Source organism: Limisphaera sp. 4302-co, assembly GCF_049537155.1.
In the GTDB taxonomy this organism is placed as follows: domain Bacteria; phylum Verrucomicrobiota; class Verrucomicrobiia; order Limisphaerales; family Limisphaeraceae; genus Limisphaera.
Window position 1 is genome coordinate 1 of sequence record NZ_JBMVQZ010000014.1, and the last position, 56,482, is coordinate 56,482.

Annotated in this window: 51 protein-coding genes and 3 pseudogenes (1 of these 54 cut by a window edge); 19 read left to right on the top strand and 35 right to left on the bottom strand. The window is 64.7% G+C overall.

Going from position 1 to position 56,482, the window contains the following annotated elements:
• The first annotated feature begins 141 nt into the window (after positions 1 to 141).
• Positions 142 to 1,497, top strand: coding sequence for a Fe-S cluster assembly protein SufD (gene sufD / locus ACPDIX_RS12910; protein WP_423432217.1), 1,356 nt, complete (start codon positions 142 to 144; stop codon positions 1,495 to 1,497).
• A gap of 33 nt (positions 1,498 to 1,530) precedes the next feature.
• Positions 1,531 to 1,986 (top strand): Fe-S cluster assembly sulfur transfer protein SufU, encoded by a 456-nt coding sequence (gene sufU / locus ACPDIX_RS12915; RefSeq protein WP_423432218.1) that lies wholly within the window; start codon positions 1,531 to 1,533, stop codon positions 1,984 to 1,986.
• A 178-nt stretch (positions 1,987 to 2,164) separates the two neighbouring features.
• Here the strand turns inward: sufU and ACPDIX_RS12920 are convergent, their stop codons facing one another.
• Entirely contained in the window at positions 2,165 to 2,842 is a 678-nt protein-coding gene (locus ACPDIX_RS12920) for a PEP-CTERM sorting domain-containing protein (protein ID WP_423432219.1), read from the bottom strand.
• A 673-nt stretch (positions 2,843 to 3,515) separates the two neighbouring features.
• On the bottom strand, positions 3,516 to 4,568 hold the full coding sequence (locus tag ACPDIX_RS12925; RefSeq protein WP_423432220.1) for a carbohydrate kinase family protein: 1,053 nt from the start codon (positions 4,566 to 4,568) through the stop codon (positions 3,516 to 3,518).
• 239 nt (positions 4,569 to 4,807) lie between these two features.
• Between ACPDIX_RS12925 and ACPDIX_RS12930 the strand changes: the two genes are divergently transcribed.
• On the top strand, positions 4,808 to 5,389 hold the full coding sequence (locus ACPDIX_RS12930; protein WP_423432221.1) for a GNAT family N-acetyltransferase: 582 nt from the start codon (positions 4,808 to 4,810) through the stop codon (positions 5,387 to 5,389).
• A 128-nt stretch (positions 5,390 to 5,517) separates the two neighbouring features.
• On the opposite strand, the gene ACPDIX_RS12935 is transcribed toward ACPDIX_RS12930, so the two are convergent.
• Positions 5,518 to 6,357, bottom strand: a complete 840-nt coding sequence (locus ACPDIX_RS12935) for a TIGR00282 family metallophosphoesterase (RefSeq protein WP_423432222.1) — start codon at positions 6,355 to 6,357, stop codon at positions 5,518 to 5,520.
• A gap of 326 nt (positions 6,358 to 6,683) precedes the next feature.
• On the opposite strand from ACPDIX_RS12935, the gene ACPDIX_RS12940 reads away from it, so the two are divergent.
• Complete coding sequence (locus tag ACPDIX_RS12940) at positions 6,684 to 6,902, top strand: hypothetical protein (RefSeq protein ID WP_423432223.1); 219 nt, start codon at positions 6,684 to 6,686, stop codon at positions 6,900 to 6,902.
• Entirely contained in the window at positions 6,869 to 7,195 is a 327-nt protein-coding gene (locus tag ACPDIX_RS12945; RefSeq protein ID WP_423432224.1) for a C-terminal helicase domain-containing protein, read from the top strand. The genes ACPDIX_RS12940 and ACPDIX_RS12945 overlap by 34 nt, the downstream gene beginning before the upstream one ends.
• 140 nt (positions 7,196 to 7,335) lie before the next feature.
• On the opposite strand, the pseudogene ACPDIX_RS12950 reads toward ACPDIX_RS12945, so the two are convergent.
• The 18 genes and pseudogenes from ACPDIX_RS12950 to ACPDIX_RS13035 form a co-directional block, all read right to left on the bottom strand.
• Positions 7,336 to 7,680, bottom strand: a pseudogene (locus ACPDIX_RS12950) (BREX-3 system phosphatase PglZ); the annotation flags it as partial.
• A 162-nt stretch (positions 7,681 to 7,842) separates the two neighbouring features.
• A complete protein-coding gene (locus tag ACPDIX_RS12955; protein ID WP_423432225.1) occupies positions 7,843 to 8,115 on the bottom strand; it encodes a M48 family metallopeptidase in 273 nt (90 codons plus the stop codon).
• Positions 8,112 to 8,747, bottom strand: coding sequence for a hypothetical protein (locus ACPDIX_RS12960; protein ID WP_423432226.1), 636 nt, complete (start codon positions 8,745 to 8,747; stop codon positions 8,112 to 8,114). The genes ACPDIX_RS12955 and ACPDIX_RS12960 overlap by 4 nt, the downstream gene beginning before the upstream one ends.
• Before the next feature lie 126 nt (positions 8,748 to 8,873).
• On the bottom strand, positions 8,874 to 10,628 hold the full coding sequence (locus tag ACPDIX_RS12965; RefSeq protein WP_423432227.1) for a GmrSD restriction endonuclease domain-containing protein: 1,755 nt from the start codon (positions 10,626 to 10,628) through the stop codon (positions 8,874 to 8,876).
• A 65-nt stretch (positions 10,629 to 10,693) separates the two neighbouring features.
• The gene (locus ACPDIX_RS12970; protein WP_423432228.1) at positions 10,694 to 11,071 is read right to left on the bottom strand and encodes a restriction endonuclease subunit S; all 378 of its coding nucleotides are present in this window, start codon (positions 11,069 to 11,071) and stop codon (positions 10,694 to 10,696) included.
• 204 nt (positions 11,072 to 11,275) lie between these two features.
• Positions 11,276 to 11,821 carry a restriction endonuclease subunit S gene (locus ACPDIX_RS12975; protein WP_423432229.1) on the bottom strand — a complete coding sequence of 182 codons (546 nt, stop codon included), beginning with the start codon at positions 11,819 to 11,821 and terminating at the stop codon, positions 11,276 to 11,278.
• Positions 11,818 to 12,870, bottom strand: a complete 1,053-nt coding sequence (locus tag ACPDIX_RS12980) for an endonuclease NucS domain-containing protein (protein WP_423432230.1) — start codon at positions 12,868 to 12,870, stop codon at positions 11,818 to 11,820. Before ACPDIX_RS12980 ends, ACPDIX_RS12975 begins: the two co-directional genes overlap by 4 nt.
• Before the next feature lie 132 nt (positions 12,871 to 13,002).
• Positions 13,003 to 13,578: an ATP-binding protein gene (locus ACPDIX_RS12985; protein ID WP_423432231.1), complete on the bottom strand. Its 576-nt coding sequence runs from the start codon at positions 13,576 to 13,578 to the stop codon at positions 13,003 to 13,005.
• Between the two features lie 41 nt (positions 13,579 to 13,619).
• The gene (locus ACPDIX_RS12990; protein WP_423432232.1) at positions 13,620 to 14,462 is read right to left on the bottom strand and encodes an ATP-binding protein; all 843 of its coding nucleotides are present in this window, start codon (positions 14,460 to 14,462) and stop codon (positions 13,620 to 13,622) included.
• Positions 14,463 to 14,493: 31 nt separating this feature from the next.
• Positions 14,494 to 14,910, bottom strand: coding sequence for a helix-turn-helix domain-containing protein (locus tag ACPDIX_RS12995; protein ID WP_423432233.1), 417 nt, complete (start codon positions 14,908 to 14,910; stop codon positions 14,494 to 14,496).
• Positions 14,911 to 14,978: 68 nt separating this feature from the next.
• Positions 14,979 to 15,686: pseudogene (locus ACPDIX_RS13000) on the bottom strand (N-6 DNA methylase); the annotation flags it as partial.
• Between the two features lie 67 nt (positions 15,687 to 15,753).
• On the bottom strand, positions 15,754 to 18,966 hold the full coding sequence (locus ACPDIX_RS13005; protein WP_423432234.1) for a type I restriction endonuclease subunit R: 3,213 nt from the start codon (positions 18,964 to 18,966) through the stop codon (positions 15,754 to 15,756).
• On the bottom strand, positions 18,963 to 19,391 hold the full coding sequence (locus tag ACPDIX_RS13010) for a hypothetical protein (protein ID WP_423432235.1): 429 nt from the start codon (positions 19,389 to 19,391) through the stop codon (positions 18,963 to 18,965). The genes ACPDIX_RS13005 and ACPDIX_RS13010 overlap by 4 nt, the downstream gene beginning before the upstream one ends.
• Before the next feature lie 3 nt (positions 19,392 to 19,394).
• Complete coding sequence (locus ACPDIX_RS13015) at positions 19,395 to 19,574, bottom strand: hypothetical protein (RefSeq protein ID WP_423432236.1); 180 nt, start codon at positions 19,572 to 19,574, stop codon at positions 19,395 to 19,397.
• 65 nt (positions 19,575 to 19,639) lie between these two features.
• Positions 19,640 to 20,533, bottom strand: coding sequence for a DUF3800 domain-containing protein (locus tag ACPDIX_RS13020; RefSeq protein ID WP_423432237.1), 894 nt, complete (start codon positions 20,531 to 20,533; stop codon positions 19,640 to 19,642).
• The gene (locus ACPDIX_RS13025) at positions 20,530 to 21,795 is read right to left on the bottom strand and encodes a restriction endonuclease subunit S (protein WP_423432238.1); all 1,266 of its coding nucleotides are present in this window, start codon (positions 21,793 to 21,795) and stop codon (positions 20,530 to 20,532) included. The genes ACPDIX_RS13020 and ACPDIX_RS13025 overlap by 4 nt, the downstream gene beginning before the upstream one ends.
• Entirely contained in the window at positions 21,785 to 23,332 is a 1,548-nt protein-coding gene (locus ACPDIX_RS13030; protein ID WP_423432239.1) for a type I restriction-modification system subunit M, read from the bottom strand. Before ACPDIX_RS13030 ends, ACPDIX_RS13025 begins: the two co-directional genes overlap by 11 nt.
• Positions 23,332 to 24,855: a helix-turn-helix domain-containing protein gene (locus tag ACPDIX_RS13035; protein WP_423432240.1), complete on the bottom strand. Its 1,524-nt coding sequence runs from the start codon at positions 24,853 to 24,855 to the stop codon at positions 23,332 to 23,334. Before ACPDIX_RS13035 ends, ACPDIX_RS13030 begins: the two co-directional genes overlap by 1 nt.
• 16 nt (positions 24,856 to 24,871) lie before the next feature.
• Between ACPDIX_RS13035 and ACPDIX_RS13040 the strand changes: the two are divergent.
• The 4 genes and pseudogenes from ACPDIX_RS13040 to ACPDIX_RS13055 all read left to right on the top strand — a co-directional run.
• A pseudogene (locus ACPDIX_RS13040) lies at positions 24,872 to 26,550 on the top strand (L-fucose isomerase); the annotation flags it as partial.
• A gap of 262 nt (positions 26,551 to 26,812) precedes the next feature.
• Positions 26,813 to 27,268 (top strand): alpha-L-fucosidase, encoded by a 456-nt coding sequence (locus tag ACPDIX_RS13045; RefSeq protein WP_423432241.1) that lies wholly within the window; start codon positions 26,813 to 26,815, stop codon positions 27,266 to 27,268.
• Between the two features lie 47 nt (positions 27,269 to 27,315).
• Entirely contained in the window at positions 27,316 to 27,726 is a 411-nt protein-coding gene (locus tag ACPDIX_RS13050) for an alpha-L-fucosidase (RefSeq protein WP_423432242.1), read from the top strand.
• Complete coding sequence (locus ACPDIX_RS13055) at positions 27,723 to 28,046, top strand: hypothetical protein (protein WP_423432243.1); 324 nt, start codon at positions 27,723 to 27,725, stop codon at positions 28,044 to 28,046. The genes ACPDIX_RS13050 and ACPDIX_RS13055 overlap by 4 nt, the downstream gene beginning before the upstream one ends.
• A gap of 984 nt (positions 28,047 to 29,030) precedes the next feature.
• Here ACPDIX_RS13055 and ric read toward each other — a convergent pair.
• The 8 genes from ric to ACPDIX_RS13095 form a co-directional block, all read right to left on the bottom strand.
• Entirely contained in the window at positions 29,031 to 29,756 is a 726-nt protein-coding gene (gene ric, locus ACPDIX_RS13060) for an iron-sulfur cluster repair di-iron protein (protein ID WP_423432244.1), read from the bottom strand.
• Positions 29,757 to 29,821: 65 nt separating this feature from the next.
• Positions 29,822 to 32,131: a nitric-oxide reductase large subunit gene (locus ACPDIX_RS13065; protein ID WP_423432245.1), complete on the bottom strand. Its 2,310-nt coding sequence runs from the start codon at positions 32,129 to 32,131 to the stop codon at positions 29,822 to 29,824.
• Positions 32,132 to 32,185: 54 nt separating this feature from the next.
• On the bottom strand, positions 32,186 to 32,905 hold the full coding sequence (locus tag ACPDIX_RS13070) for a DUF6448 family protein (protein WP_423432246.1): 720 nt from the start codon (positions 32,903 to 32,905) through the stop codon (positions 32,186 to 32,188).
• Between the two features lie 119 nt (positions 32,906 to 33,024).
• Entirely contained in the window at positions 33,025 to 34,218 is a 1,194-nt protein-coding gene (locus ACPDIX_RS13075; RefSeq protein ID WP_423432247.1) for a cytochrome P450, read from the bottom strand.
• Positions 34,219 to 34,335: 117 nt separating this feature from the next.
• Positions 34,336 to 34,893 (bottom strand): hemerythrin domain-containing protein, encoded by a 558-nt coding sequence (locus ACPDIX_RS13080; RefSeq protein WP_423432248.1) that lies wholly within the window; start codon positions 34,891 to 34,893, stop codon positions 34,336 to 34,338.
• A gap of 4 nt (positions 34,894 to 34,897) precedes the next feature.
• Positions 34,898 to 36,274, bottom strand: a complete 1,377-nt coding sequence (locus tag ACPDIX_RS13085) for an NAD(P)/FAD-dependent oxidoreductase (protein ID WP_423432249.1) — start codon at positions 36,272 to 36,274, stop codon at positions 34,898 to 34,900.
• A gap of 696 nt (positions 36,275 to 36,970) precedes the next feature.
• Positions 36,971 to 38,125, bottom strand: coding sequence for a trans-sulfuration enzyme family protein (locus tag ACPDIX_RS13090; protein ID WP_423432250.1), 1,155 nt, complete (start codon positions 38,123 to 38,125; stop codon positions 36,971 to 36,973).
• Positions 38,126 to 38,369: 244 nt separating this feature from the next.
• Positions 38,370 to 38,861, bottom strand: coding sequence for a DUF488 domain-containing protein (locus ACPDIX_RS13095; RefSeq protein WP_423432251.1), 492 nt, complete (start codon positions 38,859 to 38,861; stop codon positions 38,370 to 38,372).
• Between the two features lie 159 nt (positions 38,862 to 39,020).
• Here ACPDIX_RS13095 and ACPDIX_RS13100 point away from each other — a divergent pair, with 159 nt between their 5' ends.
• On the top strand, positions 39,021 to 39,572 hold the full coding sequence (locus ACPDIX_RS13100) for an RrF2 family transcriptional regulator (RefSeq protein ID WP_423432252.1): 552 nt from the start codon (positions 39,021 to 39,023) through the stop codon (positions 39,570 to 39,572).
• 45 nt (positions 39,573 to 39,617) lie between these two features.
• On the opposite strand, the gene ACPDIX_RS13105 is transcribed toward ACPDIX_RS13100, so the two are convergent.
• On the bottom strand, positions 39,618 to 40,190 hold the full coding sequence (locus tag ACPDIX_RS13105) for a nitroreductase family protein (RefSeq protein WP_423432253.1): 573 nt from the start codon (positions 40,188 to 40,190) through the stop codon (positions 39,618 to 39,620).
• 740 nt (positions 40,191 to 40,930) lie between these two features.
• Between ACPDIX_RS13105 and rpsJ the strand changes: the two genes are divergently transcribed.
• The 7 genes from rpsJ (at position 40,931) to ACPDIX_RS13140 (ending at position 48,865) form a co-directional block, all read left to right on the top strand.
• Entirely contained in the window at positions 40,931 to 41,239 is a 309-nt protein-coding gene (gene rpsJ, locus ACPDIX_RS13110; RefSeq protein WP_423432254.1) for a 30S ribosomal protein S10, read from the top strand.
• Positions 41,240 to 41,277: 38 nt separating this feature from the next.
• Positions 41,278 to 42,036, top strand: coding sequence for a 50S ribosomal protein L3 (rplC, locus tag ACPDIX_RS13115; RefSeq protein WP_423432255.1), 759 nt, complete (start codon positions 41,278 to 41,280; stop codon positions 42,034 to 42,036).
• A gap of 18 nt (positions 42,037 to 42,054) precedes the next feature.
• Positions 42,055 to 42,684, top strand: a complete 630-nt coding sequence (rplD, locus tag ACPDIX_RS13120; RefSeq protein WP_423432256.1) for a 50S ribosomal protein L4 — start codon at positions 42,055 to 42,057, stop codon at positions 42,682 to 42,684.
• Between the two features lie 49 nt (positions 42,685 to 42,733).
• Positions 42,734 to 43,015 carry a 50S ribosomal protein L23 gene (rplW, locus tag ACPDIX_RS13125; protein ID WP_423432257.1) on the top strand — a complete coding sequence of 94 codons (282 nt, stop codon included), beginning with the start codon at positions 42,734 to 42,736 and terminating at the stop codon, positions 43,013 to 43,015.
• A 190-nt stretch (positions 43,016 to 43,205) separates the two neighbouring features.
• Complete coding sequence (locus tag ACPDIX_RS13130) at positions 43,206 to 43,664, top strand: NYN domain-containing protein (RefSeq protein ID WP_423432258.1); 459 nt, start codon at positions 43,206 to 43,208, stop codon at positions 43,662 to 43,664.
• Positions 43,661 to 45,355, top strand: a complete 1,695-nt coding sequence (locus tag ACPDIX_RS13135; protein ID WP_423432259.1) for a hypothetical protein — start codon at positions 43,661 to 43,663, stop codon at positions 45,353 to 45,355. Before ACPDIX_RS13130 ends, ACPDIX_RS13135 begins: the two co-directional genes overlap by 4 nt.
• 204 nt (positions 45,356 to 45,559) lie before the next feature.
• On the top strand, positions 45,560 to 48,865 hold the full coding sequence (locus ACPDIX_RS13140; RefSeq protein WP_423432260.1) for a family 78 glycoside hydrolase catalytic domain: 3,306 nt from the start codon (positions 45,560 to 45,562) through the stop codon (positions 48,863 to 48,865).
• A 131-nt stretch (positions 48,866 to 48,996) separates the two neighbouring features.
• Here the strand turns inward: ACPDIX_RS13140 and ACPDIX_RS13145 are convergent, their stop codons facing one another.
• From ACPDIX_RS13145 to ACPDIX_RS13160, 4 genes are all read right to left on the bottom strand, one after another.
• Positions 48,997 to 50,361 carry a Gfo/Idh/MocA family oxidoreductase gene (locus ACPDIX_RS13145; protein WP_423432261.1) on the bottom strand — a complete coding sequence of 455 codons (1,365 nt, stop codon included), beginning with the start codon at positions 50,359 to 50,361 and terminating at the stop codon, positions 48,997 to 48,999.
• A 258-nt stretch (positions 50,362 to 50,619) separates the two neighbouring features.
• On the bottom strand, positions 50,620 to 51,501 hold the full coding sequence (locus tag ACPDIX_RS13150; RefSeq protein WP_423432262.1) for an alpha/beta hydrolase: 882 nt from the start codon (positions 51,499 to 51,501) through the stop codon (positions 50,620 to 50,622).
• Between the two features lie 169 nt (positions 51,502 to 51,670).
• The gene (locus tag ACPDIX_RS13155) at positions 51,671 to 52,726 is read right to left on the bottom strand and encodes a serine hydrolase domain-containing protein (protein WP_423432263.1); all 1,056 of its coding nucleotides are present in this window, start codon (positions 52,724 to 52,726) and stop codon (positions 51,671 to 51,673) included.
• A 588-nt stretch (positions 52,727 to 53,314) separates the two neighbouring features.
• Positions 53,315 to 54,073 carry a hypothetical protein gene (locus ACPDIX_RS13160; RefSeq protein ID WP_423432264.1) on the bottom strand — a complete coding sequence of 253 codons (759 nt, stop codon included), beginning with the start codon at positions 54,071 to 54,073 and terminating at the stop codon, positions 53,315 to 53,317.
• Between the two features lie 629 nt (positions 54,074 to 54,702).
• Between ACPDIX_RS13160 and ACPDIX_RS13165 the strand changes: the two genes are divergently transcribed.
• The gene (locus ACPDIX_RS13165) at positions 54,703 to 55,146 is read left to right on the top strand and encodes a hypothetical protein (RefSeq protein ID WP_423432265.1); all 444 of its coding nucleotides are present in this window, start codon (positions 54,703 to 54,705) and stop codon (positions 55,144 to 55,146) included.
• Between the two features lie 70 nt (positions 55,147 to 55,216).
• The gene (gene trxA, locus ACPDIX_RS13170) at positions 55,217 to 55,549 is read left to right on the top strand and encodes a thioredoxin (RefSeq protein ID WP_423432266.1); all 333 of its coding nucleotides are present in this window, start codon (positions 55,217 to 55,219) and stop codon (positions 55,547 to 55,549) included.
• A gap of 421 nt (positions 55,550 to 55,970) precedes the next feature.
• Here the strand turns inward: trxA and ACPDIX_RS13175 are convergent, their stop codons facing one another.
• A protein-coding gene (locus tag ACPDIX_RS13175) for an STAS domain-containing protein (RefSeq protein ID WP_423432267.1) crosses the window boundary here: on the bottom strand, positions 55,971 to 56,482 show its 3' portion. Its footprint extends 40 nt past the window's final position; only the last 512 of its 552 coding nucleotides appear in the window; its start codon lies beyond the right edge, outside the window; it ends in the stop codon at positions 55,971 to 55,973.

Here is a 56,482-nt window from a genome sequence, read left to right on the forward strand (position 1 = left end):
GAGCCGTCCGGTTTGCGCAGGAGACGATTTGTCCGGCGTGCATCCCGTGCTATCCTTCATCCGTTTCGCCGTTGCGGCGCAGGCGGCTCCGTGGGAGACTGGGCGCCCGCTTGTAACGGCGGTTTCACCAGACGGATGCTCATGAGTCAGGCAGCGATCGAAGCGAACAAGAACGTGGTGGAAAAGTACGTCAACCAGTTCGACCGGGTGGCCGAACTGCGGGCGCAACCGGACTGGCTGTTGGAGAGCCGCCGGACGGCCCTGCAGCAGTTGCAGGAACTGGGGCTGCCCACGCTGAAGGACGAGGACTGGCGCTACACCAACGTTGCGCCCATCGCGCGCATGGCCTTCCGGCCCGCGTTGGATCCGCCTCCCGCGGAGGTGGACGCCGGGTCTTTGCAGAGCCTTGTGTTTGTCGGTTTGGAAGGGCCCCGGCTGGTTTTTTTGAACGGCCATTTCCAGCCCGGGCTCTCGGTGCTGGACGGACTGCCGCGGGAGGTTCGTTTCGGCAACCTGGCCCGGGCCTTGCAGGACGAACCGGACCGCGTGCGGGAGCATCTCAATCAGTTGGTGGGCATGCCGGAGCATGGGTTCACCGCGCTGAACCAGGCGTGGTTCATTGACGGCGCCTGGGTCTGGGTGCCGGATGACGTCCGGCTTGATGTCCCGCTGCACATCCTCCACGTGGCGGGCCCTTCGGGCGAGGGCCTGACCTGTTGCCCGCGGAACGTGTTCGTCGTGGGTGACCGCGCCCGGGTGACCCTGGTGGAGAGCTACGTCCAGCTTGGGGCGCGGCGGTACTTCAACAACGCCCTGACCGAACTCCGGGTGGGAGAGGAGAGCCACATCGAGCACATCAAGTTCCAGGACGAGTCCCTGGAGGCCTTTCACATGGCCTCGCTGCACGCTTCATTGGGACGGGCCTGCCGGGCGTTCCTGCACTCGTTCGCGCTGGGTGGCCGGCTCTCCCGCTACAATCTGCGGGTGCGGCTGGCCGGCGAGGGTTTGGAGGCCATCCTCAACGGTCTCTACCTCACCCGCGGCGATCAACTGGCCGATCATCACATGATCGTGGAACACGCCCAGCCGCACTGCGCCAGCCACGAATACTTCAACGGCATTTTGGACGACAAATCGCGCGGGGTTTTCCACGGTCGGATCCTCGTCCGGCCCGGCGCACAGAAGACCGATGCCAAGCAAACCAACAAAAACCTGCTCCTGTCGGACGACGCCCAGGCCAACACCAAGCCGCAATTGGAGATCTACGCCGACGACGTCAAATGCACGCACGGCGCAACCGTCGGGCAGCTGCATCCGGAGGCCATCTACTACCTGCGGACGCGCGGCATCGGCCCCGAAACGGCCCGCCGCATGCTCGTTCACGCGTTTGCCGGCGAGATCATCGAACGCATCCAGTACGAACCGGCCCGCGAAGCGCTCGACCAACTGGTCTGGGACCGCCTCGAAACCACCTCGCACATGGCCGTTCCCGCCTGAGCCGACCGCGCCCGGGCCTCACCCTGCGTGTCCATGTTCGACGACATTGACGATCTCTACCAGGAGGTGATCCTCGACCACTGCAAGCATCCGCGCAACTTTCACGAGTTGCCAGAGGCCACCTGTTCCGCCCAGGGACACAATCCGCTGTGTGGCGACCAGCTGCAGCTCTACCTGCGCCTCGAGGGCGACCGGATCGCCGACATCAGCTTCGTGGGGTCGGGCTGTTGCATTTCCAAGGCTTCGGCCTCGCTTCTCACCGAGTTTGCCCGGGGCAGGACGCGGGCCGAGGTGGAACGGATGTTCGAAGCCGTCCACGAGATGGTCACCACCGGCAAGGTGGCCGATGGCGTGGGTAAACTGGCCGTCTTCGCCGGCGTGCACAAGTACCCGGCCCGGGTGAAATGCGCCATCCTGGCCTGGCACGCCCTCAAGGCCGCCCTGCGCGGCGAGCAAACACCCGTCAGTACCGAGTCCGAAACCATCTGAACCCGGGCCCGCGCCAGCCCACAAGGCTCGCGGGCCGCTACGAACGGACGGACGCCTTGGGCGCAGGCCTTCCGGTGGAGCCTCACCCTGTTCGGACCGCCCCGGCGGCAGAGCCCCGCCAAACGAAAAAGGCGGCCGCATGGGCCGCCTCGAATATACGGAACGCCGCCGTTGCCTCTCAAAGTTGCCCAGCCTCCCGGCGGCGGAGCCCGGCCAGCGAAGCCAGCGTCAGCCCCAGCACCCACAGCCCGGCCGACCCTACCCAACCTTCAGGCAGCGTGGGCGTGCCCGACAGCTTGGCAATGCCGAACTCCCCGATGGCAAAGTCCGTCGTGGGACTGCTAACGGTCAGCGTCGTCAGACTCCCCGGACCGGAAAGATAGAACCCGTAACCGTTGGCACCCGCCTGGCCGTCCACGGGCACCGACAAGAACGTGCCGTCATTGGCCGTGACCGTGATCGTGTGGATCGCAAACGGGTTGGGCTCTGCGTAGAGATAGAACGCCGCCGTACCCGCCGGCAAGGTGAGCGTCACCGACAAAGCGCCAACCGTGTAGTACACATCCCCGCTGTAGCCGTGGCTCCAAGTGGCCCAACCCGAACCGATTACCCGGTGGCTCAGGCCGATGCTGAACGTCACGGCGCCGCCCAGAGGCGACGCAACACTCGTCACGGTCGAGAACTCCGGAGCGGGATCCGGCCCAAACGGGGTCATGGTGTACCCGCCCAGCGTGGTGGGCGGGGCGCCCGTGCCAAGGTCCACCGCGGTAATCATCACGGCGCCCGCAGGGACCGCGCTGAGAAGAATACCGGTTACTAGCGAACCGGCCAACGCCAGCTTCAGTTTGTCTCGCATAACCTGTATCTCCTTTAACCTATCGCTGTTCGTAGGTCTTTTGATCCGTCAAAAATGAGAGAGCAAATGCAATGCCATACACCGTCAGAATTCCCTCGTTCGCATCTATGCCGCTTATCCGCAGATGGTTGCGTGATAGCCAGAGTTCAGATGGCCATCGGTCGGAAAGGAGAACGCCGGCGGATTGTCAATTGTGCCGACACAATCCAATGTCCTCATGGCGGTGTTTGGGAGCTTTGAACGCATAACGTGCTGGTAAGCAGTAGGATGTAAAACAAACGAAATCTCATCTGTTGTGTAAGATTTTCCGACATCTGCCGCCCCTTGGCCGGCTCACGCCCGCTGCACCAACTGAGTAACTCGCAGATGGCCAGTGGGTTGTGGCGGATTCGATCGGGATCGCCATTCGTAAAAGATGCCGACACTCCTTCGGCCCTCATCATGGTGGCGACGTCGCGGGACGGCCCCGAGGAAGCGAGTCCGTCGGACCCTGCACCAGCGTTCCCCTGCAGCAGAGGCGTGCCAGGCGCGCACGGAACAGGCTTGTCGGCAATCCGGTCGAGCTGGAGCAAAGCCGGCGCATCCTTTCCGGACGCGCGGACACGAGGATCCCTCCCGAAGGCGGAGGTCTGGTCACGAACGCCGTAAGCAGCTCCTCGAGTGAGCGATTCCCCTATTCCAAGCCTTCCAGAGGTGGACGGAAACCGAACCGTCGGGCCAGGCCAAGCGCGTGGGACAGGGACTTGATACCGTCGGTGCAGGTGGCGTCCGAGAGCGAAGCAGCCGCGAGGCAGACGCCGGTCAGCAGGCACCGCTGCAGTTCCCAGCCCTCGTGGAGGCCCCAGAGCACGCCCGCGCAAAAGGCGTCGCCGGCCCCGGCCGTGCCCACGACGTACTTGTCCGGCAACCGGAGTGACATTTGCCAGGCATCCTCTCCGCGTCGGGTGCGCGCGAACGCCCCCTCCGGGAAATGAATGACCACCAGTTCGCGCACGCCCATTTGCAGGATGGCCCCGGCGGCGTGCCGGAGCGTGACGACGTCGAGCATGCCGTCCGGCCGCCGGATGGCAAATCCGGTCGTCCGCGCCGCTTCGATTTCGTTGAGAAAGCAGTAGTCCACGTGGGGAAGGGTGGGTTTGACGACCCGTGCGTAGCGGTCGCTGTCTTCGCTCACGACGTCCACGCTGGTTTTCATCCCGGCGGCCTGGGCACGGGCCAGGAGGCGCCCGGCCCGGGTGCCGAACTTCGGATCCGGCTCATCCAGCCCGTCCAGCAGGAGGAGATAGGCCAGGTGAAAGATCCGGGCGCGGATCTTGTCGAAGTCCAGGTCCTCACCCCGCCAGAGCGCGTTGGCGCCGCGTGCATGGAAGAAGGTGCGACGTCCGGTCTGCTGCTCGGTCATCACATCGGTGAAGGAAGTGGGTGCGCGCGGGGTCTGACCCAGGTAGCGGGTGTTGATCTTGTACCGGCGGCAGGTGTCGAGGATCCAGCGTCCCAGGAGGTCCTTGCCCACCATCCCGGCCCCCCAGAGGGGAAAGAGCGCACCGGCCCGGGCCAGGGTCACCAGGACATTGAACGGCGCGCCGCCGGTCCCTTGTGTCTGCTTGAGGATGTTGGCCAGTTGTTCCGGCTGCGGCCAGACATCGATGATCTTGACCTGGTCCACGATCCAGTTGCCCCCGGCCAGAATCCCTCGCCGGCTGGGCGCAGACGCTTTGGCTTTCATGGCGGTGGAACCTCAGAATTTGCCGCTCAGTGAAGCGCGGGAAGCCTTTTCGACGCAAGTTCTTTGTGGTCCCGAGCCCGGGGCAGCGGCGGACGGGCATGCGACTTGCAAAGTGCCCGGCCGGTCTGTCGCTGCGCATCTGGGGCGGCACCGCCCCTGCCCAGCCCCGGACGCCGCTTGAAGACATTAAAAAAAACTGTTTGCACGGTTCTATAAATTGAGGTAAACGAATGGTAGTTATGTGCGTCGACTTCGCGGTGGCCAAGTATCCGGTGACGGTCCGTCTGCGGGACGGCAAGGAATGCACGGTGCGCCTGTTGCAGTCCGAGGATGCGCCTCGTCTGTACGAATTCCTGCGTGCGGTGCCCGAAGAGGAACGGTTGTTCATCAAACCGCGGTTGTCCGCGCGATTGGTCCGCCAGTGGTGTCGCCAGGCGCGGCCGGAGGAGAACCTGACGCTGGTGATGCTGCACGGGGATCGGATCATCGGCGAAGCCACTCTCCATCAGCGTCCGGGGGGTTGGAAGCGGCACATTGGCAAGGTTACGGTCCTGACGCATCCGGAGTATCGCGGGGTGGACGTGGCCAAGCTGCTGGTCAAGGAGCTGCTGGAGATCGCGCCGCATTGCGGGTTGGAACGTCTGGAGGCGGAGCTGAACGGCGAGCGCACGGTGGCCATTCGGGCCCTCTACCAGCTCGGGTTCGAGCAGTGGGCGCGCATCCCCGGCTACTTGCGGGACATGCGGTTTCAGCCGCACGACTACGTACTGCTGGGGATCAAGCTGGTGACGGACGAGGAATATGCCGTGGCGCTCGGGTGAGACGGTCGGGGTTGACCGGGGCTGGCAGGCATCCGGCGTGTGAACGACCTGCGGCTTGACGGGGCGTGGAGGGTGCGTGTCGGGGGCCTTCGGATCGGCCGGCGAGGGACCGGGACCGGCCGGGGACTTCAGGATCCCGTGCCGGTGGAGGCGGGAGGCGGAGCGGCCTGGTGTTCGGCGGCTGGCTCGGTCCACGGTTCGGCCACGCGGCGGATGCTGTGGGCGCGGCCGGTAGCGGGGTCCACTTCAATCAGGGCGCCCAGCAGCATGATGCGCTCCCGAGCGACCTCGAACCGCTGCGGGCACTGGGTCAGGAAGCGGCGGAGCACGGGTGCGATTTCGCGGCCCAGCACACTTTCCTGCGGGCCGGTGAATCCTGCGTCGGTCAGATAGGCGGTTCCGCCGGGAAAGATCTGTTCGTCTGCGGTGGCGACATGGGTATGGGTGCCGATGACGGCGGTGACCTGCCCGTCCAGCAGCCGGCCAAAGGCGATTTTCTCGGACGTGGCCTCGGCGTGGAAATCCACGAGGATGACAGGCGTTTGCTGGCGCAGTCGTTCGACTTCAGGAGGGACGAGCAGGAAAGGGTTTTCCAGAGGCGGCATGAAGGTGCGGCCCTGGGCGTTGACGACGGCCAGGGGAGGCTTGCCCTCCTGCCGCACGACGCAACTACCGCGCCCGGGCACGCCGGGCGGGTAGTTCAGGGGGCGCAATATCCGCGGTTCGTTCTCCAACAATTGGGCGGTTTCCTTTTGATCCCACACGTGGTCGCCGGTGGTGATGACGTCCACGCCGGCGGCGAAGAGCTCCGCGGCCGTTTTGGCGGTGATGCCGGCGCCGCCGGCGCTGTTTTCGCCGTTGGCGACCACGTAGTCCAGGCCGAGTTCGCTCCGCAACCGGGGCACCAGGGCCTGCACCGCCTGCCGGCCGGGCCGCCCCACCACATCACCGATGAACAGCAGTTTCACGGGCCACAGCCTATGCCGGCTGGCTCCGGAATCAAAGCGTGGGTCCCTGGGGCCACTGCTCACGGCGGAGCGATCTGCGTAGGGCGAATCGGGGAGTGCCTTCCCGGGCATCTTGGGGCGCATGCCGTGGCAACCCTTGGAACGCCTGGTCGGCTCGCGCCTGCATGGGCTGAGGGACCTGCTCCTCTGAAGCGTGCGTGGGACGGCCGCCGGAGCCTTGCGGAAGAACCGTCACAGCCGCGGCGATTCACCCGCGCCGGGCTGCTCCGTCCCAGCCGCGCAAAGGTCCGGAAGGTCCTTCGCACCGGCGGCTCGCCAAAAGCCGAATGCGCGTCCTGCCGGCGCTCACCCTCCTGCACCGGATCTGCGGTCACCCGGCCCTGGTGGGCAACGACGCCCCCTCCGGCAAGACCGACACCCTCTTCGAGATCATCGAGCCCCTCCTGGAAGAAGGCCACAAGGTCCTGGCCTTCCCCCAGTTCGTCCAGATGCTGCAACTGCTCGAAAAGGAGTGCGGCACCCGCGACGTCCCCACCACACACTGACCAGCGAAAGCAAGAACAGGCGGGAGATCGCCGAGACCTTCCAAGACGATGAACGCCCTTGGGTCTTTCTCCTGAGCCTGCGGGCGGCCGGCACCGGGCTCAACCTCACCGCCGCCAGCTACGTCGGCCTCTACGACCCGTGGTGGAACCCTGCGGTCGAGACCCGGGCCATCGACCGTTCCCACCGCGTCGGCCAGACCGAGACCGTCAACGCCTACCGGCTCATCGCGCCCGGGCACCGTCGAGGAAAGGATCTGAGACCTCCAACAACAAAAGGCCCGGACCATCATTGACGTGCCAGCCGGAAAAGGTTCGCCCGCAGCCTCACCCGGGCCGACCTCGAACGCCTCTTCGCCGAGGACTGATTCCTCAGAACACCATCAGCGTGCTGAAACGCTCATCGACGATGACCGGGGAGTCGTCGTCAGCGTTAATGACATCGCAGCAAGACCCGGAGCAGGTCCGATGGCTGCCTGCTGAGCTCCGGCGCGATCTCGCACACATGACGAAGGACCAACTCCTTCGCAGCGTTGTCGCCGGGCAGCCACGGCCCGTGCCTCAATTGCGCATCGAACAAGGCGTCGAGATCAGCCCGGTCGAGCGCCGCGACGACGGGACAACTTAGATTCGGGAAGAGATCGCCCAGGTTGAAGGAGAGCTTGCGGCCAGCCTGCAGCAGGTCGTAGGGCAAGGCATCGAGATCGTGTGAGACCGCTCTCAGCACCACCAGATCGGTTTCCTCGGCCCGGTCCCAGCGGGAGCGGAACTTGGATTCGTACACCACCGGCGTGCGTCGAGATGAGGATGCGGGCATCCTTGGCGAATGCGTCCTGGACCCGCTTGCGCTTGCTTCACTCACTCGCATCAGCGCGCTTGGAGGAGCTCTGGGCCAAGTATGCCTTCACCAGGGCGCGAAACAGCCTGTTGTGCGCGCCGTGGTTCAGTTTGAGAGATGCACCAGTTCATGCACGATGATTTCCCGGCGAACATCGGCTGGTTGACTGACCATTTCGGCGTTGAACGTGAGTCTGCCGCGGGTGGAGGCACTGGCCCACTTGCGCTTCATTGGACGAACGTGGATTTCCCGAACACGATCCGCGACGCCGATCCGGCGCGCCCACGCCTTGACCCCGGCAATCAGAACATCCCGAGCCACTGCTTCGGGCAACAGGGACTCGGAGGAAAGGCACGTTCTTGCCGGCGATTTTTTCATTCCGCCGCCCTCCTGAGAAGCTTCAGCATCCCGTCGCTCCAAGCGACCACTTCCCCAACATTGGGGGCAATCAATTCGCGATAAAGCCGCCTTCGCAACTCTCGCTCCTGGGCCTCGCTCACAGCCCAGTGGGGGTATTGTTTGAAAGCCGGCTCCACGGCGCCGGCCAGGACTTCGGCCTTCTCAGCATCGAACCCCTTTTGCACCCGCAGCCACCAGGCCACGGCAAAGGCTTCAGGTGAGAGTCTGCTTTCCCGTCGCTGCTCTTGGGCGTTCTGCAAGTCGCGGACCAGCGTGGCGAGTTCCTGCAGAGCCTGCTGGCTGGTGATCTGTTTCTCCTCGAAAGCGCGGCGAATGGCCGTCCTCCCGCTCACGAAGCCGAATTCGTCCGTGACGTGGAAGGTGTTCGCCTCTGGGCGGCCCGAATCCAGCAGGCGCAGACTGCGCTCGCGGGGCTCGGCTTCCACGAAGACCGTTTTGAGTCCCTTGAGAAACTCCCAGGCTTCCAGGTTGCCTTCGATGTTGGGCCGGACGCGCACCAGGCGGGCGACGACCTCCTCCGCCCTGACCACCGAATCCCGCACGGCGGGGTTGAGGCGCTGCAACTGCTCCACCAACACGGTGCGCAGCACCGGTGAATCCTCGCCCCGCGCAGGTGCAAGGCCTCCTATGGCGGCAGGTAGGTCCAGCCGGCCTCCTCGGCGTAGCGGAGGCAGGCGTTTTGCACTGTGCGGCGTTCGCTGGAGAGGGTCATGGACTCACCTCAACTGCTCAAATCCTTCTCGGATGATTGCGGCCATGCGGCGACGCCGTTCCTCCAAGAAGGCCGGGTAGTCCATCTGGTACCAGTGTTCCGGTAGTGCATGATACCTGTGCATCTCTTCGAGCTGTTCGGGCGTGAACCGGCTTTCGTATTGAGGCGCGTATTGGGCCGGTGGTCGGTCGCTGATGTCGAGGTTGTCATGCCACTCCACCAGTGCGTAATTGGCCACTTGGTCGATGTCCCGTGGATCGGTGATTCGCTGGCGCTTCAGATACTTTCGCGGGAAGAGGTGGTGCCGCTCCAAGGCTGACTTTCTGCCCCGTGAGGTGGGATCGAGGAGTTCCCGGACCCTCATGCAAGAGTAGAGCACGGGCGCATCCAAGAGGCACAGGGTGGCGAAGAAAGCCGCTTGGCCGGGGTTGAGATGCGAGGCGGTGGCCAGTTCGTTCGGCAAGGTTACCGTCCAGTAATCCAGCGTAAGCACGGCGGCCATCTCCTGCTCCAGCACCTGCACGAATTCCTCGGGACGGGAACAGCCACGCAGCAAAGCCAGGTCCTGCTCCATGCGGGTTTCCGGTGAACTGGTATACCGGCCAGTGAGGGAACTCATGAAGAACCAGCGGGCCATCAAGTTGCGCAGGGTGTGCTGGTCAAGCCCAAAATCCCGCTTGGCGATGAGCCAGAGGGCGTAGGTATACACAAGAGCCGTTTGGGATGTAATCAGGCTGGGATGAATGTATCCGGCCCGCTTGATGACTTTCAGAAAATCATGCCAGTGTTGCAGATTGAGGACTTCGGCCTGCGCCTCGCGCAGCAAGGCAAACTGGGCATCGCGGCGCTCAGGGGAGAATTCTCCCGTTTGTAGATCCTTGCCCCGCAGGATGGAGTAGACATGTTCCAGCCGTGCGCGGCGGAAAGCCAGCGCCACATCCACCCGTAGCAACTGGTCGGGTTGAGGCTGGAAGTAGGGGTTGTAGGGCGAAAGACGGTTGTCTGCCGGGGGATACTTGGCCTCGCGGGAGAAGTCTTCCAGTTGCTTCCGCCCCTCGTCCCAGAACACAGACATCAGGGTGAGGATGAAGTCGGCCTGGTTCAGGGTGCGGCCCCGGCTGTTGATGCGCACGAAGATTTCGGAGACCTGCTCTTCCGTGGCGTTGACGGAGATTTCCAGGGCGGTCATGGGATAGTTGATGAGGTTGACCAGCCGCTGGATGGCCTGGGGAATGCGTTTGCGCTCCTCTGGCGTGAGCCCGCGGCGCGCCTCCAGGCTATCCAGGAAGCGAGAGACGAAGTTGTACTGGTCGAAATCAGGCTGCCACAGCACGCTGATGTCGGGGATCCAGGCGGGGTCGCGTTCAATCGCGGTGTTGGTGACCTCAAACTTTCCTTCCAGCGGGTTGAAGGCAATGCGCAGGCGGCGCTGTTGGAAGTTCCTGTCCACAATGGGGATGCCCTTCATCACGGCGTAGAGCGCCGTGAGCCGTTGCTGACCGTCCACGATAAGCAGGTCGGGCACCTTTTGCTTGCCGTTCACGCCGATGGTGCGGTGCTCGCCAGGATAGCCGTTTTCCCAGAAGAGCAGCGTGCCGATGGGGTAGCCCAGGTACATGGAATCGAAGAGGTCGCGCACGCGGGCCGTATCCCACACAAAAGGCCGCTGAATGTCGGGCAGGCCGATCTCGCCGATGGCAATGTCCTCCAGCAGTTTGCCTATATTGTAATCCACTTTCTTGAAGAGCAGGTCACTCATTGTTGCTTTCCTCCTCAAATTGGGCAACGGCCTGTTTCGGCACTCTCCTGCGCCCGCTCATGAGGTCATGCAGCAGCGAGCGGAACAGGCCCTCCACGGCGCGGTACGCCGATCCACCGCCTGCAGGATGCGGGCAATCTCGCACTGCTCGGAGAGCGGGGCAGAGGAATCTGGATGTTCTTCATAACACCTTGGTTCAGTTTTCCGCGGGTGCTTCCTGAAATGTACTGTGCAAGGTCTAGAAAATTAAAAAGATAAATTAGGAAAGTATTGTTCCTTTTTTCACGTAGCGCTTGAAAGACATGTGCGTGGTTGTTTACCCAAAACGTCCCTTGCATTATGTAGGCAGAATTGTGGCAAGTCCCCCGGTAACCGCCATCTTCGGCCGACAAAACATATTCCCCACCGAACAAAAAAACCATTAACATAGTCGAGAATACCATTAGCACCGCAATATGGGTATGTCCCTTGCATCGCCCTGCGCTGTTTTTCGTTCAAAGGAACACGTTTGCGATCATCCATGTCTACCACCTCTCCCAACCTTACCACCTGCCAGTGCGCCGGGATGGGGCCGAGTTCGGCTTCCCGCATGGCGACGCGGTCGGTTTGGTTCACGGCCACCGGCCCATAAGTGAAGAGATGGCGCATCAGGCTCTTTTTGAGTTCCATAACCGCGGCGACGACTCGCTCGCGAGCCTCCTTTGCCCGCTGCACCGTGCGCAACAGATGCGGAATCGCCCGCTGCTCGGCAAGCGGGGGAGGGGGAAGGGAACTTGTTTAGCTTTTCCAACGCTTATGAAGGGTTGGCCAGTTCCAGATTTTGCGCATATGTTTTCATCATCCAGATAAAAGTACAGGAAAAGACTGCAAGCTTGTTCACTCTTTATAATGATCGTGTTCTTTATAGCGGTCCATCTGCCTGAAGCATAAAAGCATTTACCGCACCGCGCCCCGACTGCGGAAACAATCACGGCTTCGCCGCTTTGTTCATAGAAATCTAAAAAACCGTCAGGGCCTGTTGCACGGAAAGCTACATATCCTGATGGCTTGTATAATGACTTCGTCAGCGATGTATTACCCCAGTCAAAGGTTGCTGTTTTCCCCAACCTGACCACCTGCCACTCCTCCGGCAGGGGGCCGAGGTGCGGTTCGACGAGCGGTGAATCCACAGAGGTGTCCCGCGACGCGGTCATTCTTTCTCCACACCTTGCTTCACGGGTTCCAAGTGAAACTGGACGTGGTACCGCATTAGCAGCACATTTCTGTCTTGCATCCCTTCCAAGGCATACAGAAGGCTTTCGTCGATGTCGCGTGCGATGATAAGTCCGTGAACCTCGTCTCCTGGCCGGGCCATGTGGCGTTTGATCCATCCCATGTACCGAAGGAGTTGGCCGACAACCTGATCAGCCGCTCGATCCCGTTTCAACTCGACCACCAGCCAGGCAGGACGGCGCTTGTGCCGGGCCAGAATGTCGATGCGGCCAACGCCGGTCGGGAACTCGTAGCCCACCATGTCGTCGTCTGAATCGCGGTAGATCTGCCACTCCTGCCCCAGCTCGATACGCTCCCAGCTAGACGCCAGGAAATCGTGCAAATGACGTTCTAGGGAAAAGGTCTGGGCTTCCGGTGTGGGTGGCGGAATGTCAACATCAGGGGCCTCCGGTTGCTCCTGCTCGCGTACCAGTTCCCACAAAAGCCAGTCCAGGGTCCAAAGATCGATGTCCAACGCGCGTGCTAGGCGCAGGAACAGTTGATTGAGTTGCGCATACTTCTGGCCAGTGGTCGCCCCCCTCTCAAACTCAGGCCAGGCGTCGAGGATCTTAAGGGCGCTCTCGGATATGTTGTTCCAGACGCCGTAGCGGTCAGGATAGGTAACCAAGAGAATGGCAGACGCCAGGGCCTTGCCCAAGCCGGTGACCCTCTGGAGGGTTTCGTCGAAGCGAGGAGCCAAGGGGCGTTGCTCGTCGACGAGCACAGCCAGAGCTTGCCGAAGCGAGTCCATGTTCTCCGTCAGTCGGCGTATCTGACGGTGCAGGCCGGTCCAGTGCTTGTTGTTCTCGAAGTAAAGAAAGGAACGAAACGTCTCTTCGGATAACTGAGAGATGTGTGCGGGCGAGAAAGCGTCCCGATAACGGCTGAGAACCTCTTGCTGGGCTTGCACATTTTGCTGGAAAGCGGGACGGTCCTTCGCACGTGCAAGAACCCCACGCAAGTGTTCCGCCAGACGGTCAAAAGTGCTCATGGCAGCCCCTTCACTTCTGATGCCACTTTTCTGTGCGGGTTTGTTCGGTACGGGCCAGCCGCCGGGTCCGGTTCGGTCACGCAGTAGCCACCGGGGTGGCCAGGAGCGTTCCGCAAAATCGGCTGGTTCGGATTACCCATCACGGCGTCTGCCAATCACCAAACAATCGCCAAGATCGCGAGGTGAACGCCTGCTGATCGCCAATACCCCGCAGACATAGTGCGCGCTTCTTCCCTTGCCACGAGGTGTCGGTATGGCGCGATCCAGGTCCCGCTTGAGCTCGAGCCTCGTCCCCTCATCGGGAATACCCGTAAGGGTCCTGAACTCTCGATTCGCGATCTTCCCATGTTCCTGCACGTAGAGCACCGCTTGAATTTGCTGCCCGCTCAAGCCGATCGCCTGCAGCCGTTCTGCCGTGTAAGGGCCCTTGCTGAAGACCACGCGCACCCCAGCCAGCCAGTCTGAAAACTCGGGGTCAGGCAATCTCTGCTCACGGCAGAGCTGGAGGATGCGCGTGGTCCCCGTGCGGCAGCGCTCTATGAACCCGGCAAAGTGGAAGGCTTGGGCGAGCAAAGGGTTGCGAGGCGCGAAGCGGTGTGGGCCGCGCAGGTCCTCGGGCCTGAGGGGCGGCGCCAGGTCGCCCCGGTTCCGGACCTGCAAGCGGTCTTTTCCCAGCCAAACCTTAATATCGGCGAGGGATTTAGGCATCTTGCTTTCTGACCGCATCGTTTTGCCCAATTGCTGCCCAATTATTGCCCAATGTGCCCAATTGGCGCCCTATAGACGGTGCCCCGCCCACGCTGACAGCCGATCTTGGTGAAAATACCCTTTCCCGTCAATTCGGAAAGTTCGCCGGACGCGGTTCGTTTGCTTACCCCTGTGAGCTGCTGGTATTCCTTGTCGGCGATGCATCCCGCTCCTTCACATACAGCACCGCTTTGATCTGCCGTTCGTTCAGCCCCATTGCCCGGAGACGCTCCGGCGTGTAGGGGGCTCTTGGCAAACATGACGAGAAAGCCGCCCTGCTGGTTCTGAAATTCGGGCTCCGGCAGGCCGTGGCTGCGGGAGAGTTCGATGATCCGCGTTGTGCCCGTGCCCCAGCGCTTTATCAACCCGGCGAAGTGGAAGGCTTGGGCGAGCAAAGGGTTCCGAGGCACGGAGCAGTGTGGGCGGCGCAGGTCCTCGGGCTTGAGGGGCGGCGGCAGTTCGCCCGGGCTCCAGACCTGCAAGCCGTCTTCTTCCAGCCGAATCTGGATGTCGGCCGGATGGGTGTAATCGCGGTGGACCAGGGCATTGACCACCGCCTCGCGCAGGGCATCCAGCGGATACTCCCAGACCTCCTTGCGCTGCAGCCCCTCTAGCGTGGCTTCCTCCACCTTGATGTCATAGCGCGCCTTGAGCACCTGGCGGAAGCGCTGCATGGCCCCTTCCAACTGCTCCCAGAGCGTGCCCTGGTAGTCGTGGCTGCCGAGGATTTGGGTGCCGCGGAAGAGGCCGATGCGCACTTGGGCCCGGGGAAAGAGGCGATGCGGCCGCTTCCCGAAGAGGAGCACCCCGGCGTTCCTGAGCCGCCCGTCGCTCAACAGTTCCAAGTTTTGCAGGGTATGCTCCGGGTTCTTCGGGTCAAGGTGGGGAGCTTGGGCCGGGCCAGGCGTGCGAAGTGCTCAAGAGCGTCCGGATCGACATCGTCCGGGTCCACTCGCTGGGCAGACCGTCCCAACTGCGGCCGGAGTGCCCCAGGAGGTGCCGGGCCAGTTGGTCCGGCGCAAAGTCCCGGTTGGTCGTACCCACCCGGCGGAGATAACGTCCCCCATAGGCGACCAGGCCGGCTGCCGGTTCCACCCGGACCTGGAGGACGGGCCGACCCTCCAACTCCACCACCCGGATGGACGGAGTGATGCCCAGATGGGCGGCGATGAGGTTCGCGATCCGCTGGAGCTCCCTATCCTGTACCTGGGCGCCCACCACTTGGCCATCGTCTCGGATTCCAATCCAAAGGGCGCCGCCGTCCGTGTTGGCGAAAGCCGCCAAGTCCTCCAAGGCGCGATCCGTCTACTGGCGCTTCCATTCCGCCGTCTGGCTTTCTGGGGGGATTTGCTCCGGCATCGTTACCCGTCAAGCTTGAGGCTTTTCAGCACCGCTTGCAATGCCCGGTCGGCTTCGGCTCGCTCCTCCTTGGCTTCCTTGAGGAGGACTACCGCCTCTTCCAGTGGCGGCACCTCCTCCTTGTCGTTGCTGGCCGCGTAGCGACTCGGCAAAAGGTTGTAGTCGTTGCGGGCGGCTTCGTCGTTGGCGATGACAGCCGAGAGGCCTTCCTCGGCCTGCCAATCCCGGTACAGCCGGGCGGTGGCCTCGATGTGCTCATCCGCCGGGTTGTTCTTGGGCCGGCCCTTGGCGAACAGTTTGGGGGCGTTGATGAGCAGGATTTCCCCCGGGTGGGGCTTCTTGCGGTTGACCACCAGGATGATGCCCGGCGCGGCTGTGTTGGAGAAGAGATTCTCCGGCAGTAGCAGCACGGCCTCGATGAGATCGGCTTCTACAAAGGCCTTGCGGATGTCCCGCTCCCGGTTGCTGCCATGGTTGCCGCTGCCGGGGGAGACTGCGCCGGTATGCAGCACCACAGCCACGCGGCCGGTGTTGTTGAGCGAGGCCAGCATGTGCTGCAGCCAGCCCCGGTCGGCGCTCGACGAGGGCGGGACCCCGTACCGGAAGCGCTGGTGGGGGTCATTTTCGTAAATCGCGGTGGGGAGATCCTGGTTCCACATGGGATTGGCGGTCACCAGGTCGAAAGTGATCAACCGAACGGTCGCGCCGCGACGACGGGATAGCTGAGATTCGGGAAGAGATCGCCCAGGTTGAACGAGAGCTTGCGGCCGGCCACTCTCACGCCGCAGTCACCCAGTCCTCGCACAAAACCTCCGTCTGTTCGAGCACAAGCTCGGTGGCCTGCTCCTGTTTGTCGGGCGGATAGCCGTACTTGCGCAGGATGCGTTTGACCAGCACCCGAAGCTGTGCTCGTGTATTCTCCCGTTTGCTCCAATCCACCGAGACGCTATTGCGCACCTGTTTGACCAACTCCTGGGCGATTTTCTTCAGCGTCTCATCCCCCAGGACCTGCACCGCGCTGTCGTTGGATGCCAGTGCATCGTAGAAAGCCGCCTCGTCTTCGGACAGCCCGAGCTTCTCTCCCCACCGCTGCGCCTCGCGCATCCGCTTGGCGATGGCGATCAGCTCCTCGATCACCTGCGCGGCCTCGATCGCCCGGTTGTGGTATTTGTTCAGGGCCTGTTCGAGGAGTTCCGAGAAGGCCCGCGATTGCACGACGTTCTTGCGCAGGCGAACCCGGATCTCGTCCTGAAGGAGTTTCTTCAGGGTCTCGACGGCGAGATTCTTGTGCGGCAAGCCGCGTACCTCAGCGAGGAACTCGTCCGAGAGGATGGAGATGTCGGGCTTCTCCAGGCCCGCTGCCGCGAAGATGTCCACCACCTCACGACCCGCGACCGCCTGAGAGACGAGCTGGCGCACCGCCGCCTCGATCTCCTCGGGCGCGCGCTCGGCCGAACTCACCGTGGCCTTGATCAGGGATGCCCGGATCTCCTGGAAAAGGCCCACCTCGTCGCGGATGGCGAGCGCCTCCTCGTGCGGCACCGCCAGGGCAAAGGCCTTGGAGAGCGCCGCGACCGCCTGAAGATAGCGCTTCTTCCCGTCCGCCTGCGCCAGAATGAAGTCCATCGCCTGGGCGATGCCCTGCAGGCGGGTGTCTGGGGCGGCGGCAAGCAGCCGCCGGTAGTCGAATCCGTGCAGGATGCCGCAGACAACCTCGTACTTCTCCTTCATGACCGCCACCGCCTCGGCCTGGTCGATGGCGGCCCTGCCCCGCCCGCCGCTGTCCGCGTAGACCGCAAGGGCCTTCTTGAGTGAGTCGGCGATGCCCAGGTAGTCCACGACCAACCCGCCGGGCTTGTCGCGAAACACGCGGTTTACGCGGGCGATGGCCTGCATCAGGTTGTGGCCGCTCATGGGCTTGTCGATGTACATGGTGTGCAGCGGCGGCGCGTCGAACCCCGTGAGCCACATATCGCGGACGATCACCAGTTCCAGCTCGTCTTCGGGATCCTTGAAGCGCCGTGCCAGGAAATCTCGCCGCTGCTTGTTGCGCACGTGCGGCTGCCAGTCGAGAAGATCGGAGGCCGAGCCGGTCATCACCACCTTGATCCTGCCCTTGGCGTCGTCGTCGCTGTGCCAGTCGGGCCGAAGCGCGGTGATGGCCTTGTACATCTCCACGCAGATGCGGCGGCTCATGCAGACGATCAGGCCCTTGCCCAGCATCGCCTCACGCCGCCGCTCCCAGTGAGCCACCAGGTCTTCCGCAACGAGGCGGATGCGCCTTTCGGCACCCACCAGAGCTTCCAAAGAGGCCCACTTGGTCTTCATCCGCTCGCGCCGGAATGCATCCTCCTCGGCCTCGGTGATCTCCTCGAACGCTTCGTCCAAGCGCGGCTTCTCTGCCTCGTCGAGCTCGATCATGGCCAGCCGGCTTTCATAGTAGATGGGCACGGTCGCGCCGTCCTCCACGGCCCGCTGAATGTCGTAAACGGAGATGTGGTCTCCGAAGACCGCACGGGTGTTCCTGTCATCCTTTTCGATGGGCGTGCCGGTGAAGCCGATGAACGAGGCGTTGGGCAGGGCGTCGCGCATGTGGCGCGCGAAGCCGTCGATGAAGTCGTACTGGCTGCGGTGGGCCTCGTCGGCGATCACCACGATGTTGCTGCGCTCGGAAAGCAGCGGATAGGTATCGCCCTTGTTTTCGGGAAAGAACTTCTGGATCGTCGTGAAGATCACGCCGCCGGAGGCCACCTGCAACAGTTCCCGCAGATGCGCGCGGCTTTGCGCCTGCACCGGTGTCTGCCGCAGCAGCTGCCGGTTGGCCGCAAAGGTGCCGAAGAGCTGGTTGTCCAGGTCGTTGCGGTCGGTGATCACGACGATGGTCGGGTTTTGCATCGCCGGGTGGCGGATCACCTTGCCGGCGTAGAAGACCATGGAAAGGCTCTTTCCCGAGCCTTGCGTATGCCAGATGACACCGGCGCGACGGTCGCCAAGCTTCGCCTGGTACTTGGCTTCCGGCTCGCGAACCGCGAAGGGATCGGCAGCCTCGGCCTCCTGGAAGCGTGCGTAGAGCGCTTCGGTGTCCGCCTCGATGCCGCAGGCAATCAGCGTGGAACCAAGCGCCTGATTGACCGCGTGGTACTGGTGATACCCGGCCGCCTTCTTGGCGATGCCGGCCGTGCCCTCGTGCGCCTGCTCGAAGGTGATGAAGTTCAGCACATAGTCCAGGAATCGCCGCCGTTCGAACATCCCCCGAATCAGGGTGACCAGCCCCGGCTGGATCACGCCTTCACTCTGTTTATCATTGCCCGGCTCACGGTACAGGTCGGTGCCATCGATGGTCCGCCACGGCATGAGTCGGTCCCAGCCGGACGTCACCGTGCCGAAGCGCGCTTGCATCCCGTCCGAGATCACCAGAACCTCGTTGTAAGCCAGGAGCGAAGGGATCTCCTGCTTGTAGGTCTGAAGCTGGTTGAAGGCGGCCCTGGGCGTGGCCTGTTCCGCGCCCGGATTCTTCACCTCGATGATCACCAGCGGCAGGCCGTTGAAGAAAAGCACGATGTCCGGCCGCCGCTCTTTTTTGTTCTCGATCACGGTGAACTGGTTCACCGCCAGCCAGTCGTTGTTTTCGGGGTCCTCGAGGTCGATGAGCCACACCTTGCCATGGCGCTCGCCTTCCGGCCCCATCCAGGAGACATCCACGCCGTCGGTGAGCATCTGATGAAACCGGCGGTTGTTCTCGATGAGCGCCGGGCTCTCCGGCGTGAGCACCTTGCGCACGGCCTCCTCGATGGCCACGGGCGGCATGCCCGGATTGATCCGCTCCAGCGCCTCACGGAGCCGCCCCTTGAGCACGACCTCCGAGTAGCTCTCCCGCTCCGGCCGCGCGCCATCGGGCGCGATATCCGGCCCAAACGCCGTCTCCCAGCCAAGGGCGCGGAGCTCATCGAGGGCGAGTTGTTCGAGCCCCGATTCGGTCATCATCGTCATGCGCTCTCCGGTTCCGGCGTGGTTGTCTCTGGATTTTCGCGGTCCCATGCCCAGCGCGTGGGGGGTTCGGTGATACATTCGGAGACACGGTTCAAGGATTTTTCGTTCTGGACAATGTCTTCGTAATAATTGCGTTGCCAAGCACGCCCACCCGGTGTGCCGCGCAGGGCGTCGATGCGTTTGGTGGTGGCGGATTTGAACGCACGAACAATAGTAGGAATGGAACCGGATACGGGGGCACCGAATCGTTCCAGGGTGGCGTCACAATCGGCCGTAGGCCCAGGGTGGCGCCGTGTAGGGGCACGGCGCCCTGCCTCGACGACGTCATCCTCCACAATCCAAATGATGCCATGCAGATGGTTGGACCTAACCACGAATCCCTCCTCGTGCAATCGCACATACGGGCCGATCTGCGCGGTCTTCAAGCATCATTCTGCGCGCACGATTTCGCCCCACGGGTTCAGCTGCATTTCCCCGTCCACCACCTCGCCCAAAAGACACACCCTGTCTTTAATGCAGATGGTGATAAAATACGCCCCCGGGTGTGGATAATCATATCCAGGCAGGCGGATGCTGCGGCGGTGGTGTTTTGCGGGTTCATATCTCATCGGTCCGCTGTCGTTGGACCGGAGAGCACAGCGCAGGCTACGGATTCGGTCAATCCTTGTATTGGTCATCGTCCCTCCTTTCTCGGTGCTTTGTCTTCTGGATGCTGAGGTTCATATATCCAGAAATTGATTGGTTTCTCTGGATTTGGCGTCCACAATCCGCTCTTACTCTTCAGGCTCACCCCCAGTTTTCTCTCCTTGCATAACTCGTTGAACTTCTTTAGGACTGCAAAACGCTCACGCGAACTGCGGGATGGGTTAGCCGATGTGTCGCCTTCGCTGAACAGGCTGGCTTGCCGTGATGCGGCTTGCAACCATCCCTTATAGTCATCGAACTTATCTCGTGAGAATACTGCCAAACCTGCAAACAGATCAGCAAGCTGGATTAGAGGATGCGCCGCAGACGATACAGGTTGGATTTCTTCTATGCCGAACTCCCGCCTTAGCCGGATGCGAAACTGGCCGCCGGTAAAAAGCGAATGCTCGACTTCAACACCAGCGCTTATATGCTCAAGGTGCTCCTGCAGGGTTCCCCAATCCTGTGTAGTATGCTCGTCGGGGCAAAGCCTCCAGAGAGCATCATTAGGCCAGCGCGCTCGGAGCACGTTACGAAGCAAGTGGTAGTACATGCGCCCGAGATTTGCGATGTCGTCCCTCCCCGCGATATTATGCCGGCTGTCTTCGATGTCCCAGACGAGCACATCCACGCGAAACGAACCCGCGCACGCCTTTTCTACAGCGAATTTGCAGAGCTTCTCGGCTGCAAAGCGCTCTTTAGCTCCGGTGAGCTTTTTCCATTTGAATTCCCTGACCTGCGATTCGCTTAACAGCCGTCTCACTTCGCTTTCCATGAACTCCAGACAATTTAGAGGCAGGGTCACCAGGCCAAGACTGCGGTATCGGCCCTTGTTCCAATGCGACTCGTCTGCGAACCCAATGTGTGTGACTACGCCGCTCATAACCCCCTCTCCTTCAAGAACCGTTCCACATCCCTGACCCGCAACTCGCCGGAGATGAGCTTGGGGAGGAGGGCGTCGCGCAGATCGGCGAGGGTGCGGGATTCATTTGTCTGATGGTCTTGCAATCCGCGAAGAGGGGAAAGGAGCATCGAAAATTTCGATGCCACCATTTGCCCAGGCCAGAGAATTGGTAACCGCTCAATGTCGCTATTCGCCACAAATGGTTGAGCAGCTCCCTTCTTAATCACGTCTATATCTGCGTTCCTCAATGCCAGATAAAGCCATTCGCCCAGTTCGGACTGAAAGACTCTTACCATAGAGGCATTGTTGTTTATCCATGCCTTGCCAATGTGTCGGAAAAATTGGCCGCAATAAGCACCTACTCGTCCAACAGTAATGACAAAACCATCCGCATTGCTTTTAGACGTATATCCCATAATGCCTGCACCACCGAAAACGGGCACGGGGCCTTTTGATCTGATATGTTCTTTGGGAAGCTGCTTTCCACCTTTTAGTTTTGCAAAATGATGGGTTTCCTTCCCCTTCCACCCCTCCGGGATCGGGCCCAGTTCGGAATCCATGAAGCGGGCGGGGAAGAGGCGGAGGATGTCTTCCGGCAGGCCGAGGGCGTCGGGGTCGTCGCGGTAGTGGGCGGCGCGGGCGGCGAACTTTTCGGGGATGGGGTTGCCGGCGCGGATGGCGTTGACCACCACCGGGTCGAAGTCCACGAACCAGGATTTGAAGAGTGCCTGGGCCATGGCCTCCAGCGTCTCGTTCATCCGCCGGTTCAGCTCGATCTTGTCGTCCAGCGTGCCGAGGATGCGGGCAATGGCGCGGCGATCTCTTGGATCTGGGGGATAGTGGATGAGGATGCGATTTAGGTTGCGTTGACTAAGCTTCGATTGAACAGAGCCACTCATATAGGGGCGAATGGCAACGGTAGAAAGCGAATAGTAAACAAACTTGGTGTCCTCGTCGTTGTTGCCCCGCAGAACATGAGCATGGTTATTTACCCAGAACTGGCCATTGACGAGTTGCAGGAACGGTTTTCCGTCGGGCCGCTCCACTGAGCCGTCTTCCGCTATAAGCAAGTAGAGCCCGTCGAAAAGGTAGTCGTCGACATAGTCCATAATGCCTGTGGCACCGTAATACGGGTAAGGTCCTGGCCTTTTCTCCCGTTCGCGTTTAGAGATAGGAATGCGTCGGGAGTCGAAGTTCTGGACTACATCCCCCAGTTGCACCGTTGGCCACTCACCCCCCATAGCCCAACACCTCCAAGTTCTTCCTGATCTCCGCTTCCAGCCTCCGGCTTTCCTCGAACTGCTCGTAGAGCGTGGTGGTGAGCTCGGCCATCTTCTCCTCGAAGGGCACGCCGTCGTCTTCCTGCTCCTCCACGCCCACGTAGCGGCCCGGCGTGAGCACATAGTCGTGCTTGCGAATCTCCTCGATGGTGGCGGACTTCCACCAGCCGGGCTTGTCCTCGTAGCCCTTGCCGCGCTTCCAGGCGTGATACACATCGGCGATCTGGCGGATCTCCTCCTGCGTCAGCTCCCGGTGCACGGAGTCCACCAGCCGCCCCATACGGCGAGCGTCGATGAAGAGCGTCTCGCCCCTACGGTCCCGGAAGCCGCGCTTGGGGTCGGCCTTCTTGTTCCGGGTCACGAACCAGAGGCACGCCGGGATCTGGGTGGTGTAAAAGAGCTGGCCTGGCAGGGCCACGATGCAGTCCACGAGATCGTCCTCGATGATCCCCTTGCGGATGGCCAGTTCCGCTTTGGTGGAGGTGGAGAGGGAGCCGTTGGCCATCACGAAACCGGCGGTGCCATTTGGGGCCAGGTGATAGATGAAGTGCTGGATCCAGGCGTAGTTGGCGTTGCCCGCGGGCGGCACGCCGTACTTCCAGCGCCGGTCATCGCGGAGCCGCTCGCCGCCCCAGTCGCTCATGTTGAAGGGCGGATTGGCGAGCAGGTAGTCGGCCTTGAGGTCCTTGTGCAGGTCGTTGTGGAAAGTGTCCGCCGCGTGCGGGCCGAGGTCGGCGTCGATGTGCCGGATGGCGAGGTTCATCTTGGCCAGCCGCCACGTGGTGGGGTTCGACTCCTGGCCGTAGATGGCGATGTCGCCGAGCCTGCCGCCGTGGGCCTCGACGAACTTCTCGCTCTGCACGAACATGCCGCCCGAGCCACAGCAGGGGTCGTAGACGCGGCCGCGGTAGGGCTCGATCATCTCGACCAGGAGCTGCACCACGCACTGGGGCGTGTAGAACTCGCCGCCGCTCTTGCCCTCGGCTGCAGCGAAGCGGCCCAGGAAGTACTCGTACACCCGGCCGAGCGGGTCCTTGACGCCGGATTCCCTGGCCTTGAGGTCGATGTCGCCCACGAGCTTCACCAGCTCGCCGAGGCGCACCTTGTCCAGCGTGGGGCGGGAATAGTCCTTGGGCAGCACGCCTTTGAGGCTGGGGTTTTCCCGCTCGATGGCCGCCATGGCCTCGTCGATCACCCGGCCGATGGTGGGCTGCGGCGCGGCGGCCTGGATCTTCTCCCAGCGGGCCTCGGGCGGCACCCAGAAGATGTTGGCGGCGAGATACTCGTCGCGGTCCTCGGGGTCGGTGTATTCAGTCTCCTGCTTGGCCTTGAGCTCCTCGTACTTCGCCTGGAAGGCGTCGGAGATGTACTTGAGGAAGATGAGCCCCAGCACCACGTGCTTGTACTCGGACGCGTCCATGTGGCCGCGCAGCTTGTCGGCCATCTCCCAGAGCTTGTTCTCGAAGCCAAGATTGGCACCGTTCGTTTTTTCCGCCATTACGCTGCCTCCTCGTACAGGAACTGGCTTGCTCTTGTCCTCTTGGAAGTAAGGACGGCAAAGTCGTCGGTCTTCTTGAGATTCAGACAGGACTGCCGGTTGTCCGGCTCATAGGAGGTGAACCAGAGGTTAACCGTTATTTGGGAGTGGCGCAGGCTCTCCTTCGCCTTCAGCCCCTTGTGGTCGCGTTCCGCCGCCTGCTCGAGCACGGGGGGCTTGCGGTGGGGCTGCGGGAGACGTTGGACAGAAGCGGGCTGGTGGTCGGCTGCGGACCGGCTTCGGCCCGTGGCGAAGGGAGATGCGGGAAGCTCCGTGGGTTGAGGAGCGCCAGCCGGGGCCACCGAAACCCCGTGTGCGAGGCCGGGTGGGCGGGCGTGGTGGCGTCGGGACGGGAAGGGGGGCTGCGCATGGAGCGCGAGCCCGCGATTCGCGCTGCGCGCACGGATCGTTGGCTGCCTGTCTTGTCGGGTGGGCGGGTACTGCATTTCAGGTGCTGAGCCGCTCTGATACCTGATCATTTGAGCCATGTCCAGCAGGGGCGGTGGGAAACTCGTCAGTCGGTTCCCGCAAGGACCCGCGAGCGAGTGCACCGGGAGGAGAGCACGCCCGGTATCAGCGCAGGGCGGAGGGACCCGGCCGGGCTTCGCCGGCGACCGGTCAGGTGCGGAAGAAGGCGCTGGGGGCAGCCGGTGCACCTTCTTGAACACCCGCGAAAAGTGGAACGGGTTCTTGAACCCCAGGACCTCCGCCACGGCCGTCACGTTCAACCCCTCCCGCGTCAGCAGGGTCATTGCGTATTGCATCCGCTGCCGCGTCAGGCACCGGTGCGGCGTCATCCCGCTGTAGCGTTGGAACAGGCGGCACAGGTAGGAGGCGTCCACCCCCACCCCCGCCGCAATGTCCGCCAGCCCCCGTAACCGCCGGTAGTTTTCCTCGATGAACCGCGCCGCCTCCTGACAGGTCCACCATGAGGACGGGTTGGGCGTCGGGGGACGCGGCTCCTGCGGGCGAAGCTTGCCCAGGATGGCCATCAGCAGGTAGTCGCAGATGCTCTGGCGCTGGGCCGAGGGATGCCCCGCCTCCCGTTCCAACGCCTCCAGCAGCGCCACCAGTTCCCACAAGGGCTCGAACTGAAAGGGTTCCCCGGCCAGGCGCCCGACCCACCTGGCCCACGTCCCCTCGGCGTCGAACACCACGAAGTACTTGCGCAGCCCTTCGGTTCCGGTCCCCCGCATCCGCCAGGCTCCGCCCGGCCGGTAGAGAAACAGCGATCCCTTCTCGATCGTCTGCCACCGGCCGCCTGCCTCGACCGCGCCCCGCCCGCCCACGATGACCTCCAGGCAATGGTGCGGGAAGCTTGCCCGGTTGATCCGGTAGTCCGGCAGACACTGCTCGAACCCCCCGTAGAGCGTCCGCACTTCGTGCCCGTCGGCCTCTGTGGGGGACAGGAAAAAGTACCGGCTCTGCAGGCCCACTTGGCGGGCCAACTCGACCCCGGCTGGCTGCGGCATGGCCTGATTCACGCCGGCCACCATGACGGCCCGGGCCGTGGCCGCGTTGCTCGAGTCCGAGCTGCGGTATCCGGACGGTTCGCCGGTCCAAACGGTCATTGCCGACACCACCATTGGCGGGGTGGCCCAAGCCGCCGGCTGCGCCGAGAAGTTCAAGCGCGAGAACGTCGGCGTCAGCCTGACCGCATCCCCCTGCTGGTGCTACGGCTCCGAAACCATGGACCCGCTCCTGGCCAAGGCGGTCTGGGGCTTCAACGGCACCGAGCGGCCCGGCGCGGTTTATCTGGCCGCCGTCCTGGCCGGTCACACCCAGAAAGGTCTCCCGGGCTTCGGCATCTACGGCCGGCATGTGCAGAACGCCGACAACACCTCAATCCCGGAGGACGTGAAGGCCAAGCTGCTGAACTTCGCCCGCTGCGGCCTGGCCGCTGCGATCATGCGCGGCCGGGCCTACGTCTCGATGGGCGGCAGGTCCATGGGCATCGCCGGTTTGATGGTAAATTACGCCTTCTGGGAGAAGTGGTTGGGCGTGCGGGTCGGGGACATCGACATGTCCGAGTTCGCCGGCCGCATGGCCAAGGGCCAGTTCGATCAGGAGGAATACCCGCGCGCCCTCGCCCGGGTGAAGGCCAATTGCAAGGAGGGCAAGGACTACAACACCGGCAGGTTCGTCCGTTCCCGCGAGCAGCTCGATCGCGAGTGGGAGGACTCGGTCAAAATGACGCTGATCGCCCGCGACTTGATGGCCGGCAATCCCAGGCTCGCCGAAATGGGTCCAGGCGAGCAGGCCCTCGGTCACCGCGCCATCGCCGCCGGTTTCCAGGGTCAGCGCCAGTGGACTGACCACTTCCCCAACGGCGACCTCATGGAGACGCTGTTGAACACGTCCTTCGATTGGAACGGCAAGCGCCCGCCTTACATCCTGGCCACCGAAAACGACGCCCTGAACGGCGCCGGCATGCTGTTCGGCTGGCTGCTTACCAACTCGACCCAGATCTTCGCCGATCTGCGCACCTACTGGAGCCTGGAGGCGATCGAAAAAGCCGCCGGCAAGAAGCTCGAGGATCCGACCGTGGCCGACGGTATCCTGCCTCTGATCAACTCCGGCCCCGCGGCCCTCGACGGCACCGGCCTGCAAACCGGCCCCGACGGCAAGCCCACCATGAAGCCCTTCTGGGAGATGACCGACGAGGAAGTCGCCGCCTGTCTCAACGCCGCGCGGTTCCATCCCTCGATGACCGAATACTTCCCGGGCGGCGGCTGGTCGGTCAGCTACAAGACCCGCGGCGGCATGCCTTCGACGATGGTGCGATCGAACCTGGTCGATGGCCTGGGCCCGGCCCTCCAACTGGCCGAAGACTGGACGGTCGAGCTGCCGGACGACATCCACGAACCGCTCAACCAACGCACCAACCCCACCTGGCCGTCCACGTGGTTCACGCCCCCGCTCACCGGCCGCGGGGCTTTCCGCAGCACCTACGAGGTCATGAACCACCGGGGGGCCAATCCTGCGTGTTGACCGCCGGTCACGTGGGCCATCTCTACATCACGCTGGCTTCGATCCTCCGCATCCCGGTTTACATGCACAACGTCGAGGAAGACCGCATCTTCCGGCCGAGCGCCTGGAGCACCTTCGGCACCGCGGACCTGGAAGGGGCCGATTTCCGCGCCTGCGAGAACTTCGGGCCGTTGTATGGTCGCAAATAAGCCATTGGCGGCGCTCACCCCTGAACCGTGTCACCTCGGGGCTTTGTCATGAATGGGTTGTTTGGCAGGCGGGGGTTTGTGACGGGCAGAGTGGCGGCAGGGTTGGTGGCCGATTGGTTGCTGGTGGTGAACGCGCCGGCGCCACGGGCGGCTGAACCCGCGACCACTCCGCCCGCTCCCGGGGAAACGCATGCACAACGCGACGCCCGCCTCCGGTGGTGGCGGGAGGCGCGCTTCGGCATGTTCGTCCACCGGGGGGTGTATGCCGCCCACCGGCGGCGAAGACAAGGGCTACGTGCCGCCCAACAGCGCCGAGTGGATGATGAACCGGGCCAACATCCCCATTGCCGAGTATGTGAAGGAGAACGTCCGGCGATCCAACCCGACCAACTTCGACGCGCGCGCCCTCGTGCGGTTGGCCCGGGAGGCCGGCATGCGCCATCTGGTCTTCACCGCCAAACACCATGACGGCTTTTCCATGTTCGCTTCGAAGGCCGGCCATTACAACGTGGTCGAGGCCACACCCCTCAAGAGCGACGTGGTTCGCGAGTTGGCCGAGACCTGCCGGGAACAGGGAATCCGCTTCGGGTTCTGTTACAGCCAGGCGCAGGATTGGCATCATCCGGGCGGCATCGGCAACACGTGGGACAAGACGATCAAACGGGTGCCGGTCGATCCATACGTTCGGGAGAAAGCCGTGCCCGAGGTGAATTGCTGACCGAATACGGCCCCATCGCGATTCTCTGGTGGGACACGCCCCGGTAAATGAGCAGGGCGTCGCTCGACGCCCTCTACGGTCTGGCCCGCCTCCAGCCCGGCATCATCACCAACGATCGCCTCGGCGAGGATCACCCGGGCGATTACAAGACGTTCGAACGCAAGATTCCCGACCGGGCGCCCGAGGGCGTGCCGTGGGAAGTCTGCATGCCGATCAGCGGCAGTTGGGGCTACAAGAAGACGGACACCAACTTCAAGTCGGTCGAGACCCTGATCCGCAATCTGGTGGACATCGCCAGCAAGGGCGGCAATTACCTGCTCAACGTCAGTCCCACCGGCGACGGCACGCTGCTGCCCCAGGCGGTCGAACGACTTCAGGCCATCGGCCGGTGGATGAAGCTCAACAGCGCCTCGATCTGCGGCGCTGGCCCAGGGAGGTCGCCGGTGAAACCACCGTGACGTCCACACTGGCCGAACCGATTCGCGTGGGGAACGCCGACAAGCAAGGCAGGTGCAAGCTCAGCAAGGGCAGGGCTCTGCCGGTTGCCTCCGCGCGCCTGCGCATCTGGAACGGCGAGCGTACCTATTACGACCGCAAACAGCCCGTCGATCCGGATGGCGACGGTTCGGTGTTCACCGTCACGGGCCTGCCCGCCGGACCGGCCATGGTCCAGAGCTGGTTCTACGACGACGCCGGGAACGAACTGTGCGGCGCGTACCACATCTACACACGTCGCCAGGGGACGACCACGCAAGGCACTCACCGGCGAATGAGGTGATGGTTCTCCTGGGTTTTCTCCTTTTCGCAGTGCGCGGCGCCGCCCGGAGACGGATCCTTCCCATGCGTACGGAGGGGATCCGCGTGCCGGGCCGCCATCCTGGCGGGTCGATCCCTGTCAGCGAACCAGGGTCTGAAACCGCGGGGGGGTCCGTGGCAGTTCCGCGAGCCGGTCGGCCCCCGGGAGTATCGAATGGCGCCCGGTGGCTCCGGTACGGGCGGCCGGGATGGACGAGCAGAAGTTCGGCACGCCCGTTTCCTGGTGATCGTATGCCGAACCCGGATACGGTGAGTAGAAGATGAACCGGGAGAGGGCCACGGTGGCCGAACACCAGAAGCGGGCGGCGAGGTTCAACCCGGGTGAAGTGCCTCGCCGGCCAATGGATGGCCATCGCGAAGAACGCCGGGAAGAGATACACGCCCCTTCCCGGCAAACACCACCGCAGCTTCGCGATGTCGGGCTCCAAGGGGCCCCCGGGAACCTCACGGACGCCGCGCCCTCCAGGGCCGGACCGGCTCACTGCACCGGCCGAGGTCTGCCGCAGGCAAGGGGGCAAAACCGGCCTCCATTATCCCGACGCTCCGGGTCGGTATCTCCGTGCCGGTGGCACCAGGTCCGGCCCCGCCCGATCTCCGAGAACAGAGCATCTGTTACCCGGACACGGTTTCTCTCCGGCGTGCTGCTCGCTGGAGGGCCGCATCCGCCGGGCCCGGAACCTCGTGTGCGAAAACGTCCGGACGCTCACCCGCAAGCCGGGCTCCGAAGGAGGATTGTGTGCGATGAACGTGGGGGGTGGGGAAACAGCACCTGCCGAGGGTTTCGGTGGTGCGGAGCAGGGTCAGAAACCTCCGGGCATGATGGGAGCCGTCGCTTGGCTTCCTTGCCAGGGGCGGACGCGGCGACCGAACGCAAAAGGGCGGGAGGCTCGGCGAGAGAGCCTCCCGCGTGAGGACGCGAGCACGAGTGGATACCGTCCCGCGTGCTTCAGCCCGCCCGTTCCTTTTCCAGCGCACGGGGAAAGAGGATGTTGTTTTCCTCGTGGATGTGCTGGTGCAGGTCGGCCTCGAGTTCGCGCAGGCCATCGAGCATGGCGCGGTAGGTGTTGCACGCCCAGTCGGGCGGCGTGAAACCGTCGGTCAACCGGCGCAGGGTTTCGAGGGCGCGACCGGTGCTGTCGTGTTCGGCCATCATGACCTGAATCGGTTGTCCGATGGAGGCGAAGCCGACCTCGCCCGGTCCCTCAGACTCCTCGAGGGTCCGGATGGCCGGGAAGAGGATTTGTTCCTCTTTGAGCATGTGATCAGTGAGTTCGGCCTGCATGGCGTCGTAGATGCCCGGCAGAGACGCGAGTCGCTCGTCCTCCTCGCCGTGAACGCACGCCACCTTGTGGATGAGCTGGGCCAGGCGCGGCAATTCCCGGCGAAGATAGGCGTGGTGTTCGGTGACGATGTGGTCGATGAGTTGGCCGAGGGAGAGCTCGGCCGCCGCCTCGTGACTGCTCCGGGGCGGCGTGGCGGGGATTTGCGCCAGCCGGGCCAGCACGTCATCGAGGTTCAACCCTTTGTCCGCGCAGGCCTGCCGCAGCGATTTGTGACCGCCGCAACAGTAGTCGATCCCCAGCTCTTCGAAGAGCCGTGAACGATTGGGTTGGCGAGTGACCAGTTCACCCACGGTGGTGTTCGGGTCGATCGGTGTGGTTGTCGTGTTCATATGGTGTCTTGGATTCGTTGGTTGTTTGGTTCCGGGTCAAAGATCCACGTCCCCGGTCTTCGGGGTCATCTGGCCGGCGCGGGTTCGGTGGGTTCGAGCGCCCGTTGCTGCTGTGTGCCGGGGATCAGGGACCATCCCGTTTTCAGGCCGAGTACAAACCATCCGAGCGCCAGCACGCCCACGGCGAAAACGGTGTCGCCAATGACCCGCAGCCAGCGCAGGGTTTTCATGAGGTCGGTTCCCATCAGTTCGGCCGAGCGGGCGTACCACATGCCGGTGTTGACGCTGGCCCAGGTCTGGACCAAACCGCGGGGCAGGTCGCTGAGCAACACCATGAGCGCCAGGCCGATGTTGATGCTCCAGAAGGCGAAGCTCAGGGTGCCGGTGCGCCATTCGGCACGCGTGGCCAGTCCTCTCAGACAAAAGAGCGCCAGGCCGATGCCCAGCATCCCGTACACGCCGAACAACGCGGTGTGTCCGTGGACGGGTGTGGTGTTGAGGCCCTGCATGTAGTAGAGCGCGATGGGCGGGTTGATGAGGAAGCCGAAGATGCCGGCGCCCACGAGATTCCAAAACGCCACCGCCACGAAGAAGTAGATGGGCCATTGGTAGGCCTTCACCCACGGCCGGGCGCGGCTCAGCGTGAGGTTTTCATATGCTTCGAACCCGATCAGGACCAGGGGAACGACTTCCAGGGCGCTGAAGACCGCCCCCAGAGCCAGCACGGCCGTGGGCGTGCCGGTGAAGTAAAGGTGATGGAAGGTGCCGATGATCCCGCCGGACAGGAAGATGGTCGTGGAAAAGAGGACGGCCGCGGTGGCGGTTCGCACCTGCAGCAGCCCCATCCGGGTCAGCAGGAAGGCGATCACCACGGTGGCGAAGACTTCGAAGAAGCCCTCGACCCACAGGTGGACGACCCACCAGCGCCAGTATTCGGCCAGCGCCAGATGGGTTTGGCGACCCCACATCAAACCGGCACCGTAAAACAGGCCAATGGCCGCGCTCGACAGCAGGAACAAACCGAGCAGGTGCCGTTGGGCGCCGCCCTGCCGGAAAGCCGGCCACAAGGCGCGGCCCACCAGAAACAGCCACAGGAACAAGCCCACCAGCAGGAGAATCTGCCAGAAGCGTCCCAACTCGACATATTCGTAACCCTGGTGCCCGAACCAGAAGTTCGTCTCCAGTCCCATCCGTTGTCGCGTGGCGTACCAGGTGCCGAACAGGGAGCCGACCACGATGATCATCAGGGCTGCGAACAGGACGTTGACGCCCAGGCGCTGGAACTTCGGTTCATACCCCGAAACGGCCGGCGCAACAAACAAACCGGTGGCCAGCCAGGCGGTGGCGATCCAGAACACCGCCAGCTGCGTGTGCCACGTGCGCGTGACCGCATAAGGCAGCCATTCGGCCAGCGGGATGCCATAAAAGCCGGAGCCCTCCACGCCGTAGTGGGCCGTGACGGCGCCCATGCCCATCTGAAACACCAGCAGCGTGATGACCACCCAGAAGTACTTCAGCGTGGCCCGCATCGAAGGAGTGGGGTTCAGGCCGAGCAACGGGTCCTGATCCGGAAGGGGGCCCTCCTCCTCGGGCTGCCGGCGAAGCACCGCATGGTACCAGGCAAGGGCTCCCACACCGGCCAACAGGAGCACGAAGCTGACCACCGACCACACGACGTTGGCCGGTGTCGGGCGGTTGTCAATCAGGGGCTCCGGCGGCCAGTTCTGGGTGTAGGAGACGGTTTCGCCCGGACGGTTGGCGGCGCAAGCCCAGGCGGTCCAGAAGAAGAACGCCGCCAGTTTTTGACGCCGTTCCGGGTCCGGCACGGCATGGGGAGTCATGGCATAGACGTCACGCAGGTCGGCCAGGGCCGGGTCGTCGCTGAAGAGCTTGTCGTAATGAGCGGCCACGGCCTGAATGGCCCGGGCCCGGACCGGTGAGACCACCAGGTCGCCCGTGTTCGGATCATACGTGTTGGTGCGCAGTTCGCGCTTGAGCCTTTCCTTGAGGGCGGCCTGTGTTTCGGGCGGCAGGGAGGCGAACGTCGCTCCGGCCTGCTCCTCGGCCGCCCAGTGATCAAGGAGCCATTCGGCCTCGCGATGCAGCCAGTCGGCCGACCAATCGGGCGCCTGGTAGGAGCCATGGCCCCAGACGGTCCCCATCTGCTGGCCGCCGGTCGATTGCCAAACGTTCTGGCCGTCGCGGATGTCCTGGCCGGTGAACAGCACCGGGCCTCCATCGGCCACCACCACGCGCCCGGGGATGGGCGGAGCCATGCGGTAGATGTCTTTGCCGAAGTAGAGCAGGGTGCCAAACGAGGCGGCCAGGACAACCGCCAGGGCGATCCACAGTTTTCGGTAGTTCTGCGTGTTCATCTTCGTTGTCGGTGCTCAGGTCCGTGGTTGGAGCAGGGTTTTCCAACGGCGCCGTCAGGGCGTCCATGCCCCGGAGAGACGGTTGGATTGCGCCGCAGAAGCCGATGTTGCCCCCGGGGTGTGGCCATCGAGGAGAACCGATCCCATCGCGCTTCCGTGGGGCGCATCCGGGTTCGTCAGATCGTGCAGGAGGCGCACGAAATGCACGTAATCCACGTAGGCCGCCACATGGGCGCGTCCTTCGGCCACGCTCCGGTCGGCCCGGGCACGGGTTTGACAGACCTTGTCGAATCGCTGCTGAACGGCCCCGGCCAGCCGCTGCTGCAGTTCGTGAATCAGGGGCTGCACGTCGCCGTGCTCGAGCGCCTGCTCCGCGGCCTCCACGGCCGGATGGGACTCCGCGCCGGCCGGTTTCAGTCCGGTATAGGGCTGCCCTTCGGCGGCGCGGTGCAGTCGAACCGCGGTTTCGAAGAAGTAGCGGTCGGCCAGTTCGCGGGCCTCCTTTCCGAGACCGCGCACCGCGAGCACCCGGGCGAACACGGTCCTGAGTTCATCCTCCTGGTCCTCCCGGATCCACTTGAGCACCGGTGCGAGCTCCCGCCTTTCCAGGGCGCGGCGGGCATCGGTCACCACCGGACCATCCATGGTGTCGCAGTGGGCTGGGAGCCGTTGGGGCGAGAGGACGATTGTGGCCAGAAGAAACGCCAGGACCCACCCCTTGCGGGGCGCACGTTCCCGGGGCTTTTGCGGGTGCAGGAAGCAGACGCCTTTCATGAGGCTCAAGATGCCCGGAAAAACATGTATGTCAAATACATCTTTTAGGGGCCGGCCGGGGCCGGGGACAGAGGCCGGGTGGAGTGCGGAGGCGGCAAGCGGGCCGGATCGCCGCTTCTTTATCGGAGTCTGAGCGGCAGGGCGGAAAAACCGCTGGCGGGATAGGTGGCCCGGGTTACCAGACCCTGCGGATCCAGCGCCCATTCGCGGGTTTGGGACAGCAATTCTTCGAGGAAGAGCCGCAGTTGCAGGCGAGCCAGGGGCGCTCCCGGGCACGCGTGGATCCCGGCACCCCACAGGAGGCTGGACTCCGGGTTGCGGTCGAACCGGAACTCATCCGGCTGCGGGAAGACGGATTCGTCCCGATTGGCCGCGATCCAGACGATGGTGATGCGTTCGCCCCGGGCGATCTGGCGTCCGCACAGGACGACGGGACGGGTGGTGATGCGGCGGCTGATGTGAAGGGGGCCGTGGATGCGGAGGATCTCCTCGACGGCGCAGGGGATCCGGGAGGGGTGCGCACGGAGGTGCTGCTGCAGGTCGGGGTGGGTGGCCAGGAAATGGATCACGATTCCGAGGGCGGATGACAGGCTGCCGATTTCGCCGGCGGTGAAATTGCGCACCAGGCTGGTGAGCTCCTCGTAACTGAGTGGGCGTCCCCAGACGCTCTGGCGGAGCAACCAGGTCGTGAGGTTCTCCTCCGGGTCGGCGACCGGGCCGGAGGGGCGGCTTTCCAACATTTCGATCACCAACTGCTGGAACCGCATCCCGAGTCGGTTCAACTCGCGCCGGTTCCCCGAGCGGACGGCCTGTTGGTGAGCCAGGGTCCAGCGCAGCAGCCGATTCTGGAACCAGGTCGGGCAGCCCAGGTAGTTGGATTGTGTCCAGGCGGCGAATGGAAGAGCGGCTTCCTGGACGAATTCGACGCGGCCCTTGAGGACCAGGCGCCGGACCCATGCCCGGGCTTTCTTCCGGCAACGAGCCTCGAAACGTGCCAGTCGTTCGGGGAGGAAACAGGCCTCCACAATTCGGCGGTACTCCGTATGCTCGGGGGGATCCATGCCGTTGGGAACGGCCAGATGCCGCGTGACCGCGTTGCTGAAGGTTTCCGGGGCCGAGAGAATGGACCTAACCTCGTGGTGGCGGAAAACGGACCAGCCCCACCGGGAACTGTAAGCCACCGGGCGGGTCCGGCGCATCCGGTCGTAGGCGGTCAGCGGATCGTTCTGGACCTCCGGATCCAGCGGATCCCATTCGGCAGCGTGTGGATGCGCCTTCTCGCCCTTGTGCATCGATGCCCCGGATGAGTTCATGACCGTGCCCGTGATCGACTGGAAGTCACCCTGCCGGGCTCTGGCGGGATTCTTGCATCCGGAGGGTGGGCGCGCAAGAGGGTTCGCGAAGAGCTGACGCCGGCCCGGCAATCCGGTTCAGCGGGATGGTGGGTTGCCGGACGTCCAGCGCGAGGGCATCCGGCGGAGGTCGTCGGCGATTCTTCTCCGAAGCTTCTCCATCTGGGCAGTGTCCAGCCATTGGTGGGCCAGCTGGTACACGCCGGATTCTTCGCGTTCGTTGTGCCTGCGCAGGCGCTCCTCCACTGCGGCCAGCGTGCGGCGCACCTGATCGCAGACACGCCCGGCCTCCGCGCACGAGGAGGTGCGGCAGAGCTGCTTCAGCGCCAGCACGGCCCGGGTCAGTTCGCGCATGAAGAAATCGTGGTCCTCACGCAGTTCGGCGATGAGCGGAGCGGGCGGGTGGGCAGGGCCGTGACGCGCCTCTGGTCTTCGCGCGATGGAGAGACGGTCATGGGCGCGCTCCAGGGCTGGGAAGAGGAGGGTATTTTCCGCCCGGATGTGAACCGCCAGTCGCGCCCAGAGGAGGTCGAGGAGGGAGAACGCCGCTTCGGGGTCTTTGCGATCCAGGGCGGACCGCACGCGTCGGAGCAGGTCGTCCATTTCGGCATGATCCTCCACAAGGATGTCTTTCATATCCCTATGCTCGATGGTTGGAATGCTCCTGCACAAAGGGCTCGGATGCCCTGTCGGTCGCCGGGAGGGCGCGGGCTGGGATGTCTTCGGAGGGGACCTTACGCGCATCGAATTCGTAAAGAATGCGGGCGCCGGGCCGGTTCATTCCATATGCCCAAGCCCACTGAAGGAGGACCGACAGTTTGTTGCGAAAGCCCACCAGCCGGAGCAGATGGACGAACAGCCATGCGAACCAGGCGGGCTGTCCCGTGAGTTCCAGGCGGCCCAGCCGGGCAATGGCCGCGCCGCGGCCCACGGTCACCATGCAACCCAGGTCCCGATACCGGAACGGGGGACGCCAGGCCGGCGAGGAGGGCCGCCGGCGAAGTTCCCTTCGCAGGATCCGGGCGACATACCGTCCCATTTGGAGGGCGGCTGGTGCCAACGGGGGAACAGGGTTTTCCGGCCGGTCCGACAGCGCCGCCATGTCGCCGATGATGAACACTTCGGGGTATCGGGGCAGACTGAGGTCCGGTCCCACTTGGAGCCCTCGTCCTCCGTCCCGGGACTCTCTCAATGGTTCCGTCAGGGGGTGAGCCGCCACACCCGCGGCCCAGAGAACCATGCCGGTCTCGATCTGCTCCCCGTTGCTCAGTCGAACGCCGCAGGGACCGATGTGGGTCACCTGCGCGCGGGTCCGGATCTCCACCCCCATCGCCGACAATCGGGCTGTGGTCCACTGCGCCAGGTGTGACGAAAAGCCCGGCAGGATGCGCGGACCGGCTTCCAAAAGCAGGATTCTGGCCCGAGCCGGGTCCACGCGGCGCAATTCCCGGGTCAAGACCCGGCGGGTCAACTCCGCCAGGGCGCCGGCGAGCTCGACCCCGGTGGGTCCACCCCCCACGACGGCAAAGGTCAGCCAACGACGCCGGGAGGGGACGTCATCCACCGTTTCCGCCCATTCGAAACAACGCAGGATCTGGCTGCGTATGCGCAATGCGCCCTCCAGGGTCTTCAGGCCCGGCGCGTAACGTTCCCACTCCGGATGTCCGAAGTAGTGGGGGACACCTCCCAGGGCGACGACCAGGTAATCATACTCCAGAACCGCATCCGTGGTGATCACCCGGCGGCGTTCCGGCTCGATGGCGACGACCTCACCGAGCAGGATCCGGATGTCGTCCCGCCGCGGCACGAGACTGCGAATGGGTTGGGCAATGTCCGAAGCGGACAACCAACCAGTGGCCACCTGATACAGCAGGGGTTGAAACAGATGGTGATTCCTGCGATCGATCCAGGTGAACCGTACTCCGGGTGCATGCAAGGAGCGACAAAACGCAAGTCCTGCAAAACCCGCGCCCAATACGATCACATGAGTTTCCCGGCTGCCGCTTGGGGTGCTCATGATCGTACTCCCGAATGATGGCCGCTTCCCTTCCGGGTCCCGCCCGGGCCGGCGGTTTCCGGGGACGAGTTCACCTGGCGCCCCGTCAGAGGGCCGCCTTTTCCCGCGCCCCGACAGGACGAGTGCGCCGTGGACCCTGGCCTGCCGGGTCCTCCTTTTCCGAAAAGGTGAGGGCAGGTGGGGGCACGGTGGCGCCTCCGGCCTTCCCTCCCGTTCAGGCGTGGTGCTTGCGACTTCCGGGTTCGACCTTGTTTTTCGCTCTTCATCGGCCCTGCCAGCGTGTGGTGTTTGCCGGCGTTGGCCCATCGTCCGGGCGAGGGGCGATCGGCGACCGACCGGTCCGTGGGGATTCGATTCCCACCGGCCGGCCTGTATCAGGCTCAGGTTACCTCTGAAAAGATGCATTTCAAATACAACTTGCGCCGGCTGGTTGCGCCGTGCCTTTTCCGCGGGGCGGGAGTCTGCGCAAGCGGCTCGCGGTTCCGGGGCCGGGTCGGGCCTCATCTTCGGGCGGGATCGCATCCCCGGATCTTCGCCGGACCGCCCGGCGAGCGGAACCCGTGGCCAATCTTCCGGGCGCGGAAGGGCGCGCTTGTCTGACGACGGTGTGGTGCGCCGGGGATGGTTTCGGGCCGCTGCGTCCGGTCCCAACGGTGCGGCGATGGGTGGCCTCGATCTCTGATGCCAACCCCCGCCTCAGCCGGGCGCCAGGGCCTGGTCGAGGTCGGCCATCAGATCCTCCGCGTCTTCGATGCCGACCGAGAGTCGCACCAGGGTGTCGGTGATGCCGAGCTGATGGCGTTCCTCGGGGGAGAGGCGGCGGTGCGAGGTGCGGGCCGGGACGCAGATGAGGCTCTCCACACCGCCGAGGCTCAGGGCCGGCAAAATGAGGTGCAGACGATCCAGCAGCCGATCCACGGCTTCCGGCCGGCGAAGTTCGAAAGACAACATCCCGCCGAAACCGCGCATCTGCCTTCGGGCCACGGCGTGGTCGGGGTGTTCGGGCAGTCCGGGGTAGTGCACCTGTGCCACGGCCGGGTGGGTTTGGAGGAACCGGGCCAGCCGGAGGGCGTTCTCGTTGTGTCGTTCCATGCGGAGGGCCAGGGTTTTGAGGCCCCGCTCCAGGCGCGCGCAAACCTCGGCGTCGAGCATGCCGCCGTGCAGGGTGGCGACCTGGCGCAGCCGTTCGATGGCGGTCCGGGCCCCCACGACCACGCCCGCATTCACGTCGCTGTGGCCGTTGAGGTATTTGGTGGCGCTGTGGACCACCAGGTCGAACCCCAGGGCGATCGGATTCTGATTGAAGGGCGTGGCGAAGGTGTTGTCGATGGCCGTCGGGATGCCGCGCGAACGTGCGAAAGCCGCCACGGCTGCCAGGTCCAGGCAGCGGAGCAGAGGGTTGGACGGCGACTCGACGTAGATCAAGCGGGTTTCCGGCCGGCAGGCGTTCTGGATTTCCGCCTCGGTGCGGGCCAGGCTGAAGGAGATCCCCCAGCGCGGCAGTTGTCGGGTGACCAGTTCCCACGTGCCGCCGTAAAGGTCGGCCTGGAAAACGGCGTGGTCACCGGACCGGAGGTGAGCGGCCAGGAGTGTGGTGATGGCGGCCATGCCGGAGGCAAAGACCAGTCCTTCCTCGGCCCCCTCGAGGGCCGCCACTTTTCGGGCCACGACCTGTTGGTTCGGGGTGTTGAAGTATCGCGGGTAGATGTTCCGGCCGGTGGGGTGGGGGAAACGATGGGCGGTGGAGGAGAAGATGGGCGTGCACGCGCCGCCGGTGACGGGATCGAGGTAGGTCCCCGCGTGGACGCAGCGGGTGGAGAATCCGCGATGAGAGAGTTCGGAGTGGTTCATGATGTCTGGTCAGGCGAGTTGTCGGCGGGGGTGGAGGCAGACGGTTCCGGGCACCATCCGTCCCACGCGCCGAACTCGGGGCAGCACGATCCGGCGACATTCAGGCAATCGGGGCAGAGCCGGTGATCGCCCATTCGGATGGCGCCGTAGCGGCCGCAACGTTCACAAGTGTCTGCCGGTTCGGATGGGTCTGGTGCCGGCCGCTTGTCCGACCGTTGGGACGGCCGAGGGTTTGGGTTGTGGTTCATGGTTGGGAGCTTTTGGGACGCTTGGAGCGGGCGCCGGCGGGGCGTTGTTCGAAGGAGGTCCTGCCCGGGTGGGAACGGGTTCCGGCGGCGTGCCGGCCTCCCGGAGCCTGTGTCCGGTCGAGATCGGATCCGGAGCCGACGCTGTCTTCGAGAAGCAGCTCGCGAAGCACGACGGCCTGGTTGTGCAGCGGGTCGCGTGCGGCATAGAGGAGCGTGACCGGACCGCGGGCGGCGGCCGCCCGCAGCTCGGCCAGTGCGTCGGGTTTTCCGGCCAGTTCCAGCCGGTAACGCCGCCGGAACTCGGCCCAGCGCGACGGGTCATGGCCGAACCAGCGGCGCAACGCGTCACTGGGCGCGAGTTCCCTGAGCCACCCGTCCAACCGGAGACTCTCTTTGCCGACCCCCCGCGGCCACAGGCGATCCACCAGGAACCGTGCCCCGTCCCCGCTCTCGGGCGGCTCATACACGCGTTTGATGCGGATCTCCATGGCACGGACCATGCGGTTTTTGGAAACGGCTTGCGCGCACGCGCCCGGCGGGACGGGCACGGCTTCCGTTGTCCGCGAACATGGTCGGGATAAAAGTGCATGTCAAATACACGTTTGGCCTTGGAGAAATTCGGTCCGGGTGGTAGGGTGACGCCGCGCATGCACGTAAACAGGTTCACGGATTACGCGGTGCGGGTGCTGATGATGGCGGCCGTGCGCGCGCCGGCTCTGGTGACGGTGGGCGAGGTGTCGGAGCGGTTCGGGATTTCGCGTCATCACCTGACGCGTGTGGTGCATCGTCTGGGGCGGGCGGGCTATTTGACGACGGTGCGCGGCGTGGGAGGGGGATTCACCCTGGGCCGGCCTGCGGATCGGATCTCCCTGGGTGAAGTGGTGCGGCGTTGTGAAGCGGATGAGTCGGTTATTCGGTGCGTGGACGGTCCGGGGCGGCCCTGCTGCCTCCTGCCGGGCTGCCGGTTGAAGAGGGCGCTGGATGAAGCGGCATCGAAGTTCTTCGAGACGTTGGACCGGTACACGCTGGCGGACCTGGTGGACAAGGGGCTGAGGGATCGTCTGGGCAGCCGCTCCGAGACTTCGCAGGGCGGCGGTGCGAGGCTCCTGCGTGTTGTCCGGGCACGTTCACGCGGGGGTGCCGGCCCCGGAAAGCCGGTGTCCGAGCCGCGGCAGGCGGGGAAACCTCGAGCGGTCTGAAGGTCCGGCAGGGCGCGCGGGTCGACAGGCTCCGGCAGCCGCGCTTCAACTTTGCGGGTGGCGTGGCCATGTCGCCGCACGACTGCCTCGTTTCCCGGACCACGTCTCGTAAAAGAAGACTTCGTCCCGCGGGTGAGGCGTCTTGGGGCCCGGCTGCCGGGCGGGCCATCCGAGCCCGTAGATCGCGACGACGCGAAACCGGTTCGGCACGGCGAGTACGGCGCGGACATGCGATTCACGTCTTTCCGACTCGACGGGATCCTCGGAGTGATACACGGCGCCCCAGGCCATGCCGAGTCCGAGGTCCGTGGCGGCCAGCCAGAGGAAGGCTCCGGCAATGGTGGCGTCCTGGAGCCAGTATTTGCTCGCGCCCGGCTCGGCCACGACCACGATTCCCAGCGGTGCCTGCCGGAGCCAGGCCGTCCAGGGCGTGGTTTCACTGAGCCGGTCCAACCGCTGCCGATCCCGGACGACGATAAATCGCCGGGACAGGGTGTGATTCCCCGTGGGTGCCAGGTGAAGTGCCTCCTCCAGCTGCGCCTGAAGATCCGGCGGCACCGGGTCGGGCGCAAAAGCGGTGATCTCACGTCGCTTCCGGATTGTTTCGAGTATGCTCATCGTTTTGGCCATCCGTGGGTTCGATGGAGGAAAGACCTGAAATTCAGGGTTCGGACACGCACGAGTGGCCGCCTCCGGGACAGTGTGGGATCTCCGTTCCGAGGGTCCCTCGCCGCTGGCGGGCGGAGGCCGCGGAGGGTGGGATCCTGCCGGTTGCCTTCGTCATCGGCCCGTCCCGCTGCAGCCGTCGGCACGTGTTTCCAGGACCAACCTAGAGCATCAAAGGTGTATGTCAATTACAAATTTGATCCCGGCGGAGCCCGGGTTGCGCGGGGGGCGGGGATTGACCCCGGAGTTTTCGCCGGGCGCCGGTTCCGGACGTTTTCCGGGGCGTGGTACAGCCCGGAGCGGAACGGGATCGACCGGACTCCCGGACGGAGGGAATCGCGTGAGGGGGGACGGGCCTCGGCGGCTGGCTGTGAGGTGCGGAGAGGTGAGTCTTTGTGGTGTGGAGCGAGCGAACAACGGGACAGTGATGGCCCGTGACCTGCGCGGGTGTGCATACGAGGGGTCTCGGGCCTGGCGCGGTTTGTCCCTGGAGCGGTGGGGATCAGGCTCCGGGTGGTGGCGGTGGGCCGTTTCCCCCTGCAGGGGCTGGAGGCGTGTGGAGCGTGGGTCGGGGTCCGAACCGAAAGGGGTTGCAAAAAGGTATTGCGCGGCGGTGCGCACCTGCTACATTGCCCGTCCGCTTCTGAACGGAGCGGGGAACACTTGGGCGAATTTGCAACACACTGTTCTTTATGCCAGTACAACGGATTCGGATTCGATTGAAGGCCTATGACCACCGGGTCATCGACAGCTCGGCGCGTGAGATTGCCGAGACGGTCAAGCGGACCGGTGCCCGCGTGGCGGGGCCCATTCCCCTGCCCACCAAGATTGAGCGGTGGACGGTGCACCGGTCGCCGCACGTGGACAAGAAGTCCATGGAAACCTTCGAGCAGCGGACCCACAAGCGGCTCATCGACATCATCGAACCCACCGCGCGCACGGTGGATGAACTGAAGAAGCTGAACCTGCCCGCCGGGGTGGACATCACCATCAAGATCTGACCGGCCCGGCTTACAACCTTTTTGTCACGGATTGGCTTATGATCGGTCTCATCGGCAGAAAACTCGGCCAGACACGGATTTACGACGCCAACGGCGTTCTCCAGCAGGTGACGATCGTGCTGGCCGGCCCGAACCGGGTGCTGCAGTGCAAGACGAAGGAGACGGACGGTTACAACGCCGTGCAGCTGGCCTTTGGTGATCAGAAGCTGCAGCGCCTCAACAAGCCCCTCCTGGGCCATTTGAAGAAGCATGGTGTGGCGGTGCCCGAGGGGGAGAGCCGGCAGCCGGTGCTGCTGACGGCGGTGCGCCGGATTCGTGAGTTCCGGGACTTTTCGCTGCCGGTGAAGCCGGGTGACCTGATCGGGCCGGGCATCTTTGCCCCGGGGGATTACGTGGATGCCATTGGCATCACGAAGGGGCGCGGGTTCGAGGGTGTGGTGAAGCGGCACGGGTTCCGCGGGGGTGACGCCTCACACGGGGCCAAGGGCTGGCATCGCCGGCCGGGTGCGATTGGTCAGCGTTTGTTTCCCGGCACGGTGCGCCGTGGGATGCGGATGCCGGGCCACATGGGTCAGGTGCGCCGGACAGTGCAGAACCTGGAGATCCTGCAGGTGCGGGAACAGGAGAATCTGTTGCTGATCAAGGGCTCCATTCCCGGGGCGAACGGGGATTATGTGATCATTCGCGAGGCGAAGAAGCGGCCCAAGGGCACGGTCCGGGGCAAGTCGGCCGTGTCGGCCGGGGCCGCTGCGGAGGCCAAGCCCAAGAGCGCGGCCAAGAAGACTGCCAAGAAGTAAAAACGCAAGTTTTGTCCCATGAAACTCGTCGTCAAAGACACCCTGGGCAAACCGCAGGGCGAACTCGAGGTGACCTTCCCGCTGGTGGAAGGGATGCGCGGCACGCAGGCCGTGCACGATGTGGTGGTGGCGCATCTGGCCAACCGGCGGCGGGGCACCGCCTGCACCAAGACCATGGGCGAGGTGGCCGGCACGGGTCGGAAACCGTGGCGCCAGAAGGGCACCGGCCGGGCGCGTGCCGGCTCCTTCCAGTCGCCCCTCTGGCGGGGTGGCGGTGTGGTTTTCGGTCCCAAGCCGCGTGATTTTTCCCTGAAGATCAACGCCAAGACCAAGCGCCTGGCGTTGCGCAAGGCGTTGACCGAACGGTTGAAGGCCGGTGACGTGATCGTGGTGGACGAACTGTCACTGCCCAACCACAAGACCCGCAACTTCCTCAACGTGCTCAAGACACTGGAAGTCAGGGGCACGGTCCTGGTGGTGGCCAGTCCGCCCGATGAAAACCTTCTGCTGGCTTCGCGGAACATCCCGTTTGTGGAAGTGACCACGGGGGAGAATCTGCACACGTATGACGTGTTGCGGCCGGACACGCTGCTGTTTACGCGGGCGGCGTTCGAGAAGGTGCAGGAACGGCTGCGCGAGGAGGACTGACGAGGATCGGGGCCGGTCATGCCCCGGCCCGCAACCCTGTGCATGAGCCATGAACAGCTTTGAGATTGTCAAAACGGTGCGTCTGACCGAGAAAGGCACGCGTCAGAGCGAGAAATACAACCAGTACACCTTCGTGGTGGACAAGCGGGCCAACAAGTACCAGATCAAGAAGGCCGTGGAGGAGCTTTTCAAGGTCAAGGTGGTCCGCGTCAACACCATGAACATGCGCGGCAAATTGCGCCGCCAACGCACGCATCAGGCCGGCAAGTCACCGGACTGGAAGAAGGCGATTGTCACGTTGAAAGAAGGTGACAAGATCGTGCTGACGTGAGGGCCGCCCGGGGGTACGGTGCCCCGGAGGCCGATGAGATCCCCATCTTTTGGTGCCCGATCCGGCCAGGGTCGGGCGTTTTTTTTTGGTGAGGCTGCGGCCGGGAGCGGCCGGGGCGCGGGCCGTTCCGCCCCTGTGGTTTCGCCGTTGCCGGATTCCACGGGCGGGGTATCGTCTGCTTGTGACGCCCGTGCGCATTTTGATTGACGGTTACAGCCTTCTGCACCAGTGGCCAGAGGTGGCTGCGGGTCGTCCCCGGCATTCCGCACAGGCCCGGGAAGAGCTCATCCGGATCCTGACCCGGTACCAGGACGCCACGGGCACGCCCGTGACCGTGTTCTTCGATGCGCGATACCGTCGCGGTCCGGCCCCGCCGCGGGATGGGGCGGGGATCGAGGTAATCTACTCGGCACCGGGACAGACCGCCGACGCTCTCATCGAACGGACCGCGGCGCGTCTGGTGGCCTGGGGAGAGGTGTTGGTGGTGACCGAGGACATCGCGGAACGACAGACCGTGGAGGCGTTTGGAGCATGGACGTGGTCGTGCGAACAGTTCATCTGCCATGTGCGGACGGCGTTGGCAGACGAGAGGGCGGAGCTGGAACAGCTCAACCGGCGGGAGCAATCCCGCTTCCAGAATCGCCGATGAAACCGGCGTGCCGGGCCCGGTTTGTCGTGGGTGTCTGCCGGCGTGCTGTGTGGTGGGTGGGCCTGCTTTTGCTCGGGGCCGGCATGGCTGCGGGCGGCGGGATGCTCGGCGCTGCCGAGGCGGGTCCGCAAGAGGGGCGGTGGCTGCTGGCCATCGAGACATCGGCGGACATGGCCCCGCGGCGCGAAGGACTCCTGGCGACGTTGGAACAGCTTTTCCGATCCGGCTTCGATCAGCGTTTGCGGCCCGGCGACACGATCGGTGTGTGGACGTTTCATCACTCGGTCACCACGGGCCGGTTCCCCCTGCAGACCTGGCAACCGGAATCGGGACCCGACGTGCTGCGGCTACTGCGGGCGTTTCTGGAAGCCCGGTCCTGGGAACATCATGGCGAGCCCGGCGTGGTGTTTCCTCTTGCCGAGACCGTGTCTGCGAATTCGGCGCGGTTCAATCTGATCATCCTTTGCAGCGGCGAGCGCGACCTGGTAGGGACGCCGTTTGACGCGGCCGTCAATGAGGCACTTCGGCGCATCCGGCGCGAACAACGGCGCAACCGCCAGCCGGTGGTGCTGGTGTTCCGCGCCGAGCAAGGCCGATGGATCGCTCATACGGTGGGGCAACCGCCGTGGTGGATTCGAATTCCCGAAACTCCGGGCGACCGTCAACCGCCTCCGGCGGCCGGCGCAGCAACCGCCGGGCGAACGCCGACGAACGGCCTGCCCTCAGTCGCGCACGCGGATGCGGCGGTGACAGCCTCACAAAGGTTGGCCGAATCCCGGGGCGGTGAACGTGAGTCGGCTTCTCCACCGGCCGGGCGCGGCGACGAACCGCACGCGGACGCTGCGGCGACCGGACCCAGCCGGGTGACCACTCAGGCGCCTGCGCATGCGACACTCGCCCTTGCAAACGCGCGGCCTTCGGCGGGCCCCACCCCGGAGCCGGAGGAGCATGAACCACCGATGCCTCCCCGGCCCGTGTCGGCTCCCGAACCGGCTGCACAGACAAGCGAAGACCATGCGCAGAGCTCTGCCGAGCCTGCCCACCCCGGCAAGGTCACGGCGGGCTCTTCCGTGCCGGCAACCGGTCCAAGGGTGCATGCGGGGGCGGAGGCTGCCGTGGCCGGCGAATCCGGCCCTGCCACCGGCCCTATCGTGACGGCCGGACCGGACGAAGCGCGGTCGGAGGCCCGCCTTTCGACTGCCCCGCCGGCAGATCCGGGCAAGGCCGTAGTGGAGAATGCTGGGGAAGTCCGTGAGTCCACGGCCGGGGCCGGTCCGGCTGCGTCCTCGGCGCCTGTGGCTGGTCGGGTCGAGGCGGACACTCCCGGTGCCCCAGCAGGTGCGGCGCCTGCCATCGACGAATCGCCCGGCCCCGTCTCGGCGGAGACGAACAGCGGCAATGGGACCGCCCGGGGAGTCTTGGAGTCGCCGTCCCGGGAACCGGGCGCGGGTAAGGGACGCACGAGGCCGGAGGGCGTGGCCTCGGCGGCCGCACAACTGGCCGAGGTGCCGCCGGCCGGGAGCGGGGGCAGTTCCCGAGCATGGTTTTTGGGGGCTGGGGTGTTGTGCCTTGTGGCGGCGGGGGTAATGCTGGGATGGTGCCGCCTGCGCCGCGGTCCGGCGCGGAGCAGCCTCATTACCGAGTCGTTCGATCGCCGTTCTCCTCCGGGATCTCCCGACCCGCGAAACTGACGCTGGCCCGGGGCGGATGGGTTTGACCGTTCGGGGTGGTGGGCGTGGCGGGGGCTGGAAAATATGCTTTCTCGGGCCGGCCGGGTGCATACGCTGGTTCTCGGTACGGATGGGAAGGCCGGCCGTATCCTTATGGGAAGCGCGCGCGGTTGCGCCTTCCCTGCGATCCGGGTCCTGCAACCGACAACCATGAAAGTACTCGCCATGAGGAAGCCATTGGGCTGGGGGTCGTTGTCTCTGTTTGTTCTGAGCCCGGGGTGTGCTGTGCTGCTTTGCCTGGGCGCGGGCTGTTCCGGCACTGGGTGGCGTGCGACCGTTACGTCGGGGCCGGTTCGGCTCACCGGCCTGCGATGCGAGTATCAGGCGGAGCCGTTGGCTGTTGAGGCACCGCGCCCGCGGCTGAGCTGGCGACTGGAGGCCCCGGAAGGCGCACGCGGGGTTCGGCAAACGGCGTGGCAGGTCCTGGTGGCTTCGTGCGAGGAGTTGCTGGACCGCGACGTGGGCGACCTTTGGGACAGCGGCAAGGTGCCGGGCGATCAAACCGTGCATGTGGAATACCGCGGCCGTCCCCTGCGGTCGGCGCAGACGGTGTTCTGGAAGGTCCGGATCTGGGATCAAGAGGGTCGTGTCACGGGATGGAGTGCGCCGGCCCGGTGGACGATGGGCCTGCTGGACCGGGCGGACTGGAAGGCGCAATGGATCGGTTTTGACGTGGAACCGGAACGGGAACCGTGGCAGGCGGCCTTGGAGGACGCGCTGAAGTTGGACGACGCGGTGTGGATCTGGCTGCCCGGCAGCCGTGCGGGTGATCAACCTCCTGGCGAGGCCTACTTCCGCCGGCAGTTCCGGACGCTTGACGGCCAGCCGCTGCGCAGGGCGGTCATGGTGATCGCCGCCGACGATGCCTTCACGCTCTTCGTGAACGGTCGTGAAGCGGGTCATGGCTCGAACTGGCGCAGGATGTACACGCTGGACCTGACCGACCGGATTCGGCCCGGGACGAACGTGCTGGCGATTCGGGCGCGCAACGGCGGTTCGAATCCCACGCCAGCCGGCCTGTTGGGGCGGCTGGTGCTCGTGTACGAAAACGGCGCCACGCAGGTCGTACCCGTGGACGGCTCATGGGGCAGCGGTGCCCGTGCGTCTGACGACTGGGCGACCACTTTGGATGAGCCGGCTGATTGGCAACCGGCTGCCGAGATCGCGCGTTATGGTGAGGCACCTTGGGGTCGGGTGCCACGCAACGAGCCGCGCATGGGCCCGGCGGCTTATCTCCGCAAGTCGTTCATCGTGAGCAAAGAGGTCCGGCGCGCGGTGCTGTTCGCCTCCGCCCTCGGGGTGTACGAGCTCCATCTCAATGGCCGGACTCCCGACCGCGACGTGTTGTCGCCGGGCTGGACCGATTATCACAAGCGTGTGCACTACCGCGGCTATGACGTGACGGGCCTTTTGCGCAGGGGCGAGAACGTCCTGGGCGCGATTCTGGGCGATGGCTGGTATGCCAGCTACCTGGCCTTCACCGGCCGCCGCCACTACTATGGCGAACAGACCCGTTTCCTGGCGCAGTTGCACATCGAATACCGCGACGGCTCGACCGAACTGGTGGTGACGGACGGAAGTTGGAAGGGCGCGCATGGTCCGATTCGCGAGGCGGACCTGTTGATGGGCTGCGTCTACGACGCGCGCCTGGAAATGCCGGGTTGGAACACACCGCGCTTCCGGGACGAGGGTTGGCGACCGGTCACCGTGGACACGAATGTGCAGGTGCTGTTGACGGCCCATCCCGGGCCACCGATTCGCCGCATCGAGGAGCTCCCGGCGCTCAAGGTCACCGAACCCAAACCGGGGGTGTATGTTTTCGATCTCGGCCAGAACATGGTCGGCTGGGTGCGCCTGCGTGCCGGGGGCCGGCCGGGACAGAAGGTCGTGGTTCGACATGCCGAGATGCTCAATCCCGACGGTACTCTTTACACGGAAAACCTGCGTGCGGCTCGTGCAACGGACACCTACTACCTGGCCGGTCCCGAGCGCCGTGCCTACGAGCCGTACTTCACCTTCCACGGGTTCCGCTACGTGGAGGTGACCGGCCTGGAGGAACGTCCGCTGCCGTCCGACGTGACCGGCATCGTGGTCCATTCCGACCTGGCCCGAACCGCCGGGTTCGATTGCCCCGACCCCCTGGTGAACCGGCTCGTGCTCAACACCGTCTGGGGCCAGAAAGGCAACTTTCTGGACGTCCCGACGGATTGTCCCCAGCGGGACGAGCGGGCCGGCTGGACCGGTGACGCCCAGGTCTTCATGAAGACCGCCTGCTACAACATGGATGCGGCGGCTTTTTACACCAAATGGCTCGTGGACCTTTGTGAGGATTCCCAGCGGGAGGACGGTGCGTTTGGCGACGTGGCCCCGCACATCAACGTGGTGGGGTTCGGCAACACCGGCTGGGCCGACGCCGGCCCGATCTGCAACTGGCAGATGTGGCGGATGTACGGGGACACGCGCGTGCTCGAACGCCATTATCCGGCGCTGCAGCGGTACATGGACCATCTGGAGCGGACCAGCACCAATCATGTCCGCGGCACGGGCGCCTACGGCGACTGGCTCCGGCTGGCCGGCCCGCAGCACTCGGAGGTGATCGGCACGGCCTATTACTTCTACACCGCACGCGTGATGGCCGAGATCGCCGCGGCGCTGGGCCGCACCAACGACGCCGCGCGTTACGCGCAACTGGCCGGGCGGATCGGCACGACCTTCGTGCAGCGGTTCATCCAGGAGGACGGCCGCATTGTGGACGGCCGGGGCGAGACCGGTCAGACGTTCTACGCGCTGGCCTTTGGACTGGGGTTGGTACCCGAGTCCATGAAGGAAAAGGTGGCCCGGGCGTTCGTGAAGACGGTGGAGGAACAGGACTGGCACCTGGCCACGGGATTTCTGGGGACGCCCTTTGTGCTGTTTGCGCTGGAAAAGGCCGGTCATCCGGAACTGGCCTGGCGCATGGTGCTCAACAAGACCTATCCCTCGTGGTTGCAACAGGTGATCTGGGGCGCCACCACCATGTGGGAACGCTGGGACGGGTGGACTCCGGATCGCGGCTTCCAGGATCCCGGCATGAACTCCTTCAATCACTACTGGCTCGGCTGCGTGGCCGAGTGGTTGTACAGCCGGGCCGCGGGCATCGACACCGAGGGCCCCGGGTTCCAAACCATCCGGATTCGACCGCTGATCCCGCGTGCGGGAGAGGGATTGGATCGCGTGTCCGCCTCCTACGATTCCATCCGCGGCCGGATTGAAAGCCGATGGCGTCTGGACGGCAAACGGCTGGAGCTGGAGGTGCTCGTGCCGCCCAACACCACGGCGTTTGTGCACGTGCCGGCGCGCGATCCCGGCCTGGTGCGGGAGAGCGGTAAACCGGTGGCGCAGGCACCGGGCGTGGAGGTGCAGGGCCGGTCGGGAGACGAGCTGGTGCTCCGCGTGGGCTCGGGCCGGTACCGTTTCACCTCCGAGCTCTGAAGGCCGGACCGGCCACTTCAGCATGGACCCGGGTGTCCCGCTGGTGGACCACAACCGGGATCTTGTGGCCGCATGGGCGGGTGCGCCGTCTGTGAGCGGCGCCGTTTCTCAGTCCCGCACCGGCTGGTTCCTCAGATCTCCGGCAGTTTCCAAGGTGGCCGATAAGGCTTGGAGACCCACTGCGCCAGTTCGGCGTCGAGGATCCGTTCGGTGTCCGGGTCCCAGCGGATCACTTTGCCGGAACGGATGGCGATGTTGCCCAGGTGACACACCGTGGCGGAGCGATGGCCCACTTCCACGTCGCAAATCGGCAGGTTGCGCGTGCGGATGCAGTCCAGCCAGTTCTGGTGATGGTTCCGGCTTTCGTAGACGCGCAGGTCCTTGTCGCCGATCGGTTCTTCCAGGATTTCCTCGGGCCAGGTGGCCAGGGCACCGCGGTTGATGTAAAGCAGGCCGTTTTCCCCTTCGAAAATGCATCCGGTGAACTCGTCCTTGTCATTGAGGATGGACCGGGCCTCCTTTTCGCGGCCCGGAAGAAGCTCCCGAACCTTCGCCCCCGGACTGCGACACTCCACGAGGACGCCGTTGACGTATCTGTAAGTGACCGAGAAAGCCACGGGGACCTCGAACCGCTTTTCCGGATCGTATTCGCCCGTGCCCCGGATTTCGACGGGGCCGGAGCCGTCCATCCCGAGTCCCCACTGGGCGATGTCGAGGTGATGGGCGCCCCAGTTGGTCATCTGGCCGCCGGAGTAATCCCAGAAAAAGCGGAAGTAGTAATGGACGCGGTGTTTGTTGTAGGGACGCCAGGGGGCCGGGCCGAGCCAGAAATCGTAATCGAGCTCGGGCGGGGGCTCCGAGTCGGGTACGGGCGGTTCATTGGTCCAGTTGACGCCGGTCAGGCCCACGAGTACGCGCTTGATCCGGCCGAGGCGCCCGTTGCGGACCAGCTCGATCGCGCGGCGGAAGCGCGTGTCGGATCGTTGCTGGCTGCCGGTCTGGAGCACGCGCCCGGTGCGCCGGACGATTGCGCGCATCACCCGGCCCTCGTGAATGGTGAGCGTGAGCGGCTTTTCCACGTAGACGTCCTTGCCGGCCTCGCACGCATGGATGGCGGGCAGGGCGTGCCAGTGATCGGGCGTGCTGATGCAGACGGCGTCGATGGATTTGTCCTCCAGCAACCGCCGGTAGTCCGAGTAAACGGCCGGGTTGCGGCCGGTTGCCTTCTCGACGGCGCGCCGGGCATTCTCCAGGTGGTTTTTGTCCACGTCGCAGACCGCCACCGCGTTTTTCATGAGGGCGCGGAGGTTGCTCATGCCCTGGCCACCGGTCCCGATGAATCCAACCCGGATGAATTCCGAGGGGTTCTGGCCCGTGGCGGCCTTGGTGCGGTTCAGAAAGATGTTCGGCAGGGCCAGTCCCGCAGCCACCCCGAGAGAACCTTGTCCGGCGGCTTTCAGGAACTGACGACGGCTCAGACTTCGCCCGTTCTTCATGGAGCCCTTATGCAACCGGAAGCCTGTCGAGTCAATCGAACGAATAGCCGAGTTTTTGCCGATTCTCTTGCGATCTCCGCCGGGAACGGATGCGGGCCGGCCCCATCGGGGGTGGTTTCGCCGGGGTGGACCAGGCTGACGCCACCGGGCAACTGGTGTGATGGAGTCCGGCGTGGGCCGGCGGTTCGTTCTTCCGAGTGCGGGCAGGTGCGGCGGCCTGTCCGTGGTCGGGCCACCTTCGGTCCCGATCGTGTGGGTTCAGGGTTTGCCGGCCGGTTTCATCCAACCGTGCATCGCCAGCCACTCGGCGAAGCGTTCGATCCAGCGGTCGCTGGGGAGGTTCTGTTTGCGCATGCCGAAGCCGTGTCCACCGCGTTCGTAGAGGTGGAGTTCGGCGGCTTGGCCGGCCCGGGTCCAGTCCTGGTAGAGCTCGACGCTGTGCGGCGCCAGCCGGAGCGGATCGTCCGTGGCGGCCAGGATGAAGAGGGGCGGCGCGTCCGCGGGCACACCTTTCTCCCGCGGCACCCAGTGGTACGCGAGATAGATCGGCGCGACGAAGTCGGGCCGGCTGGCGGCGTCATAGTTGTAGGCCACCGAAGTGGCCACGGTGCCGCCGGCGGAGAACCCCATGATCCCGATGCGCCGGGGATTGACCTTGTATTCCGCTGCATGCTGGCGCACATGCCGGACGGCGGCCAACCCGTCGGCCAGCGCCAGTTTGACCACCGGCGCCACCACCTGGTCGAGCGGTCCGCGTGTCATGATTTCGCGGGTGGGATCGTCCGTCTCGCATTTCACCAGGCGGTACTTCAGCACGAACGCGGACACACCCCGGGCGGCCAGCCAACGGGCCACGTCATGGCCCTCGCTGTCGATCGAAAGGGCGAAGAACGCGCCACCGGGGCAGATGATCACAGCGGTCCCGTTGGCCTGGGACGGGTCGGGGGCGAACCAGGTCAGTGTGGGGTGCGACACGTTGAAGACGATGCGTGTGTTCCAGAGGTTGGAGACGCTTTCCCGCTCGGAGTGGGTCCAGTCTTCTGAGCCGGGAGCAGGGCCTTCGTAGAGGGGAATCACCTTCTCCTGCGCGGCCAGCGTGCCGGCCGCCAGGCCGATTGTCCAAAGCCATCGTTGCCACATGGGTCGGACCTTTCTCCCGGGATTCAAGCGGTGCCGGCGGTGTCCCGGTACCGATCCGGGTCTGCTGCCCGGCTACCTTGGGCCATTGAATCGCGGGTGCGGGTCGGTGGCCACTCCAAATTCGGTTTGGCGCCTGGAGGTCTTCGAAGGCGGTGCATCCCTTCGCCGTTCAGGGGGCGGCAGAGTCGGGCCGGAGAAGGTATCGCCGGATCAATTCCCAGGCTGCGCGGTCGCAGGCCTGTTCGGCTCGTGGTCCACCGGCGTTGCACGCCACCACCAGGCCGAAATCCCGCGCCGGCGCCATCCAGATCACGGCGAAGAAAGTGGTGTTGGACCCGCTGTGAGTGAGCGCATTTCCACCGGCCCAGTCGCGGTGAACCACGATCCAGCCGAGGGCATGCGTGTCGTCGCCGACCGGCCGGTGCAGGCGCTCGAACACGTGCCGTGGCAGGAGAGGTTCCCCGCCCCGGGCACCCCGTAGATGGAAGGCCACATACCGGACCAGATCCGGCAGCGAGCTGTGGACGGCTCCTGCCGGCGCAATGGCGGGGGGATTGTCCGCGCGCGGGCCGGGCGGGACGGGGCGAAACGTGTCGCCTTCGGGGACGTGGCCCCAGGGTTGATCTTCCCTGCCGGGGCTCGCAGGCGGACCGAACCCTGCTGAAGCCATCTCCAGCGGCTCGAAGAGTTCCCTGCGCATCAGCGTTTCCCAGGGGGTGTCGGTCACCTGTTCGAGCATGGCGCCAGCGATGGCATAACCTGCGTTGGAATAGAGAAAGCGGGAGCCGGGCGGTACGGCGGGCGGATGGGAGAGCACCTGTTCGAGCAGATACCTGCGTTGGGCGCGCGGAGGCTCCGCTCGGTCCCACAAGCGTGCCCAAAGTCCGCCCTCCTCCAGTGAGGCCGCCACACCGCCGCGATGGGCGAGAAGCTGCAACAGCGTGACGCCCCGATACGCCGGATCGAATCGCGGTGCCAGGTCGGGAAAAACCTCGGCCAGGGTGGTTTCCCACCGTATCCTGCCCTGCGTCACCAAGCTTCCCGCCAGAGTGGCGGTCATGGATTTGGTGAGCGAACCGAGGTGGTATTTGTCTTCCGGGGTCACGTGGTTCCGGCCTCCGGCCTTTCGAAGGCCGGTGGCCCCGAGGGCCACACAACGGTCCTGCATGACGACGGCCGCGGCCAACGATGGCAGACCGGCCTTTTGGCGGATGGGTTCGAGCACGGCCGCGCAGTCTTCCGGCTTTGGAGAGGGGGATTCTTTCCCGGCTGTGGCGCAGAGCGCCGGAAACGCAAGCAACCAGCCGGCCATGAAAGCCCGAGCTGCTGCGGGCCGCGGAGCCCTGCGCTCGGATGACAACCGGGTAGGCATGACTCGAGCCTGCGGGTTGCGAGCTTCCGAGGCAACTCACAAGCGCGGCATGGGGATGGTCAGCCCCTGGGGCGATCGCGGGCCCGGCTCATGAGTGCGGCACGCCTGCCGGCACCATGCCAAGGGCAACCGGGCGCGCCACGAAACGGACCGACCAGACGCCCAAGATGAGGTCCTGCGGAGAGACTCAGGTACCCGCAGAGGCGCCCCCACGGATGACCGCTTCCGGACGCGCCTGCCAGGGTCCGTGGGTGGCCCGGGCAGCGGAGGGTTGATGCGCGGGTGAGCCGGGGAATGGAAGAGGCGCGATGGAAGAGGCGGGCGTCAGGATTTCCGGACGCCCGCCCTTTGCGAGCCGGTCGAAACGGGTTTATGCGTCGGAGGGTCATGTGACCCACAGCGGACGCGGTCCGCTGCGCGCTCCGGGTCCCGGCGGCCTCTTCAGGTGCATACCCTGTGTGGAGGCGTTTGCGGTCGGAGCCCACTGATCAATGCCAGTGCGGCGGCCAGGAGTGCGAGCGTAGAGCCGCCGTCCAGCAGCACAGCTCCCATGGGCCCGCTGACCTGCAGGCCGCTGACAAGAAGGCCGGTCGGCCCCCATCCGTTGTTCACGTGGAACTCCAAGGTGTTCTCTCCGGCCACGAGGCCATCCAGCTCGAAATACTGGAGAGAAACAAATCCCCAATCATCCCGCCAATAGGCGGTCGCTTGGCCGTTGAGATAAATGGTCGAGTTGTTGTCCGAAGCCCAGAATCCACTGAGGCGAAACAGAGAAAGGTCCCATCCGCCCGGGTCGAGCCACCAGCGCAGTGTGTAAACATACCACCCGGGATCATCGTATGGGTAAATGTCGGTCGTCGCGGTGGGGCCGACCCAGGCCGATCCGGGTGGCGGAGTGATCCATGCCTGCCAGTTGGGATCCCCAAAGTGGAACACCACCGGCCGGATGTAGGCGGGGCCGGTGTCGGTGTAAAAAGTCACGCTGTAGTGCGGGTCCGCGCTGGTGACCGGCAGGACGTTGCCGGAATCGTCCACACCGGTGTTGTACAGGCCGGTGACCTGCCAGCCTTGCGCGGTCAGCAACGACCATCCGAGGGTCGCGAAGCAGAGCAACCGCGCGGCCGCGGTTGCCGAGGATGTGCCGGGACGTCCGTGAATGTCCCGGGCCATGCTGTGGAGGGCTTGGTTCGTTGTTTTCATGGTCCGTTCTGCCGTTTGCGGTTTGCCTTTGTGCGGATTCTTGTGACCCGGCGCGGCGGCGCCGGAAACCTTTTCGCGGGTCTGGAGGCTTGCGAATGTTTCCGCTCGGGGTTCTCGTCCGGGCTGGAGCCGGCTCGTCAGCGAGTTCACCTCCTTTCTCAGCGTGTCTTCGGGTTACGAACTTTGGCCTTTCCTGTTGCCGTTCCGGTGTCGCGTCTCCGGCAGGCGATTCCGGCGATAGGATCGGCCGATGGTTCGTGCCGGTCAGGCAGGTGCGAATCATGGACAATTGGTATCACCTTCGCTGTTCGATGCGGACCAGTTGGGGGTGCGTGCTTCCAAGTCTTCTCTTTTGACTTCCGTTGCAGAGTCTGGTGCGGAGCCTCGTTTCGGAGAGCATGGGCAGAGTAAGGGAGGCGCTTACGGCGAGTCAATCGCCAGCCCCGTGAAGAGGGCCGGGTCTCCGGGGGGGTCGGCGTCCGTTCCGGCTGGCTGGGTGGCGGGGTCGCCCCGCTCGTGAAGGCAGTGGGCAAAGGCCGGTTCGAGAGGAGGCGAGGTTTTTGTTGCGGTTCCGGTTTCGCGTTTGACAGGGCCGGAGGGGCGGCTTAGGTTCGGGCTGGTCTTTTCGTATGGCCGAGAACATCCCAAATTTGCCGGGCGGGGCCGTACCTCCGAAGAAGGAGACGGGCAAGGTCCAGCCGAAGAAGGAAACCGTGCGGATCACCTTGCCGCCCAAACCGACGGCCGCGCCGACCATCAAGCTGCCCACGTTGCCGCCCGCTGGGCCGGGCGCCGCGCCGCGGCCGGCCGCACCACCCACGCCAGCACCGGCAGCGGCGCCTGCGGCCGCACCGGCTGCTGCCGCTCCTGCGGCGGGTGCACGGCCGGCCCCGGCAGCCGCTGCTGCCCCGGCGGCGGCCCCTCGCACGGCTGCCCCACCCGTGGTACAGCGGGCGCCCGTGGCCCCTGCGGTCTCGGGCGTGGACCAGGGACTGGCCATCGGGGCGATCGTGGCCGGGGTCCTTGCCCTGCTTTCGGTGGTGTACCTGGGGTTCCTGCTGCCGCTCGAGTGAGTTGAGCCGTGCAGGTCCGAATGGGGTTTGAAGGAAGGTCTGGTCTGACCGGAAAGAGAGGATTCGTACGATGGCTTCCCCTTTGATCGTCACGTTGACGGGGCAGAACTTCGAGCAGGAGGTTTTGAAGTCGCCCACGCCCATCCTGGTGGATTTCTGGGCCAGCTGGTGTGGTCCGTGCAAGATGATTGCGCCGCTCTTGGACGAGCTGGCCGAGGAGTACCAGGGCCGGGTGCGCATCGGGAAGGTGGATGTGGACCAGGAAAGCAACCTGGCTGCAAAGTACGGGGTGCAGGCGATTCCCACGCTTTTGCTCTTCAAGAACGGCGAAGTGATCGGGCAGATGGTGGGGGCCAAGGGCAAGCGTGAGATTCAGGCCCTGATGGACCGCGCCTTGTCGTGAGGACAAGGCCTGAGTAAGTGGCGGGTCCTTTGCCCGCCCTTTCAGCGAGGCCCGAGGACGCGGACTTCGCCAGGGACGGTCCCGCTGGCGCAGCGCACAAGCGTCAGAAGCGCGGCTGCGGGGCTTGCTCGTGAGTCGAGCGCGAGCCGGCACCCCTCGCCTCTTCTCGCTGCGAGACCTCCGGTTGGGGGGACTGCTTCGTTTCAGCGTGCCCGAGCCTGGGACGCCGGGGGCAGGGTCGCGCTTTACAGACCGGTCTGAGGCGGGGAAGGTCCTTGGCAGCCCCGCCGGCGCTCGTGCGTTCTACGGGCGGGGAGGGTGTTCCGAACCGGGTGTGCCTGTCGGGACGTGAGCCGGCGGGGTGCCGGGAAGAACGGTGTCTGGTTTTGGCCTGCGGGCGCGCGTGGCGGGGGGAGTGTCTTCAAGTGGAAGTGCCGCCCGGCTGGTTGCGGGCTTCTTCGAGCTTCTGAAGGTCTTCCTGGAGGAAGCGAGTCACGTCTTTGAAGCGGGACTGGTTGGCCGGGTTGACCGCCATGAGGGCTTGATGGGCTTCGAGGCTGGTGCGGGCCAGCTCCATGCGATCGGTCACTGCGGTTCCCAGGATGGTTTCGGTGCCGTTGGAAGTGCCGGCGATGGTCCGTGGCTCCTGTATGATGCGGAGGTAATCGGTCACGCCGAGACCTTCGATGAGTTGGGCGACGCGTGGAGTGGGATTGAGCAGGTCCACTGCTGCTTCCGGGTCGCCGGACTGGTGAAGTTGGATGCCCAAGCGGCAGAGGATCCCCAGGAAGGTGCTGTCCAACAGTACGCAGTCGCTCAGGTCCACTTTGAACCTGCGGTAGCCTTTTTGGAGGAGGCCGTGGACGAGGGCCTTGAAGTCCGGGGCAGCGGTGAAGTTGGCGTGGCCGGTGATGCGGAGCCGGACATCCCGAC

Excerpts from the sequence above, each read along its gene's own strand:
- ACPDIX_RS13085 (WP_423432249.1), bottom strand. The coding sequence starts at position 36,274 with ATGAGCACCCCAAGCGGCAGCCGGGAAACTCATGTGATCGTATTGGGC.
- ric (WP_423432244.1), bottom strand. The coding sequence starts at position 29,756 with ATGAACACGACAACCACACCGATCGACCCGAACACCACCGTGGGTGAA.
- trxA (WP_423432266.1), top strand. The coding sequence starts at position 55,217 with ATGGCTTCCCCTTTGATCGTCACGTTGACGGGGCAGAACTTCGAGCAG.
- ACPDIX_RS13050 (WP_423432242.1), top strand. The coding sequence starts at position 27,316 with ATGAGCAGGGCGTCGCTCGACGCCCTCTACGGTCTGGCCCGCCTCCAG.
- ACPDIX_RS12955 (WP_423432225.1), bottom strand. The coding sequence starts at position 8,115 with ATGAAAAAATCGCCGGCAAGAACGTGCCTTTCCTCCGAGTCCCTGTTG.
- rplD (WP_423432256.1), top strand. The coding sequence starts at position 42,055 with ATGAAACTCGTCGTCAAAGACACCCTGGGCAAACCGCAGGGCGAACTC.
- ACPDIX_RS12975 (WP_423432229.1), bottom strand. The coding sequence starts at position 11,821 with ATGACCGCGTCGCGGGACACCTCTGTGGATTCACCGCTCGTCGAACCG.
- ACPDIX_RS13105 (WP_423432253.1), bottom strand. The coding sequence starts at position 40,190 with ATGAGCATACTCGAAACAATCCGGAAGCGACGTGAGATCACCGCTTTT.
- rplW (WP_423432257.1), top strand. The coding sequence starts at position 42,734 with ATGAACAGCTTTGAGATTGTCAAAACGGTGCGTCTGACCGAGAAAGGC.
- ACPDIX_RS13100 (WP_423432252.1), top strand. The coding sequence starts at position 39,021 with ATGCACGTAAACAGGTTCACGGATTACGCGGTGCGGGTGCTGATGATG.
- sufU (WP_423432218.1), top strand. The coding sequence starts at position 1,531 with ATGTTCGACGACATTGACGATCTCTACCAGGAGGTGATCCTCGACCAC.
- ACPDIX_RS12965 (WP_423432227.1), bottom strand. The coding sequence starts at position 10,628 with ATGAGTGACCTGCTCTTCAAGAAAGTGGATTACAATATAGGCAAACTG.
- ACPDIX_RS13030 (WP_423432239.1), bottom strand. The coding sequence starts at position 23,332 with ATGGCGGAAAAAACGAACGGTGCCAATCTTGGCTTCGAGAACAAGCTC.
- ACPDIX_RS12985 (WP_423432231.1), bottom strand. The coding sequence starts at position 13,578 with ATGCCTAAATCCCTCGCCGATATTAAGGTTTGGCTGGGAAAAGACCGC.
- ACPDIX_RS13025 (WP_423432238.1), bottom strand. The coding sequence starts at position 21,795 with ATGGGGGGTGAGTGGCCAACGGTGCAACTGGGGGATGTAGTCCAGAAC.
- ACPDIX_RS13020 (WP_423432237.1), bottom strand. The coding sequence starts at position 20,533 with ATGAGCGGCGTAGTCACACACATTGGGTTCGCAGACGAGTCGCATTGG.
- rpsJ (WP_423432254.1), top strand. The coding sequence starts at position 40,931 with ATGCCAGTACAACGGATTCGGATTCGATTGAAGGCCTATGACCACCGG.
- ACPDIX_RS13150 (WP_423432262.1), bottom strand. The coding sequence starts at position 51,501 with ATGTGGCAACGATGGCTTTGGACAATCGGCCTGGCGGCCGGCACGCTG.
- ACPDIX_RS13165 (WP_423432265.1), top strand. The coding sequence starts at position 54,703 with ATGGCCGAGAACATCCCAAATTTGCCGGGCGGGGCCGTACCTCCGAAG.
- ACPDIX_RS12930 (WP_423432221.1), top strand. The coding sequence starts at position 4,808 with ATGTGCGTCGACTTCGCGGTGGCCAAGTATCCGGTGACGGTCCGTCTG.
- sufD (WP_423432217.1), top strand. The coding sequence starts at position 142 with ATGAGTCAGGCAGCGATCGAAGCGAACAAGAACGTGGTGGAAAAGTAC.
- ACPDIX_RS13080 (WP_423432248.1), bottom strand. The coding sequence starts at position 34,893 with ATGAAAGACATCCTTGTGGAGGATCATGCCGAAATGGACGACCTGCTC.
- ACPDIX_RS13145 (WP_423432261.1), bottom strand. The coding sequence starts at position 50,361 with ATGAAGAACGGGCGAAGTCTGAGCCGTCGTCAGTTCCTGAAAGCCGCC.
- ACPDIX_RS13045 (WP_423432241.1), top strand. The coding sequence starts at position 26,813 with ATGCCGCCCACCGGCGGCGAAGACAAGGGCTACGTGCCGCCCAACAGC.
- ACPDIX_RS13135 (WP_423432259.1), top strand. The coding sequence starts at position 43,661 with ATGAAACCGGCGTGCCGGGCCCGGTTTGTCGTGGGTGTCTGCCGGCGT.
- ACPDIX_RS13140 (WP_423432260.1), top strand. The coding sequence starts at position 45,560 with ATGAGGAAGCCATTGGGCTGGGGGTCGTTGTCTCTGTTTGTTCTGAGC.
- ACPDIX_RS13065 (WP_423432245.1), bottom strand. The coding sequence starts at position 32,131 with ATGAACACGCAGAACTACCGAAAACTGTGGATCGCCCTGGCGGTTGTC.
- ACPDIX_RS13015 (WP_423432236.1), bottom strand. The coding sequence starts at position 19,574 with ATGAGATATGAACCCGCAAAACACCACCGCCGCAGCATCCGCCTGCCT.
- ACPDIX_RS13090 (WP_423432250.1), bottom strand. The coding sequence starts at position 38,125 with ATGAACCACTCCGAACTCTCTCATCGCGGATTCTCCACCCGCTGCGTC.
- ACPDIX_RS12980 (WP_423432230.1), bottom strand. The coding sequence starts at position 12,870 with ATGAGCACTTTTGACCGTCTGGCGGAACACTTGCGTGGGGTTCTTGCA.
- rplC (WP_423432255.1), top strand. The coding sequence starts at position 41,278 with ATGATCGGTCTCATCGGCAGAAAACTCGGCCAGACACGGATTTACGAC.
- ACPDIX_RS13070 (WP_423432246.1), bottom strand. The coding sequence starts at position 32,905 with ATGAAAGGCGTCTGCTTCCTGCACCCGCAAAAGCCCCGGGAACGTGCG.
- ACPDIX_RS13095 (WP_423432251.1), bottom strand. The coding sequence starts at position 38,861 with ATGGAGATCCGCATCAAACGCGTGTATGAGCCGCCCGAGAGCGGGGAC.
- ACPDIX_RS13075 (WP_423432247.1), bottom strand. The coding sequence starts at position 34,218 with ATGAACTCATCCGGGGCATCGATGCACAAGGGCGAGAAGGCGCATCCA.
- ACPDIX_RS12925 (WP_423432220.1), bottom strand. The coding sequence starts at position 4,568 with ATGAAAGCCAAAGCGTCTGCGCCCAGCCGGCGAGGGATTCTGGCCGGG.
- ACPDIX_RS12970 (WP_423432228.1), bottom strand. The coding sequence starts at position 11,071 with ATGGTATTCTCGACTATGTTAATGGTTTTTTTGTTCGGTGGGGAATAT.
- ACPDIX_RS12920 (WP_423432219.1), bottom strand. The coding sequence starts at position 2,842 with ATGCGAGACAAACTGAAGCTGGCGTTGGCCGGTTCGCTAGTAACCGGT.
- ACPDIX_RS12940 (WP_423432223.1), top strand. The coding sequence starts at position 6,684 with ATGCGCGTCCTGCCGGCGCTCACCCTCCTGCACCGGATCTGCGGTCAC.
- ACPDIX_RS13160 (WP_423432264.1), bottom strand. The coding sequence starts at position 54,073 with ATGAAAACAACGAACCAAGCCCTCCACAGCATGGCCCGGGACATTCAC.
- ACPDIX_RS13005 (WP_423432234.1), bottom strand. The coding sequence starts at position 18,966 with ATGACGATGATGACCGAATCGGGGCTCGAACAACTCGCCCTCGATGAG.